The organism is Nakamurella sp. UYEF19 (genome assembly GCF_040546275.1).
Taxonomy (GTDB): Bacteria; Actinomycetota; Actinomycetes; order Mycobacteriales; family Nakamurellaceae; genus Nakamurella.
Map to the genome: position 1 here is coordinate 57,672 of NZ_JBEPNO010000018.1, position 54,511 is coordinate 112,182.

General features: G+C 66.3%; 52 protein-coding genes and 3 pseudogenes (1 of these 55 running past the window's edge). 20 read left to right on the forward strand and 35 right to left on the reverse strand.

Annotated features, from left to right (window positions below; all coding sequences use genetic code 11):
- The 3 genes from ABIB25_RS20735 to ABIB25_RS20745 all read right to left on the reverse strand — a co-directional run.
- Window positions 1-140, reverse strand: partial view of a SigE family RNA polymerase sigma factor gene (locus ABIB25_RS20735; protein ID WP_354530421.1) — the beginning only. Its footprint begins 451 nt before the window's first position; only the first 140 of its 591 coding nucleotides appear in the window; its start codon is at window positions 138-140; its stop codon lies off the left edge, out of view.
- Between the two features lie 133 nt (window positions 141-273).
- On the reverse strand, window positions 274-1,164 hold the full coding sequence (locus ABIB25_RS20740; protein ID WP_354530422.1) for a class F sortase: 891 nt from the start codon (window positions 1,162-1,164) through the stop codon (window positions 274-276).
- A gap of 15 nt (window positions 1,165-1,179) precedes the next feature.
- Window positions 1,180-1,731, reverse strand: a complete 552-nt coding sequence (locus ABIB25_RS20745) for a hypothetical protein (RefSeq protein ID WP_354530423.1) — start codon at window positions 1,729-1,731, stop codon at window positions 1,180-1,182.
- Window positions 1,732-2,008: 277 nt separating this feature from the next.
- Here ABIB25_RS20745 and ABIB25_RS20750 point away from each other — a divergent pair, with 277 nt between their 5' ends.
- Together ABIB25_RS20750 and ABIB25_RS20755 are read left to right on the forward strand one after the other, a co-directional pair.
- Window positions 2,009-2,752, forward strand: coding sequence for a creatininase family protein (locus tag ABIB25_RS20750; protein WP_354530424.1), 744 nt, complete (start codon window positions 2,009-2,011; stop codon window positions 2,750-2,752).
- 169 nt (window positions 2,753-2,921) lie between these two features.
- Window positions 2,922-5,951 carry an FAD-dependent oxidoreductase gene (locus ABIB25_RS20755; protein WP_354530425.1) on the forward strand — a complete coding sequence of 1,010 codons (3,030 nt, stop codon included), beginning with the start codon at window positions 2,922-2,924 and terminating at the stop codon, window positions 5,949-5,951.
- A gap of 1,248 nt (window positions 5,952-7,199) precedes the next feature.
- Here ABIB25_RS20755 and ABIB25_RS20760 read toward each other — a convergent pair.
- The 6 genes from ABIB25_RS20760 to ABIB25_RS20785 all read right to left on the reverse strand — a co-directional run bounded on the left by ABIB25_RS20760 (window position 7,200) and on the right by ABIB25_RS20785 (window position 15,770).
- The gene (locus ABIB25_RS20760; protein ID WP_354530426.1) at window positions 7,200-9,263 is read right to left on the reverse strand and encodes a beta-galactosidase; all 2,064 of its coding nucleotides are present in this window, start codon (window positions 9,261-9,263) and stop codon (window positions 7,200-7,202) included.
- Window positions 9,264-9,316: 53 nt separating this feature from the next.
- A complete protein-coding gene (locus ABIB25_RS20765) occupies window positions 9,317-10,264 on the reverse strand; it encodes an aldo/keto reductase (RefSeq protein ID WP_354530427.1) in 948 nt (315 codons plus the stop codon).
- Window positions 10,261-11,145 carry a carbohydrate ABC transporter permease gene (locus tag ABIB25_RS20770; protein WP_354530428.1) on the reverse strand — a complete coding sequence of 295 codons (885 nt, stop codon included), beginning with the start codon at window positions 11,143-11,145 and terminating at the stop codon, window positions 10,261-10,263. The genes ABIB25_RS20765 and ABIB25_RS20770 overlap by 4 nt, the downstream gene beginning before the upstream one ends.
- On the reverse strand, window positions 11,142-12,113 hold the full coding sequence (locus tag ABIB25_RS20775; RefSeq protein WP_354530429.1) for a carbohydrate ABC transporter permease: 972 nt from the start codon (window positions 12,111-12,113) through the stop codon (window positions 11,142-11,144). The genes ABIB25_RS20770 and ABIB25_RS20775 overlap by 4 nt, the downstream gene beginning before the upstream one ends.
- A gap of 51 nt (window positions 12,114-12,164) precedes the next feature.
- On the reverse strand, window positions 12,165-13,532 hold the full coding sequence (locus ABIB25_RS20780; RefSeq protein WP_354530430.1) for an ABC transporter substrate-binding protein: 1,368 nt from the start codon (window positions 13,530-13,532) through the stop codon (window positions 12,165-12,167).
- A 117-nt stretch (window positions 13,533-13,649) separates the two neighbouring features.
- Window positions 13,650-15,770 carry an alpha-galactosidase gene (locus tag ABIB25_RS20785; RefSeq protein WP_354530474.1) on the reverse strand — a complete coding sequence of 707 codons (2,121 nt, stop codon included), beginning with the start codon at window positions 15,768-15,770 and terminating at the stop codon, window positions 13,650-13,652.
- 306 nt (window positions 15,771-16,076) lie between these two features.
- On the opposite strand from ABIB25_RS20785, the gene ABIB25_RS20790 reads away from it, so the two are divergent.
- The 4 genes from ABIB25_RS20790 (at window position 16,077) to ABIB25_RS20805 (ending at window position 21,536) form a co-directional block, all read left to right on the forward strand.
- Window positions 16,077-17,243 carry an ROK family transcriptional regulator gene (locus ABIB25_RS20790; RefSeq protein WP_354530431.1) on the forward strand — a complete coding sequence of 389 codons (1,167 nt, stop codon included), beginning with the start codon at window positions 16,077-16,079 and terminating at the stop codon, window positions 17,241-17,243.
- Window positions 17,244-17,867: 624 nt separating this feature from the next.
- Window positions 17,868-18,794, forward strand: coding sequence for an NADP-dependent oxidoreductase (locus tag ABIB25_RS20795; protein ID WP_354530432.1), 927 nt, complete (start codon window positions 17,868-17,870; stop codon window positions 18,792-18,794).
- Between the two features lie 62 nt (window positions 18,795-18,856).
- Entirely contained in the window at window positions 18,857-20,065 is a 1,209-nt protein-coding gene (locus tag ABIB25_RS20800) for an MFS transporter (protein ID WP_354530433.1), read from the forward strand.
- A gap of 22 nt (window positions 20,066-20,087) precedes the next feature.
- On the forward strand, window positions 20,088-21,536 hold the full coding sequence (locus tag ABIB25_RS20805) for a pyridoxal phosphate-dependent decarboxylase family protein (protein WP_354530434.1): 1,449 nt from the start codon (window positions 20,088-20,090) through the stop codon (window positions 21,534-21,536).
- Window positions 21,537-21,605: 69 nt separating this feature from the next.
- Here the strand turns inward: ABIB25_RS20805 and ABIB25_RS20810 are convergent, their stop codons facing one another.
- From ABIB25_RS20810 to ABIB25_RS20830, 5 genes and pseudogenes are all read right to left on the reverse strand, one after another.
- Window positions 21,606-21,983 carry a metal-sensitive transcriptional regulator gene (locus ABIB25_RS20810; protein ID WP_354530435.1) on the reverse strand — a complete coding sequence of 126 codons (378 nt, stop codon included), beginning with the start codon at window positions 21,981-21,983 and terminating at the stop codon, window positions 21,606-21,608.
- Complete coding sequence (locus tag ABIB25_RS20815) at window positions 21,980-24,235, reverse strand: heavy metal translocating P-type ATPase (RefSeq protein ID WP_354530436.1); 2,256 nt, start codon at window positions 24,233-24,235, stop codon at window positions 21,980-21,982. The genes ABIB25_RS20810 and ABIB25_RS20815 overlap by 4 nt, the downstream gene beginning before the upstream one ends.
- Window positions 24,232-24,444, reverse strand: coding sequence for a heavy-metal-associated domain-containing protein (locus tag ABIB25_RS20820; RefSeq protein WP_354530437.1), 213 nt, complete (start codon window positions 24,442-24,444; stop codon window positions 24,232-24,234). Before ABIB25_RS20820 ends, ABIB25_RS20815 begins: the two co-directional genes overlap by 4 nt.
- Before the next feature lie 577 nt (window positions 24,445-25,021).
- Complete coding sequence (locus tag ABIB25_RS20825) at window positions 25,022-25,909, reverse strand: sensor histidine kinase (RefSeq protein WP_354530438.1); 888 nt, start codon at window positions 25,907-25,909, stop codon at window positions 25,022-25,024.
- Window positions 25,885-26,064, reverse strand: a pseudogene (locus tag ABIB25_RS20830) (transposase); the annotation flags it as partial. The pseudogene ABIB25_RS20830 and the gene ABIB25_RS20825, both read right to left, overlap by 25 nt.
- Window positions 26,065-26,262: 198 nt before the next feature.
- Here ABIB25_RS20830 and ABIB25_RS20835 point away from each other — a divergent pair.
- Window positions 26,263-27,041, forward strand: a pseudogene (locus ABIB25_RS20835) (class I SAM-dependent methyltransferase).
- 649 nt (window positions 27,042-27,690) lie between these two features.
- A complete protein-coding gene (locus tag ABIB25_RS20840) occupies window positions 27,691-28,554 on the forward strand; it encodes an LLM class flavin-dependent oxidoreductase (protein WP_354530475.1) in 864 nt (287 codons plus the stop codon).
- 192 nt (window positions 28,555-28,746) lie between these two features.
- Here ABIB25_RS20840 and ABIB25_RS20845 read toward each other — a convergent pair whose 3' ends face one another.
- From ABIB25_RS20845 to ABIB25_RS20870, 6 genes are all read right to left on the reverse strand, one after another.
- A complete protein-coding gene (locus tag ABIB25_RS20845) occupies window positions 28,747-29,115 on the reverse strand; it encodes a hypothetical protein (protein ID WP_354530439.1) in 369 nt (122 codons plus the stop codon).
- A gap of 115 nt (window positions 29,116-29,230) precedes the next feature.
- Window positions 29,231-29,617: a type II toxin-antitoxin system VapC family toxin gene (locus ABIB25_RS20850; RefSeq protein ID WP_354530440.1), complete on the reverse strand. Its 387-nt coding sequence runs from the start codon at window positions 29,615-29,617 to the stop codon at window positions 29,231-29,233.
- A complete protein-coding gene (locus ABIB25_RS20855) occupies window positions 29,610-29,843 on the reverse strand; it encodes a type II toxin-antitoxin system CcdA family antitoxin (protein WP_354530441.1) in 234 nt (77 codons plus the stop codon). The genes ABIB25_RS20850 and ABIB25_RS20855 overlap by 8 nt, the downstream gene beginning before the upstream one ends.
- A 60-nt stretch (window positions 29,844-29,903) precedes the next feature.
- Entirely contained in the window at window positions 29,904-30,227 is a 324-nt protein-coding gene (locus tag ABIB25_RS20860; protein ID WP_354530442.1) for a nuclear transport factor 2 family protein, read from the reverse strand.
- A gap of 392 nt (window positions 30,228-30,619) precedes the next feature.
- Window positions 30,620-31,420, reverse strand: a complete 801-nt coding sequence (locus ABIB25_RS20865; protein WP_354530443.1) for an SDR family NAD(P)-dependent oxidoreductase — start codon at window positions 31,418-31,420, stop codon at window positions 30,620-30,622.
- On the reverse strand, window positions 31,420-32,097 hold the full coding sequence (locus tag ABIB25_RS20870) for a DUF4386 domain-containing protein (RefSeq protein ID WP_354530444.1): 678 nt from the start codon (window positions 32,095-32,097) through the stop codon (window positions 31,420-31,422). Before ABIB25_RS20870 ends, ABIB25_RS20865 begins: the two co-directional genes overlap by 1 nt.
- 196 nt (window positions 32,098-32,293) lie before the next feature.
- On the opposite strand from ABIB25_RS20870, the gene ABIB25_RS20875 reads away from it, so the two are divergent.
- Window positions 32,294-32,812, forward strand: coding sequence for a MarR family winged helix-turn-helix transcriptional regulator (locus ABIB25_RS20875; protein ID WP_354530445.1), 519 nt, complete (start codon window positions 32,294-32,296; stop codon window positions 32,810-32,812).
- A 54-nt stretch (window positions 32,813-32,866) separates the two neighbouring features.
- Here ABIB25_RS20875 and ABIB25_RS20880 read toward each other — a convergent pair whose 3' ends face one another.
- Both ABIB25_RS20880 and ABIB25_RS20885 read right to left on the reverse strand, forming a co-directional pair.
- Window positions 32,867-33,316 carry a hypothetical protein gene (locus ABIB25_RS20880; protein ID WP_354530446.1) on the reverse strand — a complete coding sequence of 150 codons (450 nt, stop codon included), beginning with the start codon at window positions 33,314-33,316 and terminating at the stop codon, window positions 32,867-32,869.
- A gap of 100 nt (window positions 33,317-33,416) precedes the next feature.
- Complete coding sequence (locus ABIB25_RS20885; RefSeq protein ID WP_354530447.1) at window positions 33,417-34,049, reverse strand: hypothetical protein; 633 nt, start codon at window positions 34,047-34,049, stop codon at window positions 33,417-33,419.
- Window positions 34,050-34,819: 770 nt separating this feature from the next.
- Between ABIB25_RS20885 and ABIB25_RS20890 the strand changes: the two genes are divergently transcribed.
- Together ABIB25_RS20890 and ABIB25_RS20895 are read left to right on the forward strand one after the other, a co-directional pair.
- Complete coding sequence (locus tag ABIB25_RS20890; RefSeq protein ID WP_354530448.1) at window positions 34,820-35,362, forward strand: RNA polymerase sigma factor; 543 nt, start codon at window positions 34,820-34,822, stop codon at window positions 35,360-35,362.
- Window positions 35,363-35,825: 463 nt separating this feature from the next.
- Window positions 35,826-36,611 carry a hypothetical protein gene (locus tag ABIB25_RS20895; protein WP_354530449.1) on the forward strand — a complete coding sequence of 262 codons (786 nt, stop codon included), beginning with the start codon at window positions 35,826-35,828 and terminating at the stop codon, window positions 36,609-36,611.
- 608 nt (window positions 36,612-37,219) lie between these two features.
- On the opposite strand, the gene ABIB25_RS20900 is transcribed toward ABIB25_RS20895, so the two are convergent.
- Together ABIB25_RS20900 and ABIB25_RS20905 are read right to left on the reverse strand one after the other, a co-directional pair.
- On the reverse strand, window positions 37,220-38,458 hold the full coding sequence (locus tag ABIB25_RS20900) for an IS4 family transposase (protein ID WP_354530450.1): 1,239 nt from the start codon (window positions 38,456-38,458) through the stop codon (window positions 37,220-37,222).
- A 166-nt stretch (window positions 38,459-38,624) separates the two neighbouring features.
- On the reverse strand, window positions 38,625-39,167 hold the full coding sequence (locus ABIB25_RS20905; protein ID WP_354530451.1) for a TetR/AcrR family transcriptional regulator: 543 nt from the start codon (window positions 39,165-39,167) through the stop codon (window positions 38,625-38,627).
- A 192-nt stretch (window positions 39,168-39,359) separates the two neighbouring features.
- Between ABIB25_RS20905 and ABIB25_RS20910 the strand changes: the two genes are divergently transcribed.
- The 3 genes from ABIB25_RS20910 (at window position 39,360) to ABIB25_RS20920 (ending at window position 41,288) form a co-directional block, all read left to right on the forward strand.
- Window positions 39,360-40,079: an SDR family NAD(P)-dependent oxidoreductase gene (locus ABIB25_RS20910; RefSeq protein ID WP_354530452.1), complete on the forward strand. Its 720-nt coding sequence runs from the start codon at window positions 39,360-39,362 to the stop codon at window positions 40,077-40,079.
- Between the two features lie 310 nt (window positions 40,080-40,389).
- A complete protein-coding gene (locus ABIB25_RS20915; RefSeq protein WP_354530453.1) occupies window positions 40,390-40,623 on the forward strand; it encodes a MerR family transcriptional regulator in 234 nt (77 codons plus the stop codon).
- Window positions 40,602-41,288 (forward strand): DNA polymerase III subunit beta family protein, encoded by a 687-nt coding sequence (locus ABIB25_RS20920; protein WP_354530454.1) that lies wholly within the window; start codon window positions 40,602-40,604, stop codon window positions 41,286-41,288. Before ABIB25_RS20915 ends, ABIB25_RS20920 begins: the two co-directional genes overlap by 22 nt.
- 89 nt (window positions 41,289-41,377) lie before the next feature.
- Here ABIB25_RS20920 and ABIB25_RS20925 read toward each other — a convergent pair whose 3' ends face one another.
- The 4 genes and pseudogenes from ABIB25_RS20925 to ABIB25_RS20940 form a co-directional block, all read right to left on the reverse strand.
- On the reverse strand, window positions 41,378-41,995 hold the full coding sequence (locus ABIB25_RS20925) for a CG0192-related protein (protein ID WP_354530455.1): 618 nt from the start codon (window positions 41,993-41,995) through the stop codon (window positions 41,378-41,380).
- Between the two features lie 104 nt (window positions 41,996-42,099).
- Window positions 42,100-42,267, reverse strand: a pseudogene (locus tag ABIB25_RS20930) (recombinase family protein); the annotation flags it as partial.
- A 217-nt stretch (window positions 42,268-42,484) separates the two neighbouring features.
- On the reverse strand, window positions 42,485-42,724 hold the full coding sequence (locus tag ABIB25_RS20935; protein WP_354530456.1) for a toxin: 240 nt from the start codon (window positions 42,722-42,724) through the stop codon (window positions 42,485-42,487).
- A complete protein-coding gene (locus ABIB25_RS20940) occupies window positions 42,721-42,981 on the reverse strand; it encodes a ribbon-helix-helix protein, CopG family (protein ID WP_354530476.1) in 261 nt (86 codons plus the stop codon). The genes ABIB25_RS20935 and ABIB25_RS20940 overlap by 4 nt, the downstream gene beginning before the upstream one ends.
- A gap of 400 nt (window positions 42,982-43,381) precedes the next feature.
- On the opposite strand from ABIB25_RS20940, the gene ABIB25_RS20945 reads away from it, so the two are divergent.
- Both ABIB25_RS20945 and ABIB25_RS20950 read left to right on the forward strand, forming a co-directional pair.
- Entirely contained in the window at window positions 43,382-43,819 is a 438-nt protein-coding gene (locus ABIB25_RS20945) for a GNAT family N-acetyltransferase (protein ID WP_354530457.1), read from the forward strand.
- 231 nt (window positions 43,820-44,050) lie between these two features.
- A complete protein-coding gene (locus ABIB25_RS20950; protein WP_354530458.1) occupies window positions 44,051-45,319 on the forward strand; it encodes an MFS transporter in 1,269 nt (422 codons plus the stop codon).
- A 580-nt stretch (window positions 45,320-45,899) separates the two neighbouring features.
- Here ABIB25_RS20950 and ABIB25_RS20955 read toward each other — a convergent pair.
- The 4 genes from ABIB25_RS20955 to ABIB25_RS20970 form a co-directional block, all read right to left on the reverse strand.
- Window positions 45,900-46,235 carry a hypothetical protein gene (locus ABIB25_RS20955; protein WP_354530459.1) on the reverse strand — a complete coding sequence of 112 codons (336 nt, stop codon included), beginning with the start codon at window positions 46,233-46,235 and terminating at the stop codon, window positions 45,900-45,902.
- Between the two features lie 120 nt (window positions 46,236-46,355).
- Complete coding sequence (locus ABIB25_RS20960; protein ID WP_354530460.1) at window positions 46,356-47,030, reverse strand: GNAT family N-acetyltransferase; 675 nt, start codon at window positions 47,028-47,030, stop codon at window positions 46,356-46,358.
- A gap of 71 nt (window positions 47,031-47,101) precedes the next feature.
- A complete protein-coding gene (locus tag ABIB25_RS20965) occupies window positions 47,102-47,365 on the reverse strand; it encodes a hypothetical protein (RefSeq protein WP_354530461.1) in 264 nt (87 codons plus the stop codon).
- Between the two features lie 141 nt (window positions 47,366-47,506).
- Window positions 47,507-47,755, reverse strand: a complete 249-nt coding sequence (locus tag ABIB25_RS20970; RefSeq protein WP_354530462.1) for a hypothetical protein — start codon at window positions 47,753-47,755, stop codon at window positions 47,507-47,509.
- Window positions 47,756-47,847: 92 nt separating this feature from the next.
- Here ABIB25_RS20970 and ABIB25_RS20975 point away from each other — a divergent pair, with 92 nt between their 5' ends.
- Together ABIB25_RS20975 and ABIB25_RS20980 are read left to right on the forward strand one after the other, a co-directional pair.
- The gene (locus tag ABIB25_RS20975) at window positions 47,848-48,378 is read left to right on the forward strand and encodes a hypothetical protein (protein ID WP_354530463.1); all 531 of its coding nucleotides are present in this window, start codon (window positions 47,848-47,850) and stop codon (window positions 48,376-48,378) included.
- 425 nt (window positions 48,379-48,803) lie between these two features.
- Window positions 48,804-49,253 (forward strand): hypothetical protein, encoded by a 450-nt coding sequence (locus ABIB25_RS20980; protein WP_354530464.1) that lies wholly within the window; start codon window positions 48,804-48,806, stop codon window positions 49,251-49,253.
- Between the two features lie 164 nt (window positions 49,254-49,417).
- Here ABIB25_RS20980 and ABIB25_RS20985 read toward each other — a convergent pair whose 3' ends face one another.
- The gene (locus ABIB25_RS20985) at window positions 49,418-50,659 is read right to left on the reverse strand and encodes a phosphotransferase (RefSeq protein WP_354530465.1); all 1,242 of its coding nucleotides are present in this window, start codon (window positions 50,657-50,659) and stop codon (window positions 49,418-49,420) included.
- A 353-nt stretch (window positions 50,660-51,012) separates the two neighbouring features.
- On the opposite strand from ABIB25_RS20985, the gene ABIB25_RS20990 reads away from it, so the two are divergent.
- Window positions 51,013-51,621: an RNA polymerase sigma factor gene (locus ABIB25_RS20990; RefSeq protein ID WP_354530466.1), complete on the forward strand. Its 609-nt coding sequence runs from the start codon at window positions 51,013-51,015 to the stop codon at window positions 51,619-51,621.
- A complete protein-coding gene (locus ABIB25_RS20995; protein ID WP_354530467.1) occupies window positions 51,614-53,107 on the forward strand; it encodes a TlpA family protein disulfide reductase in 1,494 nt (497 codons plus the stop codon). Before ABIB25_RS20990 ends, ABIB25_RS20995 begins: the two co-directional genes overlap by 8 nt.
- A gap of 261 nt (window positions 53,108-53,368) precedes the next feature.
- Here ABIB25_RS20995 and ABIB25_RS21000 read toward each other — a convergent pair whose 3' ends face one another.
- Together ABIB25_RS21000 and ABIB25_RS21005 are read right to left on the reverse strand one after the other, a co-directional pair.
- Window positions 53,369-53,914, reverse strand: coding sequence for a hypothetical protein (locus ABIB25_RS21000; protein WP_354530468.1), 546 nt, complete (start codon window positions 53,912-53,914; stop codon window positions 53,369-53,371).
- A 328-nt stretch (window positions 53,915-54,242) separates the two neighbouring features.
- Window positions 54,243-54,511: hypothetical protein (locus ABIB25_RS21005; RefSeq protein ID WP_354530469.1), on the reverse strand; the 269-nt coding region annotated here is incomplete at its 5' end.

Below are 54,511 nucleotides of genomic sequence, written 5' to 3' on the forward strand. Positions count from 1 at the left end.
GCGATCTTCGGCCAGGCCTTCTGGACCTTGATCAGCGACTCGGCCAGCAGGTCGTGCGCCTCGTTCCGGTCGCGGCTGACCACTCGGGCGTACCGGGCCAGACCATCCAGTTCCGCGTCCAGGAACTCCTCGAACTGCACGTGCGGTGCCCACTCCCTCGGTGCCGGACCTCTCGGTGTCAAACCTTCCGCGGCCAAATCCTCCGCGGCCAAATCCCCCACCCACCCTCCCATGCTTTCGACGCGCACCGCCGCCGGTCCGCGACTCATCCGCTCATCCCGGCACGGGGGTTGCATAGACGACGATGTTGTCCAGGTAACTGCGGGCGTCTGAGTCGAAAGGACCGCCGCAGCTGATCAACACCAGCCGGGACGCCACCTTTTGGTCGAAGACCTCGGCGGGCAGCCCTCTGCTCTTCTCGTAGACTCGTCGCGCCTGGACCTGGTAACGCACGACAACGCCCGCGCTGGTGCGCAGCTCGACGGGATCACCGGGGCCGAGTTCCGCGAGCCGGAACAACGCCCCCTCGCCGAGGGTGGCCGAGTCGATGTGTCCGTCGATGACGGTGGACCCATGCGACGAACCGGCCGGTGCGCTCTCCGCCCACCAGCCGACCCGGGACGGATCGGTCGGGACCGCCAGTACACCGTCGACATTCCTCACCATCTGCACCTGCGCACTGACCTGCAACGACGGCAACATCAGCAGCATCGGGCGGCCACCGCCCACCGGATGCCCGGAAGTCGTCGCTCCGGCGTGGCTGGTGACCGACCCGGCGGCCGTCGAGGGTCGAGTGGAGGGCGAGAGCCGAACGGATGGCGACGGGGGTGAGACCGACGCGGCCGACATCCCGCTGCGGCCTGAGGCCGCGGTCGACGTCTCGCCGCCCTCTGACGACGCGGTCGACATCCCGTCGGCACCCGACGAGACAGTCGACGTCCCACGGCCGGTTGGTGGCCCGGGCGTCGAGGCGACGATCCCGCCGGGCACGATCCCGGCGTCGGTCGGGCCCGGCACATTGCTCGCGTAGGCCGTCGCCGCGCCGACGACCAGCACCAGCCCGATGACGGCGGACAGACCGGGGATGACCACCCGAGGCTTACCCCGCCGGGCGGTCACCACCAATCCGTGCGAGCCGAGCTGCCCCAGCGGTTCGTTGATCAAGACTGGATGCCTGGCTCAGGACCGGCGGGAGCGTCGCCGAGCCAGGCCGATGCCGCCACCGGCCAGCAGCGCGACGCCCACCGCACCGGCAACACCTTCCAGGTGGATCGCCGCGGTGCCGGTCGAACCACCGGCCCCGCCGGTGCCGGCCGGCACTGCGGTCGGCACGGCCTCCGAGGGCGTCTCCGGTTGCACGTAGACGGTCGTAGGCGGTACCGGTGAGGCGGTGACGACCGGACCGGCCGGTGTCGTCGGGATCGGAAGTGGCGGCTCCGTCGGTGATTCGGTGGGCGCGACCGTCGCCGGCACGGCGGGTTGCGCCGTGGCCGACGCGGAAGGTACGGCTGTCGGCGGCGAGGCGAGTGAAACAGTGGACGTCCCGGCCTGCACCGGCGGGGGAAGCGTTGCTGGGGCGACGGCCATGGGGGCAACCGAGGCGGGAACCGGCGAGGGCACCGGGGGAATCGTCGTTCCTCCGGCGGCCGCCACGCCGGGCGTCATCAGAGCAAGCACCACACCCGCCGTCCCGACGATCATCGTCGACATACCGGCGCGCAACTTCGTCATGAGTCCTCCAACTGTCGGTGAGCTCCACCCCGGGCGAGCACCTTTCGGCGAGCCCGGTAGAGCCGGACACACGCTGTCCTGCCCCCACTGACGCGCCCCGCCGCCAGAACATTGCGTCGCCGCGGAGCCTGATTCGGCAGGCGTTGTTCCCAACCCCCGTCATACTTTTCCCGCCGCCTGCGCCGACGGCCAGGACATACACTGCGGTCCCGCCGGTCGGCGGCAGAGATCGTGACAATCGGAAGGAAATGATGGCGACCCTCTTGGTCGGCGACGTGTGACCAACCCTCTGCACGAGGCGGCGCGGCTGGCGTGGCCGGTGGTCGGCGATCTGATGACGGCCGGTGCCCTGCCGATCCTGCCATTCGGAGCCCAGGAACAACACGGCCCACACCTGCCGCTGGCCACTGACACGATCATGGCCGACGGTGTGTCCCGCGGGATCGCCCGCAACATCGGGGGGCTGCTGCTACCCGCCGTGCCCTACGGCCAGACCACAGACAACATGGCATTCCCCGGCACGGTCGCGTTGTCCTTCGACACCACCAGGGCGATCGCGGTTGACGTGGCCGAAGCGGTGAAACATCATGGTGCCAAAGGGTTTGTCATCGTCAACGGCGATTTCGGCAACCGCGCGCCGTTGGCACTGGCAGCCCGGCAGATCAGCGATGCGGGTTTGCGGACGCTGGTGGTGAATTACCCCGGCATGCTGGAGATCGCCCAGCAGCTCTGCACGACCGAACCGGCTGGCTTCGGCCTGTACCACGCCGACGAGTTCGAGACATCGATCGTGCTTGCGCTGCAACCGGATGATGTGGAGATGGCTCGCGCGGTCGCCGAGTACCCGGAGTTTCCACCGACCTTTCCGTCGGAACCCCCTGACTTGCGGGAGATCTCGGCCTCCGGTGTGTTCGGCGATCCACGGCCTGCCACCCCCGAACTCGGTCGACGATTGCTCGCCGCCCTCGTCGCCGAGGCCACCACCCTGGTCACCGCCTTCCGCGAATCCCTGCCTGCTTGACGCTCGGCCCCGGCAGGCTGATCCGCGCCCGCAGTCGACCACCCCGGCCAGACTCAGAAGGGGGCAGACTGTCAGCTATGTCACGTATCGGTCACTCACGGCCCTACCTCCTGATGGAAGGTTGCCTGGCCTCGCCTCTTCGTCCCGCAGGGTCCTGAAGGAGTCACCCATGGTGGAAGCGCCGCTGATCGAGATCCGCGAGCCGGGCCGTCCGATCCGTCGGGTCCGTGTCGATCGGGCGCTGGAGATCGGTCGCGAATGCGACGGCGTGGTGATCTCCGACCACGGCGCCTCGCGGCGTCACCTCAAGCTGCTCCCCAGCCCGCTGGGCCTCTCGGTCGTCGATCTGGGTAGCCGCAACGGCACGCTGCTCAACGGTGTCGCGCTGACCGGTCGCGCAACCCTGCAGCCGGGCGACATCCTCCGGTTGGGCGGCACCGAGGTACTCGTGGTCCGCGAGGCTGCCAACCGCCAGCCGGTCCCGACTCCGAGAAGTCCGTCAGGGCAGTCTGTTTCCCTCTCCTTCCCCGCGCCCCCGGCGGCACCCGTCAAAGTGCAGGCACCCGGACGCATCCTGACGCTCAGCCGCTCCGTGTTCAAGGGCACCCCGACACCGGCCGGTCAGCCGCTCTTCCGCACCTACATGGAGCTCCCGAGGCGGGTGCCGCAGCGCGTGTGGCAGGTCGTCCGACTGGTGAGCGTGCTCTGCTACGTCGCCCTCTGCGTGGCCATGTTCATCCGCCCCGCCGGCGCGCTGTTCACCTTCTTCCAGGTCATCGTCCCGCTGCTGCCTGCGCTGTTCTTCGTCGCACCCGGGTTGTGGCGGAACATCTGCCCACTGGCGGCGGCCAATCAGGTTCCCCGGGTTTTCAAGTTCAGCAGGGCCCGCACCCCACCGGCCTGGCTCCGGCGCCGCGGTTACGTCATCGCGATGACGCTGTTCTTCGGAATCGCCGGCGCCCGCCTGGTGCTGTTCAACAACAACGCCGAAGCCACCGGTGTACTGCTGTCGGTGACCATTCTCAATGCTTTCGTCGCCGGCGTGACGTTCAAGGGCAAGAGCGGTTGGTGCAGCAGCATCTGCCCGCTGCTACCGCTGCAACGGGCCTACGGGCAGACACCATTCGTCGTGGTGCCGAACAGCCATTGCAGTCCGTGCGTTGCGTGTACGAAGAATTGTTACGACTTCAAACCGCAGATCGCGTATCAGGCCGACATCCACGATCCGGACCCGCAATGGAGCGGTCCGCGGAAGTTGTTCGTCAGCGCCCTCCCCGGATTTGTGCTCGGCTTCTTCACCCTGGCCAACCATTCCGGGATGAGCAACCTGCGCGTCTACGAGCGATTGGGGCTGTTCCTCGGCGTCAGCATCGCCATCTTCTTCGTCCTGGAGGCGCTGGTCGTATTCTCCGAGGCCCTGGTGACGGCCGTGTACGCCTCCGCGGCCCTGAACATCTTCTACTGGTTCGCGGGCGTCACCATGGCCAATTCGGTTCATACCGTCATCGGTGTCAGCGTGCCGTGGCTGCGCTGGCCCATCCGCGTGATCATTGCCCTCCTGACGATCGTCTGGATCTCCCGCACGTACTGGGCGGAACGCAAGTACCTGATCGAGAGCGGACCCACCAGGGCCCTGATCCCGATCACCCCGTTGGCCGCGAAAACCGAAGCGAAGCAGAGCGAGTCGGAGCAGGCGGAGGTCAGTTTCCTGCCGGACGAGAAGGTGGTGCCCGCCGAGATCGGGATGAGCCTGCTGGAGGTTACCGAGCGCGCCGGGCTGCCCATCGAGGCCGGCTGCCGGATGGGGGTCTGCGGCGCCGATCCGGTGGCCGTGCTCGACGGGATGGACTGCCTGTCCGAGCCCGAGGACGAGGAACTGACCACCCTGCGCCGGCTCGGGCTCGCGCCGAGCACCAGGATGGCCTGCTGCGCGCGGATCACTGCCGGCGCGGTGCAGGTCAACCTGACCCCGGAGCCAGGAGTCGGCGGCGCCGGCGCCCGGCCGGACGACTTCGACCGGTCGATCACCAGCGTGGTGGTGCTCGGCAACGGGATCGCCGGCGTGACGGCCGCCGATTTCGTCCGACGTGGCCATCCCGACTGCGAGGTGCATCTGGTGGGCTCGGAGTCCCACGTCCTCTACAACCGGATGGGCATCTCGAGATTGGTGTACGGGCGCTCCGCCATGACGGGCCTGTTCCTGCTCGACGACCAGTGGTACGGCGACAAGAGTGTCACGGCGTGGCTGAACACCATCGCCACCAACATCGACACCCGTTCGCGCCATGTGGTTCTCGGCACCGGTGACGTGCTGGTCTACGACCGGCTGATCCTGGCCATGGGCAGCAGCAGCGTCGCTCCGCCGATCGAGGGCTTCGGTGCTCCTGGGAGCTTCGTGCTGCGCTCCGCCGAGGACGCGATGGACATCCGCCGGTACGCGCAGCAGCATGGAAGCCGGGACGCCGTCGTCGCAGGTGGCGGGCTGCTCGGCCTCGAAGCAGCGTATGCACTCTACGAACTCGGCCTGCAGGTGACGGTGCTCGAGCGTGGAAAGCGTTTGCTGTCCAAGCAGATCGACCCCCGCGGCAGTGAGCTGGTGCAGGCCCATTTCGATCGGCTCGGCATCCGGGTGCTCTACGGCGCCGAGTCCCTGCGGCTCGACGGGGGTCCGCGGTCCGAGCAGACCCAACCGCTGTCCATCGAGTCGCTGACCCTGGCCGACGGACGGACGCTGCCGTGCCAGGTGTTCCTGGCCTGCGTCGGGATCAAATCCAACGCCGACCTCGCCCGCCGCGCCGGCATCGCCGTCAACCGCGGTGTGGTGGTCGACGACCGGATGCAGACCAGCGCGCCCGGCGTCTACGCCGCCGGGGACGTACTGAACGATTTCGCGTCGACCGGGGCTTTCACGTCGAGCGGGGATTTCACGTTGAGCGGGGATTTCACGTTGAGCGGGGATTTCACGTCGAGCGGGGAGCAAAAATCCCCTTGCTGTCCCAAATGTCGGAATTATGGTCCCCGCAACTTTGGCGTGAAGCCGGGATTGTGGTCCCCACGACTCGGGCGTGACGACTCTAGGCGGGGTCGGACTCCGCGTAGGTATGGACACGGCGGCCGATGCGCATGCTCCAACCCAGCGGTAGCGACACCGGCCGGTCGTCGAGCCGATCCCATTCCGCAGCGCCCGGCGCGGCGATGAACGTGCCGTTGGCGGAACGGCCGTCGCGCACGGTCAGCACCCCGTTGATCACCGCTACGAACACCTGCACCCGGGAGATCAGCTGGTCGGGATCACGCACGACGATCGGTGACGCCGCGCCCCGGACGACACTCTGGTCGTGCAAAGGGTCTCGCCCGAAGACGTAGTCCCGGTCGAGAAGGATCCGGGTGCCGTCGTCCGCAACCAGCGTGCGCGCAACGCTTTTGACGACGGCGGTCTCCTCGGCGGTCGGCTGCGGGTTAGCCGCGAAGGACCAGGGTGCATAGCCCCCCTGACCCGCAACAGCCGCCGGCGCAACAGGTGTCGCCGCAACAGGCGCCGGCCCGACGGCGGCCGGAACCACGACCGCTGGCCCAGCCACGGGCGCCTCGATGTCGTCGGCCAGCACCGCCGCAGTCGGCTGCGGCCCGGTGACCGGAGCGACCGCTGGACCGGTCGCCGGGGTACCCGTCGCATCGGCCGGCCCGCTTGTCAGGACGAAGCCGTCGCCATTGACCATGCCGCCGCGCAGATCCGAACGGGCGGCCGCGGTCACCTCGCGCTCGGTGGCCACGGTGATCGAGATCCGGGCAACAGGATCTGCCACCAGCCGATCGATCCAGGTGAGCGCTGACGCTCCGCTGAGCTCGAGGTCGACCTCCGGCGTCCGAACTTGAGCCCGCACGGCGCCGTGCAGCAGCAACAGGTAGCTGTCGGCGACTCGGATGGCCGCTCCGAAGGCGGGAGCGGTGGCATGGTGTCCGGCCACGAGAACGGCTACCGCCCAGGCCAGATCGCTCGGGGATGCATCGTCGGACCAGCCGTCGAGCAAGGTCAGCAGCGCGGGTGCGAATGGCTCGGCGTCCGCGTCGCCGGTGGCCAGCACGACCGCCGCCGCGCCGAACCGGGCGACCAGACCGTCACCGCGCTGGACGCCCACATGTGCACCGGACGAACTCATCGTTTCTTCCTCACGTCGGCCAACTGGCGCACCCGGCGATCCCAGGACAAAACCCGGGAGGCGAGGTCTGTCCAGTGTCCGCCCCGCCTGGGTAGAGGGTGGCAGAGGTCGATCCGATACGTGAAGTTCTGCACCCTGTGCTCTCCCGCTACCGCGACCGCGATTCGAGGAGTTTGTTCCACGCCGAACAGGACGGGAGATCGTCAGCTGGCCCAAGTGTCCCGCCGTACGCGGGCCTGTGCGGACACTGCACTTGCGATTCAGGCGCTGATGAACGAACTTCCGCGCTAGTCGACTGCCAGCGACCATTCGGTTGCGCCCACGTCCTCGCGGACGACGGCCACTCCTCCGGCATTGATGAGGAGTCCGCCAGCAGCCGTGGAGGTTTCGGTCAGCAGGTCCGTCCCCGGTCCGGACAATCGGACCGGCTCCGACCCATGATTGAGAACGAAGAGATAGTGGTGGTCCACGCCGTTGCGTCGGATCACCTCGACTCCAGCAGGAGGAGCAGAGCCGAGCACCGGGCATACCCCGGCCTGCGCCGTCACCGTGCTCAGGAAGGCCTTGAGGGACGGCAGATCAAGCCGCGTCGAGACGTAGTACGCGGCGCCATTCCCGTAGTCGTTGCGGGTGATCGCCGGGCGTCCGGCCAACTCTCCCTGGAGATAACTGGTCACGGCCGTTGCCGTGGTGAGCTGGACGTTTTCGGACCATTGATCCCCGATGAGGCCGTCGGACAGTTCCACCGTGTGAGCGGGATCCAACGGGAGGAATTCATCGACCCTCACCCCCAGCAGGTCACGGATCCGGCCGGGGTATCCGCCTGGAGTCACGTGGAGGTCCTGGTCGGCGACACCGCTGAAGTACCAGACGACGAGCGTGCCGCCGGTTCCGACCTGCGCGCGCAGGGCAGCGACGGCAGCGTCGTCGAGGCTGAACATGCTGGGTACCAGGACCACACGGTAGGCGGTGAGGTCAGCCCCTGGCCGGACGAAATCGACGGCAAACCCCTGCTGCCACAACGCCCGATGGGTGGCGCGAACGGCGGAGGAGTAATCCAGATGCTCCGAGGGCAGACTTCGGTTCTCCAGGGCCCACCATCCATCGGCATGCCACAGGATGGCTACGTCTGCGTCGACCACCGGACCCTGGACGGCCGGGTCGGCGACCTCGGCGATCTGGGCCAATGCGGCCCCCAGCGCAGTGACCTCCTTAAAGACTCGTGAGTCCGCGCCGGCGTGCGGGACCAGCCCGGCATGCCATACCTCCGCGCCGGCCGCCGGCGCGCGCCACTGGAAGAACAACGCTCCCTGTGATCCGCGGGCAATGTAGGACAGCGAGTTGCGCAGCATCCGGCCGGGTCCCTTGCTGGCATAGCGGTTACCGTGCAGCGTGACAACCCCGGCCGCCTGCTCCATCAGCAGCCATGGACGGCCCAGCGCCCAGGACCGGGACAAGTCGCCCGCGTAGGCCGCGTGGGTTTCCCCATCCGGTCCCTCGCTGTCCAGGTAGTGGTCCATCGAGACGAAGTCCAACTCGGCCGACCAGCTCCACTGCTCGAGGTGATTCCACGGCGGCAGCATGTAGTTGGTGGTGATCGGTTGATTCGCGCCGGCGGACCGGATGGCCGTGCGCTGCTCCCGCCAGCACTGCAGGAACTCATCGGACATGAAGCGACGGAAGTCGACTGCGTGGGTCGGATTGTGCAGGTACTGGGTCGCCCGCGGCGGCAGAATCTGGTCCCACTGCGTGTAGTTCTGGCTCCAGAAGGCGGTGTACCAGGCTCGATTCAGGTCGGCGAGGTCCTCGTACTTTCGTCGGAGCCAGCGCCGGAACGACTCGGCCACGTGGTCGCAGAAGCAGAACGTGCCGTATTCGTTGTGCACATGCCAGGACGTCACTGCCGGATGCGAGCCGTACCGTTCGGCCAGCGCGGTTGCGATGGCGGAGCTGGCCGCCCGGTAGGCCGGCGCGGACGGGCAGTAGGCATCGCGGCTGCCGTGCCAGAGCTGCGTACCGTCCGCCCGGATCGGCAGCGCATCGGGGTGCGTCAGGGTGAACCACGGCGGAGGCGACGCGGTCGGCGTCGCGAGGATGACGCCGATTCCCGCAGCGTGCAGCATCCCCAGTATCCGGTCCAGCCAGTCGAAGGTGTAGATGCCCTCCTCCCGCTCGAGCAACGCCCACGAGAACACGCCAACGGTGACCGCGTTGACGCCGGCCACCCTCATCAGTTCGATGTCCTGTTGCCACAACGTTTCGGGCCATTGCTCGGGGTTGTAGTCCCCGCCGAACAGGAACCTGTCGGTCGTGATTCCCGATGGTCCAGAGGTATCCGGCTCTTGCGACATGACTGATGCCTCCATGAATGGTGGGAGTGAGGAAATGGCGCGGCTGCTCGGCATCAGATCCGGTCGGCTCCGAACCAGCCGGCCGGGCTCGGTGTGAGCGACCTCAACTCGGAGAAGAGTTCCGCCGGAATCTTCACGCGCAGTCGTTCCAGGGTCTGTTCGACCTGCGCCGGCGAGGACATCCCGACGATGGTGGACCCGATTCGGGGCTCCCGAATGCTGAACTGGAGGGCAACGGCAGCCAGGTCGACGCCTGCGGATGAGCACAAGCGGAACATCCGGTCGCGGGCCGTCAACTGTTCAGCACTGGCAGGCCGGTAGCAGTAGTCGGTGGATCGGCCAGAGCCGGCCAGGAAGCCCCCGCCGAACGGCGCCGCGTTGAAGACACCGATTGAATTCTCGGCGCACAGGTCCAGCAGAGGCACGGCAGACTGATCCATCAGGGTGAACCGATTGTGGGTGACCACCGATTCGAAATGACCGGTGCGGATGTAGTCCTGCAACAGCCCGATCGGGCCCCCCGCGACTCCGATGTGTCCGATCAGTCCGCGCTCCCGCAGGTCCAGCAAGGCCCGGACCGGGCCGTTGGCAGCGAGCGCCGATTCAAAACTGATCCGCTCTGGATCGTGCAGGTGCACCAACTCCAGATGATCGACTCCCAGGCGGTTCATGCTCTCGCGAATCGACTGCCGTACACGGGATCCCGAGAAGTCCGAGCTGCCCTCCACTGGGTCCACCTTGGTCACCAACAACGACCCTGGCCAACCCGAGTCCGGCCGGGCCAGACCGATCCGACGTTCGCTCTCCCCGTAGTTGTTGCCGGTGTCGATGACGGTGATCCCACTGGCCAAGGCATGGTTGATGACGTCCGCAGCCCCGTGATCGTTCATCTTGTCCACACGACCCAGAGCTGAGGTACCGAGCGAGATCTCGCTTGCGGCCAGCCCCGTCGAGCCCAAAATCGCAGTTCTGATGCCGATGGCCGGCCTCTGCTCGTTCATCCCTTGAGCCCGCCGCTGATCAGGTCGAGCTTCCAGAATCTCTGCAGGACGAGCATCAGCGCAACCAGCGGAATGATGGACAGCATCGATCCGGTGATGGCCAGCGAGTACAACGAGGCTTCACCCGAGCCCTTGGCCAGCAGGGTGTACAGGCCAACGGTCAGCGGATATTTGTTCTGGTCGGACAACATGATGAACGGGAGAAGGAAGTTGTTCCAGATCCCCACGAACTGGAGCATGAACACCGTCACCATGCCGGGGATCATCATCGGGATGGCCACACCCGTGAAGACCCGGAACTCGCCCGCGCCATCGATCCGCGCCGCTTCTATCGTCTCCGCAGGTACCGAGGCCATGGCGTAGACGCGCGACAGGTAGATGCCGAACGGAGAAATGATCGAGGGCAGCAGGACCGACCAGTAGGTGCCGGCCAGGCCGATATCGGACAGCAGCAGGTACTGGGGCACGGCCAGGGTGATCCCCGGGATCAGCACTCCGCCCAGAATGGAGAAGAAGATCAGGTTCCGTCCCCGGAACTCGTACTTGGCCAATGCGAACCCGGCCATGGTCGACACCAGCATGGACAGGGCCGATCCTCCGCCGGAATACAGCAGGCTGTTCAACGCCCAGTGCAGGAACTGTCCGTTCCCGTAGTCGAACAGGTCACCAATGTTGCCGAAGAGGCCGGACCCTGGGGCAAAGGTGAAGGTGGAGAACAGTTCTCCAGGTGTTTTGGTGGAGGCCACGATGACCCAGGCCACGGGGACCAGGCAGTACAGCGCGCCGACGAGCAGGATCACCGTTGGCAGGCTTCCCCGGCTGGTGCGTTCTGCCGGGAGCGCCGGCGCAGCGGCCGGCCGGGTGGGAACAGTAGTGGTCATGAATTGCCTCCGAAAGCTCGCCTCTGGGTGGCCAGCAACAGGAGCACCGAGACGACGACGATTCCCAGGGCCAGCAGGACGGACGCTGCCGACGCCAGGGGCAGATCGTCCCTGGTGAAGGCGTCCCGGTAGATCTTCATCAGCGGCACCCAGGTCTGGGTGATGTCGGCGGTCATCGGGCTCAACGTGGTGGGCTCGCCGTAGACCTGAAGGGTGCCGATCAGCGAGAACAAACCGGTCAGCACCAGCGCCGGGGCCACCAGAGGAATCTTGATCCGCAGTGCGATCTGCCACTCGGAGGCTCCGTCGATGCGAGCTGACTCGTAGATGTCCGCCGGGACAGCCCGCAGGGCCGTGTAGATGATGATCATGTTGAACCCGACGCCTCCCCAGATCGCGATGTTGGCGACCGATGGGAACAACAACGGCAGATTCAGGAACGGAATTGACCCGCCACCCATGGTCTTCGAGATATAGCTGAACGGGCTGGTCGATGGCAGATACATGAATCCCCACAACAGCGACGCGACCACCCCCGGGACGGCATAGGGGATGAAGATTGCCGTCCGCGAGAAGGACTTCGCCCTGGTCTTGGGATGGTCGATGAGCAGGGCGAAGAGTAGCGCCAGGCCTAACGTCACCGGGACGGCGATCAGCCCGTAGATGGCCAGCCGACCGAAGCCGGAATAGAACTCAGGGTCGGCGAGGGTCGTGTGATAATTGTCGAATCCGACGAACACCTGCTGGCGTTTGCCGAACGCACCGCCGGCCACCAATCGCAGGCCCTGGAAGCTCAGGTAGATGGCGTAGCCGATCGGGATGAGCAGGAACACCGCGTACAGCAGGAGCGCTGGCGACAACAGTACGTACGGGGCAAACGTGTTGCGGCGGCGACCGTTGCGGGCCCGCGGCAGCGGGCGCAGCTCCGTCGCCCGGACTGCGGTGCTCACGCCGCTGTTGGTCGTCATGATCGGGTTCTCCTCGGACGTCTGGAAGGCGGGGCAGTCGTACCGACCAGGTCAGCCGGTGACCTTGAAACCAGTTTTGGCCATGTCGGCCACCACGGCTTTCTGCGTCACGGCCAAGGCATCCCGCAACTTGGTCTTGTTCGCGATGGCTGCCTTCATCGCGTCCTGGAAGGTGCTCGAGGCCACGTTCACGTTGGGGCCCCAGCTGATCGATGGAATCGTCTGGGCCGAAATCTCCGAGGCCAACTTCCAGAAGTCCTTCTGCTGGGGCATCAGCACCGGCGGAGCACTCTTGATCGCAGCCTGCTGGCCGACGACCGAAGCCGGGTACTGGCCGGTCGAAAGCTGGATCTGCGCCCCCGCAGCGCTGGAATTGATGAATGCAGCGAACTGTGCGGCCTCGGCCGGATGCTTGGCCGAACTGGTGACCACCACCGCCGAGCCGCCTTGGTAGGCCACCTTGTCGTCCCCGGCCGTCCATTGCGGGAACCGGGACATCGCCCACTTGCCGGCCTGGCTCGGTGCTGCGCCGTAGATGACGCCCGGCGCCCAGAGGGCCGAAGGCCAGGAAAGGATCTGGCCCGCATTGAGCTGCTTGTTGTATTCCGGGGTGAACAACGCCTCGACGCTGACCAGGTCCCGGTCGATCAGGTCCTGCCAGAAGTCCGCCACCTTCAGCGAGGCGTCGTCGTTGATTCCGACCGTCCAGTTCTCTCCGTCCACCTTCCACCATTGACCACCGGCCTGCTGGGAAAGGCCGGCGAAGTTGCCGAATTCAGCAGGACTGAACGTGGCCAGGTACGTGTTCTTGTCGGCCTTGCGTACCTGCTCGGCGACAGTGGCGAACTCGGCCCAGGTGGTGGGTGGTTTGACCCCCAACTGGGTGAAACGGGCCTCGTTGTAGACCAAGACCATCGGTCCGACGTCCTGCGGCACGCCGTAGATCGCACCGTTGAAAGTGGTTTGACCCCAGGTACCTTCGGAGAAGGAGCCCTTCAGGGAAGAGACGTACTGGGTGATGTCAGTGGCAACGTTGCCGACGATCATTGCCGGCAGGGTCGTGTACTCCACCAGCGCGGCGTCCGGCGCATCTCCGGCACGTGCCGCCGTCAGCAGCTTCGCCGACGAATCGGTCCCACCGCCGGCATCGGTGTGCTTGACCTGGATGTTCGGATTGGCCTTGTTCCAAGCGGCGACAAACGGATCCTGCGGCGTACCCCAGGCCCAATAGTTGAGGGAGATCTTCTCGGTGGTGACGGCCCCGCCGCTGGCTGGTGCCACCGACGGGCCGGAGGCAGCAGCGCCGGCGGATGTGGCTGCAGTCCCTTTACTGCCGCTCGAGCAGGCCGCGAGGACAGAACCCGCGGCGATGGCGGAGGCGCCGAGGAGAAATTGGCGGCGGTCGAGTGGAGGAGTCATGAGGGTTCCTTCGGTCGGGAGGTGGAGGGGGTGGGGTGTTCGATGGTTTGCATTGAGTGCGTCGGACACACCGGTGTGCTTGTCAATGGATCCGGTGGTCGATTCAGCTGTTCGATTTCAGCCGTGGGTCGAATGGTTGATTCGCTGCGCATGGAGCAGAACCAGGCTCTCCGGCGGGATGGACGGGGCCTGTACTCCGTGGTCGCTCAGCGTGCGACCGGTCGACTCCACCCCCCCTGACCACCACGGCGGCCAGAATTTCAGTCCCTGGTCGGCTACCGTTCCCGGTGGTTCGAGTGGCTGCAATCGGTATCTGGCCGTCGGGTCAAGTCCGGGCAGTCTCACCAGACCTGGCGAGGTGTACTCACCGGTGGCAATGCTGACGAACGCGAACAGCGCTTCCGTGCCATCCTTGGCGATGACGCCGTGGACCCACAGTGAGGGATCCGGGTGGTCGGAACGCACTACCGTTCCGGTGTGCAGCAGGGACCGGAACGTGCGGTAGATCCGGATCCAGGCCTTCAGCTCCGCGCGGCTTGGTTCATCGGCTGCGGTGAGATCCCATTCCACGCCCAGATGGCCGAAAAGTGCAGTACCGGCGCGGAAGCCCAGCGGATGGATGCGACCCGTGGTGTGCGCCGTCGTGGGGCCGATGTGGGACCCGATCAGCTCCGGCGGGACCAACAGGGACGTCCACCGCTGGATGTGCTGCCGCTCCAGCGCGTCGTTGCAGTCCGAGGCCCAGACCCGCTGTGTGCATTGCAGAATGGCCAGGTCGATCCGCGCTCCACCGGGGGAACAGGATTCGATTTCCAGGCTCGGGTGCCGTCGGTGCAACTGCTCCATCAGTTGGTAGGTGGCCAGCGTCTGATGGTGGACACCGGCGGTGCCCGTCAGTGGATGGCCGGCATCGACCAGGTCCCGGTTGTGGTCCCACTTCAGGTAGTCGATCCGGTATTCGCTCACGAGTGCGTCGAGCCGTCCGAGGATGTAGTCGTAGGCATCGGGATTGGCCAGGTCGAGCACCTGCTGGTGGCGCGACTCCGGCGGCAGCCGATGTCCGGCCGACATGATCCATTCCGGATGGGCACGAGCCACGTCCGAGTCGACGCTGATCATTTCCGGTTCCACCCACAGCCCGAAATCCAGACCTACGGCCCGGACATGATCGACCAGTGGGCTGAGCCCGTCCGGCCAGATCGTTTCATCGACGAACCAGTCCCCCAGTCCGGCCGACACGCCGCGCCGGTGACGGAACCAGCCGTCATCTAGTACAAAACGCTCGACACCCACCTCGGCTGCCCGGTCGGCCAGCGCCTTGAGCTTGTTCAGGTCGTGATCGAAGTAGGCCGCTTCCCACGTATTGAGCACCACCTTGCGGGGACCGGATGGATGATCGGGCCGGGCCCGGAGGTGGCCGTGAAAACGCGCCGAAACCGAGTCGAGCCCGAAGCCGTGAGCAGCGTAGAGCCACGGAGTGCGGTAGCTCTCCTGCGGCGCCAGCCGAATTTCTCCCGGCAGCAGCAGTTCGGCGCCGCTGAGTAGTCCGACACCCCGGGGTGTTCGCTCAGCCGTGGTCCGGTGGTTTCCGCTCCAGGCCGTGTGCACGGCCCATACCTGACCCGACCGGAACCCGAAGCCGGGCGTACCGACGGCCAGCAGAATGCTGGCATCGGCGCCGGTGCGGCCGCGACGTCCCTCTCTGGTATGGGTCCCGATGGTGAAGGCGTGACGCTGCGGGCTGCGCTCCCGCAGGTGCCGACCTGAGAAATCCAGGACCTCCCGAGCCTCGGTCGGGACCGGAACATTCAGAGTCAACCCCTCGAGCTCGTAGGTGCCCTCAGGTGAGCGGTTGGTCAGCTCGGTCCGCAGCATGAGCAAACCCTCTGCGGTCAAGAGGATCTCGATCAACAGATCGAGTTCGACGTCGGGTTCGGTGGCGGTAATCAGCACCTGCTGACCGCCAGCGGCCCCCTGGTCGTCCACCACCACCTGCAAGACCGTGAACAGCGGTGCGAACCCGCACCCCGACCGATGACCTGCCAACCCGGGCGTCCCGGCCCAACCCGCCGACGGCTCGGCCAGGACGCTCAACGGCACTGGTAGATCCATCGAGTCCGTCACCACCGGTGGGACGAACGCCTGCCGAAGGGCGTCGAGATCTCTTGCGTCGAGATCGCCCAGGTCCTGACCCCAGTGCAGGATGCGCGGCAGTCGATCCCCTGTGCAGTCGAGCATCACGCTCACACCAGACGCCCTCAGGTGCACGACGTCCGGTACCGAGGTCTCGGACCGCCGGTCGAGAACAGCGATGAAATCCAGCGTGTCAGCGGGTTCGGCGTGAGCCGGGATCGACGTCTTCGTCATGAACTTAACTATCGTATCCGAAGTAAGTAAGGTCAACTCTTTGCCAGAAACACGCCCCAGTTCACCCGTCCGGCCTAGTTTAGATCTTGATGGCCACGGGGAAACGTGGTTGCCATCTCATGTTTACTTTGTGCATGGAGGTATTCCTCCGCTCGATCAGGGCGCTAAGTTCTTGCCATGGTCAACACACGGAGTCCCGGCGGCGACTCCAAAGCGGTTTCTTCCACCACGTTGGGTGGAGCAGCCAGGGCGGTGGCCCGAGAAATCCTCATCCACGGACCGCGTTCCCGGACCGAGTTGGCACTTCGTCTGGAGATGTCCCAGGGCAGCCTGACCCGGCTCACCAAATCCCTCATCGATCGGGGCCTCCTGGTCGAGGGCCCAGCCAATCGCGGAGTGATGCAGGGGCGGCCGTCGATGCCCCTGGACATCGTCGCCGACGCCCACCTGTTCGTGGGGGTCAAATTGACCGGCGATGCTGTTTTCGCCGTGCTGGCCAATTTGCGGGCCGACATCGTCGATAGTCGCCAGCGCACCCTGGACGACAGAAGCCCGGCCGCGGTGTGTGCGGTGATCGCCGAATTGGTCGCCGAACTCACTGTCGACGGGCGATCCGCGGAGGCGATCGGCGTCGGCTTCGGTGGCCACGCACCGGACCGTCGCTCCGTCTTCGCCCCCTACCTGGGCTGGGATGACACGCCCCTCGCGTCCATGCTCGAGCGAGCAGTCGACCTGCCGTGCGTCGTGGACAACGACGTGGTGTGCCTGACCGAAGCACAGCACTGGTTCGGGGCCGGTCGTGGTCACGATCGCTTCGCGGTCGTCACCATGGGCGCCGGCATCGGATACGCGCTGGTCGTCCACGATCGCATCGTGCGCAGCCTCGAGGCCGACATCGGGGTGCTTGGTCACTACCAGATCGACCCAACCGGGCCGCTGTGCCCGGCCGGTCATCGCGGCTGCGCTGCCTCGTACCTCGAGGCGGCGTCGATCTGCGCCGCCGTCTCGGTTGGTCTGCGCCGGCCGGTGACCTACGACGACGTTCTGGACCTGGCACAGGCCGACAACCCGGTCGCGCGGATCGTGATCGACGAGGCAGGGATGGCCCTGGGCCGCCTGCTCGCCGCCATCGCCGACCTGGCTCTGTGCTATCGAGTGATTCTCTCCGGAGAAGGCGTACGTCTGGCGGTGGTAGCCGAAAAAGCCTTGCAAATGGGTCTGCAGGAATCCCGACCCACCTGGGCGAACCCCGTCGTGGTCGACATCCAGGAGATGGGATTCTCCCAATGGGCCCGCGGCGCAGCGGTCATCGCCATTCAGACGTTCCTACTCGGACCGGACTGAAATGCCGAACTGACCGAGCACCTGGGGGCCACCCGGCCCGCGGGCCATCAATCATTCGATTACGCTGCGGCGCAGAATGAACTGACGGTCTGACTACATTCGACGAGACCAAGCAAGATGCGGGCGGCCAGAGTACCCTGGTCCAGACTCGTTGACTTGCCTGGTAAGTCATAGGCTCAGGACCAGGAAAGGTTCCCCGATCGCGGCCGTTTCGAGGACCATCGCTATGATCTCCGGCCAGCAGGACGACTTGATCGCAGGTCCGGCACACTCTTTGCTCTCTACTGTCAAATTGCAGATCGGTGCAGTCGATGTTGGATAACGTTGACGCGGCTACAAATGCTGGCCGACGTCGATGCGATGACCGTCGGGTTCAGCGGTCAGCAGAGACGAAGCCGTGCAACCCATGATCGGCATCGCTCATTCTCTTGATGATGCGGACGCCGTGTGAAGCGAGGTGGTCACGTAGACCGCGGGCATCGGTCCCCATCAGATGCGCGACGTTGTGTTTCGTCGCGCGGTGATCACTGACCAGGGGTCGAGGTGAACGGTCTACGGTCACCAACCAGGGGTATGTGCGCAGACTGCATCAGCGCTAAGTGAATTAGGCGTAAGCTAGTTTGCATGACAACCACCAGAGCGGTTCGATTCGATTCCTACGGCGGCACCGAGGTGCTGTACGTCGGTGAGGTGCCGACCCCCGTCCCGGGCGAGGGCGAGGTGCTGGTCGAGGTCCGGGCCGCCGGCATCAACCCCGGCGAGGCCGCCATCCGCAGCGGCACCATGCACGAGATGTTCCCTGGCACTCTCCCGTCGGGCCAGGGAAGCGATCTCGCCGGGACGGTGCTGGAGCTGGGCGACGGCGTCGCCGAGTTCGCCGTCGGCGACGAGGTACTCGGCTTCTCCTGGCGGCGGAACAGCCAGGCCACCCACGTCACCGTCCCGGTCGCCCAGCTGATCCGCAAGCCCACCGGCATCCCGTGGGAGGTCGCCGGCGGGCTCTACGTGGTGGCCTGCACCGCGTACGCGGCGGTGCGCGCTGTGGCTCCCGCAGCCGGTGAAACGATAGCGGTGGCCGGCGCCGCCGGTGGCGTCGGAACCGTTGTGGTGCAACTACTCTCGCTCCACGGCGTCCGTGTACTCGGTATTGCCTCAGCAGGCTCCGACGATTGGCTGCTCGCCCACGGCGCGACGCCGGTGCACTACGGCGACGGCCTGGCCGACCGGCTCACGGCGGCAGCACCGTCCGGTATCGACGCCTTCATCGACCTGTTCGGCCCGCAGTACGTCCAACTGGCGGTCGATCTCGGCATCCCACGCGACCGCGTCAATACGATCATCTCCTTCCAGCTGGCGGCAGAGCTCGGCGTGAAGGCCGAGGGTAGCGAAGATGCCTCCACCACCGAGGTTCTCACCGAGATGGCGAACCTGGTGGCCGAACGGAAGATCGAGATCCCGATCGCGGCGACGTACCCGCTGGATCAGGTCGCAGCCGCATTCACCGAGTTGGAGAAGCGTCATACCCGCGGAAAGATCGTGCTGATTCCATAGCCCTGGCACTCCGGTCGTACGGTTGCCCTGTCGATCTCGGTATCTGCGACAGTCAGGACTCCATGAGCAACACCTCGCAGGCCGCATTGACACCCGCCCGGGTGTCGGCGGCGACCCGCGCCACCTACGCCGCCTTCCTCGCGTCGGGTTTCGCCTTCGCCAACTGGGCGTCCCGCATCCCGCAGGTCCGGGACCGGCTCCACCTCAGTCCTGCGGACCTCGGGCTCGTGCTGCTGGCCATCGCCGCCGGGTCCCTGGTGGCGCTCCCGCTGGCCGGGATCATCGTGCACCGCTTCAACTCGCGACGCACCGTGGCCGCCATGGCCCTGGTCCTCGGCGTCGGGTTGTCCACGGTCGCGATCGGCTACCTGGACGGTGTCGTGCCGTTGCTGATCGGCCTGTTCCTGGTCGGATTCGGCAACGGCGCCTGGGATGTCGCGATGAACGTGCAGGGCGCGACCGTCGAGCGGCACCTGGGTCGGGCGATCATGCCGCGCTTCCACGCCGGCTACAGCGCGGGCACCGTCGTCGGGGCTCTGCTCGGCGCACTGATGGTCGCCCTGCACGTCCCCGTCACGGCCCACCTGCTGGTGGTCGCCGTCATCGTCGCAGTGTCCGTGCCGCTCGCCGTCCGCAGCTTCGTCGCGGACGTCGAGGAGTCGAACGATGCCGCCGAGAACGCCGCCACCGAAGAAGGCCGGAGCAACCCGCTGGGACGCTGGCTCGAGCCACGCACCCTGATCATCGGCGTGGTGGTCCTGGCGTTCGCCTTCTCCGAGGGCAGCGGTAACGACTGGATCAGTGTCGCCCTGATCGACAGTTACCACACCCCCGCCGCCGTCGGCACTCTCGGCTTCGCTGCGTTCCTGATCGCCATGACCGCGGTCCGCTGGTTCGGCACCGGGCTGCTCGATCGCTACGGACGCGTCGTGGTCCTGCGCGGCTTGGCCGCGGTGGCCGTCATCGGGTTGCTGCTGTTCGTCTTCAGCCCGTGGACTCCACTGGCCTTCATCGGCGCGCTGCTCTGGGGGGCGGGCGCCTCGCTCGGGTTCCCGGTCGGCATGAGCGCTGCCGCCGACGATCCCGCCGCCGCGGCGAGCCGGGTCAGTGTCGTCGCCTCCATCGGCTACTGCGCGTTCCTCGGCGGGCCGCCGCTGATCGGATTCCTCGGTGACCACATCACCGTGCTGCGCGCACTTCTCGTCGTTGCCATCCTGCTCGGCGTGGCCACCCTGCTGGTCAAGTCACTCCGGCCGCCCGAGAAGACCTGAGCAGACCTGATAGAACAGGACTGTGCCTGATCTCGAACCAGAAGAATTCCGTCGCCTCGGCCACCAGCTGATCGACTGGGTCGCGCAGCACCGTGGCGGCGTCGATTCTCTGCCGGTGCAGCCGGGGATCGTTCCTGGTTCGGTGAGAGCCCAACTGCCACAAACGCTTCCTGAGCAGCCTTCTCGAAGCTTGGGTGACGAGCTGGTCGCCTTGCTCGACGACGTGGTCGTGCCCGGCTCGCTCCAGTGGCAGCACCCGGGGTTCTTCGGCTACTTCCCGGCGAACTCCTCCCTGCTCTCGCTGCTCGGCGACATCGCCTCTGGCGGGGTCGGCGCCCAGGGCATGCTGTGGTCGACCTCACCCGCCGGCACCGAGCTCGAACAGACGCTGCTCGACGGGATGGCGGTTGCGCTGGGCCTCGGTGCGCGGTTCACCTTCGCGGGCGGGGGCGGCGGTTCGCTCCAGGACTCGGCATCGTCCGCCTGCTTGGCTGCCCTGCTTGCCGGGTTGCATCGAAGTCACCCTGGGTGGCGGGACAGCGGGGTGCGCGGCACCGAAACCGTCTACGTCACAGCAGAAACGCACTCGTCAGTGGCCAAGGCCGTCCGGGTGGCCGGGCTGGGCGGGCAGGCTCTGCGGATCGTACCGTTCGCCCCCGGAACCTTCGCGATGTCCCCGGCAGCGTTGGCCGATCTTCTGGCCGAGGACGTAGCCGCCGGGAAGACACCGGTGATGATCTGCCCTACCGTCGGGACCACCGGCACCGGGGCCGTCGACCCGATCCGGGAGATCGCGACCGTGGCGCACGCCTACGGCGCGTGGGTGCACGTCGACGCCGCCTGGGCCGGAGTCGCGGCGCTGTGTCCCGAGTTCCGCTACCTCCTCGACGGTGTCCAGCTGGTCGACTCGTTCTGCACCGACGCACACAAGTGGCTCTACACCGCCTTCGACTGCTCGTTCCTATGGGTGGCCGACGCGAAGGCCCTACCGGCCGCCCTGTCCATCACGCCCGAGTACCTGCGCAATGCGGCGACCGATTCCGGGGAAGTGGTCGACTACCGCGACTGGCAGGTCTCGCTGGGCCGTCGGATGCGTGCGCTGAAGATCTGGTCGGTGGTGAACGGCGCCGGGCTGGAGGGTCTACGCGAGACCATCCGCGGCCACGTCGGGATGGCCGATTCACTGGCCCGCAGGATCGTCGACGAACCAGGATTCGCGCTCGCCGTACCGCCGTCGCTGTCCCTGGTCTGCCTGCATCTGCTCGACTCCCACGGGCGACCCGATGACGACGCCACCAAGGCGGCCATGCAGGCGGTGAACGCCGAGGGCCACTCGTTCCTCACCCACACCACGGTCAACGGCCACTACGCGATCCGCGTCGCCATCGGCACCCCGGCCACCCAGCCCGTGCACATCGACCGGCTCTGGGCCGCCCTGCTCCGCGCTTATCAACTTCCTCGGCGCTCGTGAACGTGCGGGTTTTGGGACGCAGGGGACAGAAATCGACCCGATCATGAGCGCGGCCGCCGCGCGCACCGTTCAGGAGCGCACGAGCCGGGCGATAGCCGCCGAGGCCTCGGCGATCTTGATCTGAGCCTCGTCGCCGCCGAGCTTGGCGGCGTCCACGACGCAGTGCTTGAGGTGGTCGTCGAGCAGACCGAGCGCGACGCCCTCGATCGCCTTGGTGAGCGCAGAGATCTGGGTGAGGATGTCGATGCAGTACTGCTCCTCGTCGACCATCCGGTGGATGCCCCTGGCCTGCCCCTCGATCCGCTTCAACCGTGCCAGATACTTGCTCTTGTCGCTGATGTACCCGTGATGGGAATGTTCGCCAGGCGTGGGGGCCTCGGGTGACTGCAGCGTGTCCGTGATGGCGAGATCCTTGGTGGTGAGGTCGTTGTCGGAGGGCAGGGTCATCTGGTACCACCGGCCGAGCGGAAGGAGCGGAGCCGCAAACTGTTCCCGACGACGAAGACGCTCGAGAACGCCATGGCCGCGCCCGCGATCATCGGGTTGAGCAGTCCGAACGCCGCCAGCGGAATCGCCGCGACGTTGTAGGCGAAAGCCCAGAACAGATTGACCTTGATGGTGCCCAATGTGCTGCGGGACAACCGGATCGCGTCGGATACGGCCCGTAGATCACCGCGGACCAGGGTGATGTCGGCGGCCTGGATCGCGACATCGGTGCCGGTGCCCATGGCCATGCCGAGGTCGGCCTGGGCCAGCGCGGCGGCATCGTTCACACCGTCGCCGACCATCGCCACGACCTTGCCATCCGCCTGCAGTCTGCGGATCACCTCGAGCTTGTCCTGCGGCAGCACCTCGGCGAAGACCTCGGTGATGCCGACCTCGGCCGCCACCTGCTCAGCGACGGTCTGGTTGTCACCGGTCAGCAGAACCGGGGTCAGGCCAAGGGCTTTCAATGCTCCGATGGCCTCGGCACTGGATGCCTTCACCGCATCGGCGACCACCAGCACCGCGCGTGCCTGCCCGTCCCATCCGACGGCCACGGCGGTGCGGCCCTGTCTTTGTGCCGCCGCCATGGCCTCTGACAGCGCGGCATCCAGCGGCTGTGACCACTGCGCCAGCAGGCTCTCCCGTCCGACGAGCACGGCATGGGCGTTGACAATGCCTTGCACGCCTTGGCCTTCGACGTTGGCGAACGACTCGGGGGTCGGCAGGGCGCCGACCTCCTGGGTCGCGGCCTTGGCGATGGCCTGGGCGATCGGGTGCTCGGAGGAATCCTCCAGAGCGCCGGCCAACCGAAGCACCTCAGCGCGGGTGGTGCTGGCAGCCACGACGACGTCGAGCAGGGTCATCCGGCCGGTGGTGACGGTGCCGGTCTTGTCGAGCACGACGGTGTCGACCTTGCGGGTCGACTCGAGCACTTCGGGGCCCTTGATCAGGATCCCGAGCTGCGCACCGCGGCCGGTACCCACCAGTAGCGCGGTCGGCGTTGCCAATCCGAGCGCACAGGGACAGGCGATGATCAGCACCGCGACCGCCGCGGTGAACGCGGAGGCCACCGAGAACCCGCCGATGAGCCACCCGGCCAGCGTGACCAGGGCGATGCCGATGACGATCGGGACGAAGATACCGGCCACCTTGTCGGCCAGTCGCTGCACCTCGGCTTTGCCGGACTGCGCGTCCTGCACCAGCTTTGCCATCTGCGCCAGTTGGGTATCGCTGCCGATCCTGGTCGCCCGGACGACCAGACGGCCCCCGGCGTTGACGGTGGCGCCGATTACCGGATCGCCCTCGCCGACCTCGACCGGGAGGGACTCACCGGTCAGCATGCTGGCGTCCACCGCCGACCGTCCGGAGACGATCACACCGTCGGTGGCGACCTTCTCCCCCGGCCGGACGACGAACTCGTCGCCGACGGCCAGGCGGTCACTCGGGACGCGGACCTCGACCCCTTTGCGAAGCACCGCAACGTCTTTCGCTCCGAGTTCCAGCAGTGCGCGCAATGCGGCGCCGGCCTGCTTCTTGGAACGCTTCTCGAAGTAGCGGCCGGCCAGGACGAACATGGTCACCCCAGAGGCGACCTCGAGGTAGATGTTGCCGGCCCCATCCGACGGCGCGACGGTGAACTCGAACCCATGTTGCATCCCCGGCATGCCGGCCGTCCCGAAGAATAGGGCGTACAGCGACCAGAGGAAGGCTGCGCCGGTGCCGACGGACACCAGGGTGTCCATGGTGGCTGCGCCATGACGCAGGTTGGTCCACGCCGCACGGTGGAACGGCCAGGCCGCCCAGACGATGACCGGCGCGGCCAAGGTGAGCGAAGCCCACTGCCAGTTGGTGAACTGCAGGGCGGGGATCATCGACAGGGCGATGACCGGGACCGACAGCACGATCGAACCGATCAGCCGCTGCCGCAGGGACACCAGCTCGGGGTCGGTCTGTTCGTCGGACTTCGGTTCAGTGCTCGGGGTGGGGAGAACAGCGGTGTAGCCGGTCTTCTCGACCTCGGCGATCAAGGTCTGCGGGTCGAGCTCGGCGGGTGCGGTGACCCTCGCCTTCTCGGTCGCGTAGTTGACCGAGGCGACCACACCGTCCAGCTTGTTCAACTTCTTCTCGATGCGCATGGCGCACGACGCGCACGTCATGCCGCCGATCTCGAGCTCGATGTCGGCGAGGCGCACCTCGGGTCGGGCCGTCGTCATGACACCCGCACGGCCTCGTAGCCGGCCTCGTCCACTGCCGCCAACACGGCCGCGTCGTCCAGATCGGACGCGCTGGTGATCACCAGAACGCCGGTGGCTGAGCTGACCTCGGCGGATTCGACTCCGGTGATCTGGTCGACCTCACCTTTGACGGCCATCTCGCAGTGGCTGCACGTCATCCCGGTCACCTGGTACGTCGTCGTCGTCATGAGAATCTCCTCTTGTCCTGCTCACGTGATCGCGCCGACTCCCGAAGGAGGCAGGTACCCGTAGGGGGTATGCCTACCAAGGTATACCCCTGAGGGGTACCCCGCAACGCAGGTGTTCCAGATCCGGATCAACCGAGCGCTACTCGGCGCCGCCAGCAACCGATGACCGATCCGTGGGTCAAGGGGCCGAGAGCACAGCCGGTGGCGGTACAGACCGATCCCGGTACTCGATCGCCCAGGCCCGGGCAATCCGCCATTTCGAGCCAAGTTTGCGCCCTCGTAGCGCTCCGGTGTAGAGCTGCCGGGTCATCCAGGTCCGGTCTCTGCCGATCCGATCGGCAGCTTCCGCACTCCCGGCATCGGCAGTCCGCTGACGAGGCCTGAACGGGACCTTTCGCGGTAGGCGGGGTCCAGCGGTGCCGCTCGGTTCGTATCGCGGTCCGGATCGCGCGCGCCACCGAGGGCGGTTCCACCACCCCGCAAAGTCTCGGGCGGTGCATAGCTCGCGCAACCATTCCAGCTATCCCGCCCTCGGCCCGCTCGACCGGGTCAACGTACTCACCTGGATCCTGCCGGTTCAGATCTTTGAAGTGTGCGTATCAGGGAACCGAACCGAGACGAGCATTCCCCCGTCGGGTCTTGCTCGAAGGATCAGATCTGCCTGGTGAACGCGTGCGATGGTGGATGCAATTGTGAGGCCGAGCCCGGTGCCCGTGGTCACGCCCTTTTGCTGGACCCGTCCGGCGCCGCGCACGAACGGTTCTGTGAAGGTTGAAATGATTGCCGGGTCGAGTAATTCGCCGGGATTTTCGATGACAAGTTCTGGATGTCCCTGACTGTCGGCGACCAGTGTGATATCGATCCAGGCGTCGTTCGGCACGTTGTACGCTGCGGCGTTGTCGACGAGGTTGACGAGGTTGACGACCAATTGTTTCAGTGGCCGCTCATCGCCAATGACCGGCAGAGGCCCGGTCCGTCGGTGCATCCTGATGACGGCATGGTGGTTGGTGGTCGGACGCGCCCGTGGGGATTCCTCGACGACATCCACGAGGTCGTAGCACTTGTGAGTGATGGCGGTGCGGTCTGCTTGGGCCAGCAGGAGCAGTGAATCGAGAATGTCGATCGACCGATCGTTGGTCTCCTCCAGTCGGGACAGGGTTGTGTGCATGTTGCGGCCGTCTGGGTCGGAAATGGCCACCTGCAACATGGTCTTCATGACCGCCTGCGGTGTCCGAAGCTGGTGTGAGGCGTTGACGATGAACCGGCGCTGCTCCTCGAATGAGGAATGGAGACGCCTGAGCATGTCATCGAAGTCGTCAGCCAGCCGCCGCAGTTCGTCGTCGGGTCCGGCGAGTCGGATCCGATGGGTGAGCGAACCGTTTGCGGCTTGACGTGCGGCGTGCCCAATTTTGTGGGTCTTCTGACGTTTTCGTGGGTGGGTTATCGTCCGGGCAGCGGTGGGCACAACCCGCCGCGGGTAAGCATGGCCATGGCTATCAACGCTTCCGGGCTGTGAAAGCCGTAGGCCCGGCGGGTCAGCGCCCGAAGGTGCGTGTTGGTGGCCTCGGACTGGGCGTTGCTCATCGAATGGTCCAGGGTGTTCCAGATCAGCTGCTGAAGCCGCTTGAGTGTCTAGCTTTCCACGCCATCTGGTTCCGGCCCGACAACCGGCGTTGGTGGGGCGACCCGCTGAACCCGCTCTGGCCTGGCCTCGGCGACGAGCCACGACCCGCGACCGGTCAGCGATCCCCGATCGGGCAGCACGCGACTCGCAGCGCAGAAGCAGCGTGCTGGTTTCCGTCGGTAGGCTTTGGCGTCATGACGAGCAGCTTCGATGCGGTGGCTTACAACCGTGGCGCGTGGGACCGTCAGGTGGACGCCGGTAACCAGTGGACCCTCCCGGTCGAGCCGGAGATCATCGTTCGGGCCCGCGCCGGAGATTGGTCCGTCGTGCTGATCGGCACCATGCCGGTACCGCGAGGGTGGTTCCCAGGTGAGTTGGCCGGCGTTGACGTGCTGTGCCTGGGTTCCGGCGGTGGGCAGCAAGGGCCGGTGCTCGCCGCAGCCGGTGCGGCGGTGACGGTCTTGGACAACTCACCGCGGCAACTGGACCGCGATCGCGAAGTCGCCGATCGCGACGGATTGACGCTGCGCACCGTGCTCGGTGACATGCGGGAATTGAGCGCATTTTCTAGCTGCAGTTTCGACGTCGTCTTCAACCCCGTGTCCAACGTCTTCTGCCTGATCTCGATCCGGTCTGGCATGAGTGTTTCCGGGTACTCCGTCTCGGCGGCATCCTGATGTCCGGGTTCTTGAACCCCGACGTTTACATTTTCGACGTCACGGCCCTGGAAGAACGGGACGAGTTGATCGTGCGTCACCACCTGCCTTTCAGCACCCTTGATCTGTCCGACGACGAGCGGCAGCGCTCGTATGGGACAGGGCCGATCGAGTACAGCCACTCGCTGACCGGACAGATCGGCGGCCAACTCGCAGCAGGCTTCCGTCTGACCCACCTGGACGAAGCCCCGCACCACGCGGATGCCACTGCCCGGTACATGTCCGGCTTCTTCGTCACCCGGGCCGTCAAACCGTAATCGCTGTGGCCGAGCCGGGCTCGAGAGGATGAGGCCGGCCGGACTCCGGACAATCACGGTCGCGCCCATGAAGTTCGCCGCGGCTTGCGCAGGCTGCGAGGTGGTGGCCGCGGCGGTGCAGCGGGATCTGCCCCGTAAGCCGAATGGCGACCGGAACGGGATCCCGCTGCGATCACCCATCCTGTTGCGGCGGACGCAGACGGGCTCGCCGGGTCACCGGTCAGCGTTCGCTGACCGGGCCAGGATGGGTTGAGCGGCCGGGAACCGTTCGTTCGAAGACGCGCCGGCCGCGATCGAACTGGCGTGCCGCATCCTCACCTGGGCTCTTCTAGGCCCACGCGGCGAGCTCGCTTTCCTCGCCTCCTGACAGTCCGGGGACGGCGCTGCAATGAGAAGGCCCCCGCGTCGTGACGCGGGACCCTCGATACCCGTCCGAGTGGAGTTCAGCAGCAATGAATCGCACCCGGAGATGCAGCGCTCGTTCCGAGGGATCAGCGCCGAGCTGGAACGCCGCCGCCTACCCTTCGACGATCTCCAGACGGCGACGGAGGTGCTGTGGGGTGCGTTGAACGGCCTGGCGGTGCTGAGCTACACCGGCCGGCTGCGGCCCGAGGCACCGGATAGGCGTTCCGCCGGGGTGTGGAGCAGCATGCCAGGTATGAAACTCGGAATCTGCTACGTCCCTACACTTCCCCCCGAGCGCCTGCACGAGCTCGCCACTGCCGCCGACGGCGCCGGCCTCGACGAGCTCTGGGTGTGGGAGGACTGTTTCAAGCAGAGCGGAATCGCAGCTGCGGCAGCAGCTCTGGCCTGGACCACCCGGATCCCGGTCGGCATCGGGCTGCTCCCGGCACCGCTGCGGAACGTCGCACTGACGGCCATGGAACTGGCCACGCTCGAGCGGCTCTTTCCCGGGCGGCTGATCGCCGGCGTCGGACACGGCGTCCAGTCCTGGATGCAGCAGGCCGGTGCGCGGGTGGCCTCACCGCTGACCCTGCTGGAGGAGTACACCTCGGCGCTCCGCGCCTTGCTCGCCGGCGAGCGGGTGAGCGCGGACGGCCGCTACGTGACACTCGACGACGTGCAGCTCGACTGGCCGCCGGCGCCTGCTCCCCCGCTCATGCTGGGCGGGCAACTGCCGAAGTCGCTGGCTCTGGCCGGCCGGCTGGGTGATGGGACTCTGCTGGGTAACGCAATGAACGTAGAGGAAGTACGCGCGGCCTGTGCAGTGATCTTCGGAGCTCGGGACGGAGACCCGCACCCGGTGACCGTCACGCTGATCGCTGCCAGCGGCACCGACGCGCAGGAGCGGATCGACCGCGAGGTGCCGAAGTGGGGCAAGCCCGGCGGGCAGGACTTCGCTGTCGCCGGCGACGCCGCGGCGATCGCCTGCGCCGTCCGCGACATGGGCACGGTCGGCATCACTTCCGTGGTGATCCAGGCGACCGAGGACGAACCGGACCTGGTGGGCTTCGTCGAGTTCCTGGGTCGCGAGGTACGGCCCCTGATCTGAGCAGTGCTGGAGCGGTGACAGGACAGCGCCACGCCGCGCGCAGGGCTCAGTGCGGTTGCCACCGCGACGCTCGAACGGCCGGGCGGTCCTGAGCCCGGCGAGGGTGTCCGGACACGCCGGGACGACACCGTCGCCGCAACGGGATCGCCTACCGGCGTTCAGCGTGGCCGCTTCTACAAAAGTGTGTGCAGCTCACTCTCCGGTTGTGATGCCGGCGCTGTTGAGCGCGGTGGCGATACGGTCGGCCGGGTAGGCCGCGGTCAGGTTTCCGTCGTGGAGTTCCCAGTAGAAGTCGTTGACGACCGTCGCGACCCAGGCGTAACGCACCACGGTGTCGGCCAGAACGCCGCCCGCTGCGATGGCGCGACCGGTGTCGGCACTGCTCCGGACGTAGTCGTTGCGCTGCTTCGGATCGGTAAAGCCCAGCGATGTGGCTGTGATGGCGTTGACCAGAGCCGTCACGCAGTAGGCAAGGTCGTGATCGACGGTCAATTGAAAGAAGCGGTCCTCTGAACTGTCCAGCTGGAATCTTTGCGCGCTCGCGAGACCGAAATCGAACACGTAGAACTGGTGTCCATCGGGCCCCGGTGCCAGCCCCAGCCGCTCGGTGATCGGAACGGGATCCCTGACCGGATTGCACGCACGGGTTCAAGGCGAGGCGCTGGTGATCGTGTAATCAGGTGGTGACGACGTCTGCAGAGGGCATGGCCCGAAGACGGCGGTCGGTGGTGACCAGCCGAAGATCGCGCACGATGGCCAGTTGGACGTACAAGGCATCGACCAGCCGCAGCTGATGCCGTCGCGACCAGGCGCCAATGACAAGTTCACCGACACCGTGCCGTTGGATCGGGGCTGCCACGAGGTCACGCAGCTTGGATTCGACGTCTTCGGCCTCGAGGTCGCCAGCCCGATGCAGTCGTCCTAGTGCAGAGAGAACCTCAGCGTCGAGGTGGGCCGGCGCGTGCAGCGCGTGTCCCGCGAGTCGCAGGCGAACGGCGCTCCCCAACTCGTTGTCAAGCAGTAGATCGACCATTGCGGATGCGTCGACGACTACCTCAGCCATGGCGCGTCGGAGCCTCGTCCCGCGCGGCGTCAAGCGCGTCGAGGGCGCGGTCGTGGGGTACTCGTCCAGTCGAGGAAGTAGTGGCCACCGTGGCAAGCCAGGCATCGGTCGTGCGCTCGGCGAGAGTTCGCCTCACGGCTTCTTGGGTCACCGCCGAAAGGTTCAGACCCGCCTTCTTGGCTTCTGCCGCGAGTTCGTCCGGGAGGTAGACGTTCAGTCGAGTCACAACACACAATATACACACGCTGCCGTGGGGTTCCGGAAGCCGATCCTTCAGCGGCGACGTTCAGGAGCCGGCCGATGAGGCGGTCCAATACTCCACAAATCGTCCTTGATCAACATGCAGCACATCGTTTCCGAAGAAGCTCATCGTCCCCTCAGCGGTGGTCGCTGTGCCTATCCACCGGCCTGCGACGAAGTCGCCTTCAACGATCGGCCCCACCTGTAGGTCGAAGGTGATCTCGGTGAACATCGCCCGGATTTCGGCGACGGTGGCCGTCAGCTCGGCCGGTCCGTGCACGTCCCGGTCCGGCCAGTGGCCGACGAAGTCCTTCGCGACAAGTTGCTCGGCGGCGCCTGGCTTCCCGGACCAGAGCTCGTCCAGAGCCACCGGCGGTACAGGTCGTGAATCGGTGTCGAAGTCATGTGGGCAGTCCAGCTGAGTACCGCCACTCAGTCCAGGGACCGGCAAGGAGTTGACCTGTCTGATCCCGTTCTCACATAACGACTTTCGCCGACTCTTCGTCGCCCTCGCCGCTGGAGTGATGCTCGATCGGCAACACCTCCTGAAATGGTGGACTTCGCGGCGACATGGATCAGGCCCGAGGCGATCAGCACTGCCCCGATGAGGTAGCAGACGTGTTCGGCTCCCCGCTGCCCCGCCCAGTAGAAGCGAATTGCGGCGCCGACCGATGGTTGCGACGTCGGGGTGCGAGCAGTGATCGTGGTGGCCTTTCGATGTGGGTAGAGCGCGGATCGGGTGGCCGGTCGGCGGTTGTCACGTCAGATCATGATTTTGCCGCCGGCGACGTCGAGGGTGACGCCGGTGATCCACGACGACGCGCAGGAGGCCAGGAACAGCGCGGCGGCGGCGATGTCGTTGGGTTGGCCGAGCCGTCCGAGCGGGAACGAGGCACCCAGGTTCGCTAGTCGGTCGGGGGGCATTCGGGCGCGCATGGTGTTGTTCTCCACGGCGGAGGGGGCCAGGCAGTTGGCGCGGATGCCGTGTTCGGCGACTTCGGCGGCCAGGTGTCGGGTGAAGGTGATCACTCCGGCTTTGGCCGCGGCGTAGGCGGCGCTGGACTGCGCGGGTTGGCGGGCGGCGGCGGAGGACATGGTGATGATCACCCCTTGATGGTGGGCGATCATGTTCGGCAGGAACGCTGACACGGTCAGGAAGGTGGCGGTGAGGTCACCGTCGATGACGGTGCGCCAGTGGGCTGCGGTCTCGGTGACGGTGGGCACCGGGGTGCCGGCGCCGCCGGCGAAGGCGGCGAGGACGTCGACTGGCCCCAACTGCTCGGCGACCTGGTCCCGGAGGGCGTTCAGGTCGGCTTCGACGGTGCAGTCGGCGACCACGCCGATGGCGTGTCCGGCGCGGGCGGTGATCGCGGCGACGGTCGCCTGCAGGGCCGCGCGGTCTCGTCCCACGACCGCGACCGCTGCGCCGTTGGCGGCCAAGGCCTGCGCGGTGGCGGCGCCGATGCCGCGGGATCCGCCGGTGACCACGGCGACCGCGCCGGCCAGATCGGGGTAGCGGGCTCCGGTGGCGGCGGCCGGGCCGGTGGCGGGACGGTCGGTCATCAGACGCCGACCGCGCGGCGGGGTCGGGACAGAGCGATGCTGGCGAGGATGATCCAGATCAGTCCGCCGAAGCGGACCACCGGCAAGGTGGCGTCCAGGGTGGCGGTGAGCAGGGTGGCGGTGGCGGTCATGCCGACCGCGGCCAGGACGAGTCCGGCGATGGCCAGGGGGCGGGGTGTCAGCTTCATGATCAGCGCGGGGACGGCCACACCGGCGATGAGCAACGCGAAGGGAACGACGAAACCGGCGGCGCCGGTACCGAAGGCCAGGTCAGCCAGCACCCGGGCCACGACAGCGTCGCCCAGGTGGGCGGTCTCTGCGCTGGTCCAGGTGATCAGGCCGCCCAGCGCGAGGGAGGCGGCGGCCAGGATGCCGCCGGCCAGGGCCATGGTGTTCCCGGCCGCAGTGACGCCCAATGCGCGGAGCCGCCCGTGAACGGTCGCCGCCCAGATCGCCAGGGGCAGCGCGGCGGCGAATTGCAGGGACCCGGCCAGGCGCAGCGTCGTGCCGTGCCCGGCCTGGTAGGTCAGGACCGTCTGGGCTGCGGCTGACGGTGTCGGCACCTTGATCGAGACGACGACGGCCAGCACGGTCAGCACGGCGAATGCGATGGCCGGCACCGGTAGCGGCGGTCCACCCGAGGAGCGGGCGGACAGATCGGGTTGCGGGGTGGTCATGGCAAGTCCTTTCGGTCGGGGAGCGAGCATCCAGGCGGCAGCAGGACTGGGTCGGTCAGCCACCAGCAACGGCCGGGACAGAAAGCCTGACGGACGTCAAGGTCACGCTGACGTCGTGGACCGCGCGACACAGCCAATTCGTTACACTTGTCAATCATATATAGCATGAATGATTATGGGTGTCTATAATTGGGGGGTGAGCTCAGACGCCGAGTCCGCGCCGGCCGGAGCCGGGACCACCGGACCTAGCAGACCCACGGGAGCGGGATTTCGGCTCGCCCAGGTCGGGGCGCACGGCGCAGCCCGATTCGCCGACCGGCTCCGCCCGCTCGGGCTGACCCCACCGCAGGCCGGGATATTGCGCGCCATCTCCGCCGAGCCCGGCCGCAGCCAGAACGCCGTCGCAGGGCAACTCGGGCTGCACCCGAGCCGCCTCGTCGTCCTGATCGACGATCTCGAACGCGAAGGCCTGGTCGAGCGCCGCCGCTCGGTGCACGACCGCCGACACTCCGCACTGCACCTCACCGAACAAGCGGGCAGCATGATGGGCCGCCTCGGCCGGGTCGCCGCCGAACACGAAGCCGACCTGTGCACCGCGCTCACCGCCGACGAACGAAACCAGCTCGCCGGACTGCTCCGACGCATCGCCGACCAGCAAGGACTCACCCCCGCCGTGCACCCCGGCTTCGGCCATATCACCGCATCCGAGTCATAAGCGGAACCCTGACCGGTCAGCGATCCCTGAACGGAAGGCGTCGCTGGGTCACATCTACAGGCAAGGTGCCCGCCGGTGGGATGTCGTGTCGATGGTCTTTTTCGTTCCGGCTCCCCCGGGCCAGTTGTAGTTCATGGCGATCTGCCGTGCCCCATCCCCGAAGCGCCAGTTCATCTGGCTGTCAAAAGTGCTACGCAGTTTGGGGTTTGCGTCCAGATCTGACCAAAACTCGAGGCCGTAGCGGATCTGGTAGGCGGGGCGACCGGTGGTGACAGCCTCCAGTAGGTCGACGAACGCCAATTCTGTGCGGCCGCCCGCGCGGGTGATGTCCAGCAGCCTTCTGAGCGGGCCGACCATCCCCCCGGCCTCGCCAGCCAACACCTCCGCGGTCTTTCCGTCCGGCCCTGCGCGACCGGCCAAGTTGAGGGTCGCGGCCACCCGGATCGCCATCGGAGTGGCAAGGTCGGCGAGTTCCAGGATTGATGCTGGGGCTGATTGCGACATCACTCAGACTGTAGAGACGTGCAGCCCACCGTGCGGCCCAGCGTCCCGGTCGGCGATCCGCTGCTGGACACGGATTGGCTCGCGGACGGTCATGCCCACGTCACCCGGTTGGCAGGGACGGAAGGACCGATCGCAGGGTGGTGGCGATGGTTCCGGTGGACGCCAACGTGTAGTTTCGGCCGCCGACCGCGAGGAATGGTCCGTAAGGACATCCGTTCAGGAGTGTCACTGTGACCACCCGACCCTGCGGATGGAACGTCAATTTCGTGGCGGTCGGGCTGTTCGAAGTGCAGGAGTAGCTCGCTGTTGCCTGGATCCCGACGGCATCGACCGCCGCGGCCAACCGGTTGGCGCCTTTACCAGTGATTTGTGCGCTGAACGTCGTGGCTGCGTCCGCTGGTCCTTGCTGAACACCGACCGTCCCGGGTGACGGCCCGATGTAGGTGTCGACCGCGCGTACCAGATGCCAGGCGGAACTGATCCGGACCCCGATGGCCACGCCGCCGGCGACGGCGGCCACACCGATCTGTGCCGTTGGGGACCAGTACCCACTGCCTGCTGCGGGGAGTGGGAACTCGACGGTCTTCACATGGAGGGACCCGATGGTGAAGTCGCCGCTTGAGCTCGACTGGTTGTCGTTGGCCAAGGCTGAGGCGAAAAACGCGAGTGTCCGCTGGACCGAATCGGTGGACGACAAGTAGATCGTCCGCGTGACCGTGTTTGCCGGAGGCACGGTGAATCCCTCTATCAATCGAGGATCCGGCTCGATCGGTTCCGCTGATGGCGGCCGAGGAAATGCAGCCGCAGCTTGATCGACCGCCGCTTGGGCGTCGGCCTGGACCGCTGTGTCAGTTGATGGTTGGGCGGTGATCCGGGTCGTCGGGGCCATTGGCGTTGTTGGTCTTGGTTGGTCGGCCGCTGGCGAACCGATCAGACTGGCGTTGGTCGGGGTCGCTGGCGACGATCCACAGGACGAGACGCAGAGCGAAAGCGCGATCAGTACGCACGCCGGGCGGAAAAGTGGACGCATAACAGCGAGACGGTACTCATGCCCGCATGCGTTGCGTCGTCGTCAGGTGTCCGAGTCAGATTCAGGCGACCATCACCGCAACGGGATTCTGCTGCGGTGACGGCCGCCGGTGGCCCTGCCCCTAATGGGTCACCGTTGGCTTAGCGGTCGCCGCCTTCAGACCACGATGACCGCCAAGCCAACCTCCGACGGGAGTGCTTCCCGCCGTCGGATGAGCGGGGTCAGGTGGCACGCCCGGCAGCAGCCCACCGCAGCCAGCGCACGTCTGCAACCGTCCCCCTACCGTGGGCGGTCCCCGGCCAGTCGAAGCTGATTCCACTCGGTCGGGCGGAACGAGCCGGGGGGGTGTGGTCGGGAGTGCGGACGACATCGGCAGTCCGGACTTTGCCCCACCATGGGAGCTCGTTTGCGGCCGACAATGATTGGACCTGACCAGTCTTTGAGATCCGTCGACCTGAAGCGTCCATCAGGGTGTGACCAAGTCCATGGGTGAGTTGCGGGAGGCGCGGATGGACCAACCGCTCGCCGCTGCCCCGCCTGATCTCCGCGCTCTTTTCGCTGACCACTATCTGGACTTGGTCCGATTGGCCGTCCAACTCGTGGACGATCCCGAGTCGGCTGAGGACGTGGTGCAGGAGGTGTTCCTGCACCTGCAGGCCAGGGGCGGTTCATTCACTGCCGACGACCCGCTGCGGTACCTGCGAACAGCGGTACTCAACGGCGCCAGGTCGACACTTCGGCGTCGGCGGACGCTACGGGCCTTCCGCCGGCCGCGACCGATGCACGTTGCGGCCGCCGACACCGCGTCGCTGGCGAAAGAGGAGCAGCAGCGGATCCTCGCATCGGTCGCGCAACTACCGCCGCGGCAACGGGAGGTGATCGCGCTGCGCTACTACCTAGAGCTTCCGGTCGCGGAGGTCGCCGCGATGCTGCAGATCACCCCTGGCGCCGTCAGCGCCTCTGCCTCGGTCGCCCTCAAATCCCTCTCTGCCATTCTTGGAGACCGGCATGCCTGACAATATCGACCCGATCGAACCTGACCCGCGCTTGCGACCTGATGGTGACGGTCTGCCCGACCCGCGCATCGAGCAGGCGGTGCGGTCCGCGGTGAGAGCAAGGGCCGACTCGGTCACTTCGGCGAGTCTGCACCGGCCGACCTATTCGGAGCGCCGAAACAGTGGCGTCAGGCCGATACTGCTGACCGCGGCGGCGGTGGCCGCAGTCGGTGGACTTGTCATCGGCATCACCCTGGCTACCCACCGCGGCGCCGAACAAGCCACCGCACCTCTGAACACGACGGCAACAGCAGCCGCCGAGTCATCCAGAACTGATTCGAAGCAACCAGTTTCGCCGATAACGAAATCAACATCACCCATTTCGACAGCGCCGGTGGATCGACCACCGGGACCGATTTCGGCATCCCCAGTCGGCATTCACTGGATCCTGGCCGAGGTCAATGGCCCGAAAGGCAGCACAACTGTGAGGCCGAGCATCGACGCCTCGCTGGAATTGATGAGCAGCGGGGTGGCGGTGCTGAGCGACGGAATCAACGACATGAACGGAAGGTATGAACTGACGGGCGGACAGCTGAGCTTCCCAGGGAACGTCACCTCGACCGGGGCCGGCTACGCCGGCACGGACAAGGGACAGTTAGCCGCCGTGTCCGCAGTAGGGACGATCGTATCGAAAAGTCAGTTCACCCTCTCGATTTCCGGGACAGTGATGACTATGGCCGGCAAAGGGTTCGTGCTGATTTTCCACAACGGCGGCCCCCTGGGCAGCCTCAACACGGATGCCTCGACGTCCACCACCAGCGCGAAGCAGAGTTCGGACGGCCCGGCCAGCTCGTCGGTCGACCTCTCGTCGATCACGGCTTCGCAACCGGGCCTGGAACAGGTCGAAGGCGTCCACTGGGTCCTGGATTCCTTCACCGCCGGCGGCGGGACCACCGACACCAGGGCTTTCCCGGCCGCATCGTTCGAGATCAGCTCGAGCTTGATTGGCTGGGACTACACGTGCGGTGGAGGAACCTTCCACTATTCGGCAGTCGGCACCACTGTGCGGATCGGCGCTTCCGCTGGGATGCCCCCGCACACCTGCAGTCAGGTGCCAGCGGGGCAAGGACCGAGGGCCATCAGCGCCATGTTCGACGCCACCGCCTTCACAGTTTCAGCCTCCGGTGCCACGCTGACCGTGACCGCCCCGGCGCAGACGCTGATCTTTCACAAGGACGGCGTCGCACGGCTGTACTGGGTGAACAACTGAGCCGCAGTGGCCGCGATGAAGGAATAGCCCGGCCTCTCGGGGTTGACCGTCAGTGCGAGCCAAGGACCCCGGAGGCGTGACTCGCCGTTCACCGAACTGGATGCATTATGCATAACCTTACGAATTCGTCGCCTGACAGTTTCTGATTTTACTTCGGACCTCCCGTCCGCAGAAGATCTCCGCCGTGGCCGATAGGCGAACGATGACCGGAACGAGATCGGCGACCGGTCACCTGCCGGTCACGGCTTTCACAGATGCAGCGAACACCGGCGACTTGGCTGAGCCGCCCCGCCAAGCCTACTTTGGTCGATTCTTTCCGCGCTGAGACGCTTCTCGCTTCCGCTGACGGTACGAGAGAGCGGCAGCCGTGCCCCATTTCAGCCTCCAATGCGACACTAGACTTAAACCCAATGCCGTTCAGTTAAGCGGCGGGCCGGTTGAACACAAAGATTTCTGGTGGTCCGTCGTAGGTGATGATTTTGTGATGTGCCCGTTTGATGTTGGTGTTGCGGATGGTGATGCGGCGAACTCGTCGGGGACAGGACCGGTATCTGCGTTGTGGTAGTGGTCGTTGTTGGATGTCGCGGATTGTTTCGTGGTGGGCGGCGTCAAGTCGTGAGGGGGGAAAACGCCGCCTGGTTCAAGACCTGGCGGCAGCTGATGTTGATCGTTTTGGTGTAGGAGTACCGGTCGGCGTCGGCGCCGAGGTCGTCGGCGGCTTCGCTGATGAACACTTGGACGGCGTAGTGGGTGATCAGGAACGCCCAGATTTCTTGTTTCACCAGGTCCGGGGTTCTCGATCGCAGTTGCCGGTGCTGGGCGTTCATCTGATGCGTTTTGATCTCGTCGAAAACCAGTTCGTGTTCCCACCGTTGCTGATACAGCGCGGCCAGGTCCTGCGCCTGACCGTCGTAGATGTCACCGACGGTGGTGATCAACCGGATCGTCTCGTTGTCGGGCCGGTTTTTCACCATGTACTCCACGACCCGCACCGGCACCCGATGCGCATCGACCTCCGCCGATCTCCGACCGGCCTTCGCGGCAGTTTTCATCCTGGTCGGCAGCAGTTCGGACCGGAACGATCCGTCCTGGTAGTACTCCAGCACCGGCAAATCCACAGTGTTGGACACCCGCCACAACAACTGAGCGCCCGGTGCCATCGAGGCGGTGAACAGTTCGTAGGAATAGAACCCGCGGTCGGCGAGCACGATTATGTCCGGAGCGAACTGGGGGGTCATCCGGTTCACCAACGTCCGCTCCGCCGTTTTGATCGCATCGAACTCGGCCCACACGGTGGCGTGGGTGCCGCATTCCACCAGCGTGACGATCCGGACCTGCGGGAACGCGCTGCGCTTGCCGCCGGTGGCGCCGCTGTACCCGAACTCGGCAGCATTGTCGGCGGTGTCAGGCATATCCACCACGGTCCCGTCGATCGCCATGATCCGCCACGACCCGAAGAACCCACCCACGGTGGCCCTGGTCGCGACCGGCACGCACACCGCCTCGAACAGTTGACCCATCACCTCGTGGCCCAACCTGGTCCGGGCCTGCGAGATCGCCGATGGTGTCGGCACTTTCCCTTCACCGGACAGGATTCGCAGGCCACGCAACCCGTTGGTCAGCTTCCTCATCACCTCGTCGTAGCCGTCGGAGGTGAAAAGGCACAACGCGAACACCAGGTACACCACCACCCGCGCCGGCAACAACCGCACCCGAGTCTGATGACGCCCGGCTTTGCCCAGCACATCATCGACGGTATCCCGATCCAGGACCCGGGTCAGCACACCCAACCCGATCACGTCAGGCAACGTCGGTGAGGCACCGAAAGCAATATCGAAGTCGGACATTAAACCAATGATCGTACACCCGGCACACCATTCCCTAATGGCTCTCAGGCTCTCTCTACGACCCACAATCGCCGAGTCAATCAAATCCCCTGGCGCCGAACGCGACCATTCCTCCCTGATTCCTTAACTGAACGGCATTGAGGCTAGAGGCCGCACCGGTTGCGCACTACGTGACGCCGAGGGCGGCGAGAATGACGTAGTCCACCACTGAGACGAAAAAGTCCCGCTGGATGGGCTCGCGGCTGGTGTTCAGCCGGTGCGTGCTCATCGCCGGGATGACCTCGGCCAACACGGGGACGCTCGCGGTGAAATTCTTAGAGATCTCTCCTTTGTCCACCGCCCGATGAAGGAGGCGTCGGTAGATTTCGACGTAGGGCTCGGTGACCTCGGAGCGGACGATATTGGCGAGGCGCTTCGAGTTCCGGGTAGCGGAGGCCAGTCCCACGAAGATCGATAGCCTCCGGCTAGGACCTCCGAGCCACGGGGAATCGATCACAGCGAGCAGGTCTGATCGGAGAGATCCGAGGTCAGGCGGCCGATCCTCCTCGGGAGGACGTCCGGCGGCTCGGATCGCGGCGAGGACGAGGTCCTCCTTTGTTGACCATCGGCGGTAGAGGGTGGTTTTGGCCTTGCCCGTGCGGGCAGCCACCTCATCGATAGTGAGGCGCTCGTAATCTTTCTCGGCGAGAAGGTCGAGGGTGCTGGTCAAGATCAACACATCGCTTGAGTGGTCCCGCGGGCGGCCGATCCGCAGGCCGCCTGTACCGGCCCGGCCGACTGGAGAAGCAGTGTCAGAGGTCTCCACATCAACAGGGTAGGCCAACCCAACCACTTACGCTACTGAGCAGTAGCGTAACGTCGTAGAAGGCCGCGGAACTGCGGTCGTGGCGAAGGAGGATCAGTGGACATCCAAGACGCAGTCATCGTGATCACGGGGGCATCATCGGGTATCGGGGCTGCCACCGCGCGGGCCGCATCGCGGGCCGGCGCCCGGGTGGTTCTCGCCGCCCGACGGGAGGACCGGGTCGCGGACCTTGCGGACGAACTCGACCGGGCCATCGCCATCCGCTGCGATGTCACCGACCAGGCACAGGTCGGCTCGCTGGTGCAAAGCGTGCTTGACGCGTTCGGGCGTATTGACGTCCTGGTCAACAACGCTGGTCAGGGACTGCAGGCCCGGACGGAGCAGATATCGCTGGACGACTTCCGTGCGGTCCTCGAACTGAACCTCATCGCGCCCCTGGCGATGATGCAGGCGGTGCTGCCGACGATGCGTCACCAACACGCAGGTACCGTCATCAACATCAGCTCGGGGACGACTTTTGCCGATATCCCGGGCACCGGCGGTTATGTCGCTTCCAAGATCGCGCTCGAGCGTCTTTCCGCGATTGCCAGGAACGAGCTCGACGGGACAGGGATCATTGTGTCGACCATGATCCCGTTTGCCACCCACACCGAGTTCCTCACCTCGATCCGGGCGGGTCGCGCTGATGCCGAGGCCATGACCGCCGGCGCAGAATTCGACACGCCCGAGCAGGTCGCCGACGCGATCCTGCAACTGATTGCGAACGGTGAACCCCGAATGGACTTGGTCCCAGCGGCCTACGGCGGCACACGCTGATCGGCCGACCCTGGGGATGTCCCACGCGCCGATGCTGACTAAATGTCCCTCGGCGGGCTCGCGTCGAAAGAATCACATGGCCCTGCAGCTCAACGATTGGTGTCCTGTCCGATAGCCGCTTACCTCCACGTCGCCCCGCCCAGCGTGATTGCTTCCATGTTCGGCGACGCCGTTGGACGCGGCATGATCGGAACGGGCGGCCAGACGCTAGGCGCACGTCGGGGACCGACCTTGGGGCCTTGACCGTCGACCAGGTTGAGACGGGCGGTTGCACTCATGGAGAACGAACTGCTCGGCATCGGCCGGTAGGGTGGCGACGCTCAGCGGGCTGCCCGTCAGTGCGCTGCGCTTCTATGACGGGGCTGGTGTGTTGCCGCCGTCGAAGGTCGACCCATTCACCGGATACCGCTTCTACTTGTCGAGTCAGGTATCAAAGGCAAGGCTGGTGGCGCATCTGCGCCGGGTTGGCCTGCCGCTGGACGACATCAGAACGGTCCTGGCCGACCCGACCGAGGCCACTTCATGCTGCCCGCCGCCGAACTGATCCGAGCACTGCGCGACGTCCGGCACGCCATCTGCGACGACCCGGACCAACCGCGCCTGAACGGGGTCTTCCTGGACAGCGAGCCCGACCAGCTGCGGCTGGTCGCCACCGACCGATACCGACTCACCACCAGTACGGTGACCACCTCCGCGCACACGGAGCTGCACCTGTTGCTGCCCACAGCGGCGGTCGACGAACTGATCGCCGACGACCCCACCGGCATGCTCGACATCGTCGTGGATGGCGACACCATCACCCTGTCCGGTGACGGCGTCACCGTCCGAGCGCAGGTGCCTGACGTCGACTTTCCGCCATACCGCAGCTGGCTTGACCTCGGTCGCCGGGAAGTGCCAGTGGATGCGGGGGCACTGCGGGCCGCACTGGGGGCCGGCAGCACCGAGATCTTCACCCGTGACGACGATGGGGTCGCCTATGAGGTCAGCCGACTCAGCGTGACCTCCAGCGGAGTGCACGTCGGCCCGTCCGATGACCCCGACGCGCTCGTGATCGGCGTCAACCGGGAGTTTCTGCTGCAGGCGCTCGAGGCCGGCGACCAACTCACCCTCGGCCTGGATGACTCGATCGCACCACTGGCCATCCGCAACCCAAAACGAGATGGCGTCCTGTCGATCCTGATGCCCGTCCGCCTGGAGCAGCCCGCCTGACCTCGCGCCTGGAGATGCCTCATCGCGGGACGCGTCGCGATCGCCAGCGCGTCCCGCGCACCGATCCGCTGCTCACGTTCGTCGTCAGCTCAGCCGATTGCCGCCAGTAGCAGGGGCACAGCCTGGCCGGGCCAGATCCCGGTGAGCCCGACGGACTCCGTTCCCTGATTCGGCGTCCGATACAGGATCAGTGTCGTGTCGCCCCGCATCTGGGTGGTTGTGTCCTGGTTGATGACCACCAGCCGGTCGAAGGTGGGCAGGTCGCGTGACGGCGAGCTGCTGCCCTGCACGTGCGTGTCGCCGCGCTGCAGGATGAGCCCGTCCTCGGTGCTCCAGTACAGGTCGGCCTCTCGGCCGCCGGTAAGGATCGTCGCGGCTAACGCTGTGGCGTACACGTGGTCGGTGCAGCCGTCGTAGATCCACCGTTGACCGAGAACGGTGTGCGTCATCGTGGTGATCAGAGTCGACCCAGCGGCTTCTCGGGGTGCACCTCGGTAGGTCAGAGGGACCTGGAGGACGCGACCGTCAGCGGTGCCGAGCAGATGGGTTTCCATCCCAACCTCTCCGGCGGGATCGTCGAAGCGGTACGAGCCCAGCCGGGTCAACGAGGAGGTGTCCACGCCGACGGCCCAAGGCTGGTCGGGGATCCACGCCCGCAAGAGCTCCAGCTTGCCCGGCACGATCGTTGCTGAGACGTGAACGGCCATGGTGGCAGTGTTCCAGTAGGACCGTGCCGCCGGACGTGCGCGCCAGGGCGCTAACCAAGTGCCGCCTCGTTCGACCGTTTCGGCTGACTCAAACGGAACAACCGCGCCATCGCCTCCCGCAGACCCGGGCGGTCCGGGTTGGTGCCGGTCAAGCCGTGATCGACGTAGACGCGGGCGGCAGCGACACCTAACGCGGCGAGCGAGTCGTGTTGAGCGGTGAGGTCCTGCTGGTCGGTGGAGCAGCGGGCGTACCCGATGAGAAGCGCCGCCATGGCGCACCTCCTGTGACGGGCCGGGCCGCCACGGAGCGGCGACTCACGGCGGCAGCCGGGGCCGATGCGATCACCCCACTCCGAACTGCGCCATGCCGGTAGTGGATCCCCGCGCGACGCGGTTGTCCGGGGAAGCGGGTGCGGGTCGCCGCAAGATGTCCTTCAGCCGGTCACCGCGCCCAGCTGAGGACGGACCGGATGGTTGGGCGCAGTTGAGTTATGGCAGCAGCCTGATCGTCTGCGGGCGCGCCTTCATCGCATGGATGACCAATTCTTCGCCGCTGTCGAAGACCAGGACCACGGTCTCCAGGAGACGGCCCCGGGTGACGAACCCGAGCCGCAGCTGCTGGGCCGGGCTGTCCTCGTCACGTTCATCGGTCCACAGCGGCCACGTCGCGGCATAGACGGCGTCCTCGGGATCGATACCGTGCTTTCGCGCAGAGTCGTGAACTCTCACGCGACATAGGCCGCTAACGCCTCGCGAATTGCCTCCGAGCGAGTCTTGTGAGCTCGCGCAGCGCTGGCGTCGATGGCGGCCAGTTCGTCTACCGTCAACCGCAGGGCAACGACCTGGGACGGTTCCGCGCCGCGTCCGGGTCGTCCGCGGCCGCGCTTCTTCAGCGCGTCGACGTCGAACCCTTGCTCCGCTTGGGCCGCCCATGCCGCGATCTGATCCTCGGTGACCGGGGCCCCGTTGATTGTCTCCTGATCCATCGCAATATCGTATAACGGAAAGAAGGTGTTGGGGTAGTGGCCAGCCAGCTCGGTTGCCTCGGGCTTGTCGTTCGTCGCCGATCGTGTTCCGGTCACCGATCGGTGATCGGAATAGGGTCGAGCGGTGCCGGGAGATCCGATCGCTGTCTGCGCAGCGGGTGAGACCGCTTGGCAGCGATGTGCTTATGCCGGGCTCGGTAGCGCTTGGCGCACGGATCCGGGGTTGGGATGGTCGACCCAGGTGCCCCACCGGTTTCTGCTCGCCGGGGTGACACTGACTGCCCGCCCCGCCCTGCCAGCGGGTTTGGTTCAGCAACAGCCCGGAATAATCTGCGATAGCTGGGCGGCCCTCGAGCCAGGTGATCTCCCAGGCTGGACCACCACACCGTCGGACCCTTGGATGATCAGAGGGCCGTCGCCCTGCACCCTCGGAGGTCCCGCGGACATCACGATTGCCCCGGAGCGGGATGCGTTGTTGTTCGAGGCAACAGCGTTCCGCGCGAACGGTGTATCGGCGGTGCCCGGTGAACTGCACCCCGTCAACAGCCAGGGCTTTCCCGGGCTCACCCTGTTCCTTGCCCGGCGAAGAGGGATCCCGATCGGGACCGCCTTGAGCGTGCGGCACTCTTCTGGTGTCGTGGTCTCCGCAATCAACGTGGTTCCCGAGGAACGGCGGCGAGGTGTAGGCCGAGCACTGACCGCCGCCGCGTTGCTTGTCGCCCCCGAGCTGCCAGCCACACTCGCCGCTAGTGACCTCGGACAGTCGGCGTATCGGCAACTGGGCTTCATCGAGATGCACCGACCCGCTCACTGGATGCCACCTCGACCCGCCATCTAACCCGCCTTGCTGGTCCTCCGCCCTTTCACCTGTCCCTCATTGACAGTGGGATACCCGGAGCCAATCGACCCGACAAACAGCTCGGATCAACATCGACGCCGTAGCCGCAGCGGGATCCCGCTGCGGTCGTCGATGACCGGTGACCTGCCTGGCATGCTCGTGGTGACGGTACTGATTCCCAGATCACCAGCTCGGATCCGCCCGTGGGGATGACGAGGTCAGGAGGTGCGAGTGGCTACCGTGGTCGTCGACGGGTCGTCCTGGTTCCGTCGCTTCTGGGTGGCGTCGTCGGTGTCGGCGTTCGGTACCTACGTGACCACCGTGGCACTGCAGGTGCTGGTGGTCGACGATCTGGGTGGGTCAGCTACCGAGGTGGGCCTGGTCAACGCCGCACGCTGGGCGCCGTACCTGCTCGTCGGGCTGCTCGTGGGGGTGCTCACTGACCGGCTACGTCGCCGCCCCGTCCTGGTGGTCACCGACCTCGGTCGCGCTGTGGTGCTCGCCGGGATCCCGCTGCTCGCCGTGCTGGACCGGTTGACCCTGCCCGCCCTGCTGGTTCTCGTCGCAGTGCTGGGTCTGCTGTCGCTGGGCAACGACGCCGCCCACCAGTCCTTCCTGCCCCGCCTGGTCCCCCGTTCCGGGCTGTCCCGGGCCAACGCACGGCTGCAGCAGAGCGACGCCGCGGCGCAGACTTCCGGGCCCGCCTTGGGGGGTCTGCTCGTGGCCCTGCTCGGGGCGCCGCTCGCGGTGCTCGTAGACGCGGCCAGCTACCTGCTCTCCGGGGTGCTCACCGCGTCGATCCGCACCGTCGAGCTTGTGCCCGAGCGGGAGCAGCGGCACCTGCGCCGCGAGCTCGTCGAGGGAGTGCGCTGGGTGTACCGGCACCGCACCCTGGCGCCGCTGGCGTGGAGCACCCACGCGTGGTTCCTGTTCTTCAGCGTGCTCGGTGCGGTCTACGCCCCCTTCGTGCTCACCACGCTCGGACGCTCACCGCTGGCGCTCGGGATCACCCTGGCCCTCGCCGGGGTGGGTGGTTTGGTGGGGGTGACCGCCTCGGCGCGGGTCACGGCCCACGTCGGGCTGTTCGGCACGATGGCCACCGGACGGTTGGCCGAAGCCACGGGCATCGCGGTGATCGCCACGGCGGTGGTCGCCCCCGAAGCGGCCCTGGTCCTGCTGGGTGCCGGGCAGCTCCTGGTTGGCCTCGGACTCGGCGTGGAGGGGCCGGTGGACATCACCTACCGCCAGGCCATCACCCCGGACCGGTTGCAGGGCCGGATGAACACCACCATGCGCTCGGCCAACCGATCCGTGATCGTTCTCGCGGCCCCACTGGGTGGGCTGCTGGCTGACCGGGCCGGCCCGGGGGTGGCCCTCGCCGTCAGCGCCACCGGCATCGCCCTCACCGTCATCGCGCTCAGCCAGACCGGCTTCCGCACCGCCCACCTCGACGACGCCCCACCCCAGGGGACGTGCCCGGGTGAACCCGACACGACCTAGGCACGCAGCATCGCCACACGGCCGACACAACCCCTGCCTGGACCTCCCTGAACGACAACGGGACCTGTGCCCGGTCAGCGATCGACCAACGATCGCCCGAGCGGGCCGGGGCCAGCTAGTTGTCGTCGGGATAGTGGTTTTCCCAGCCGTGCGGTGCCCACAGAAGCACTCGTCGAGCTAGCTCAGGAGCAAGCCACAGATGCGTGATGGCCGCTGGAAGTGGCGGTGGTTCGGGGGGAAGCGTATCTCCGGCGTCCAACAGCCCGTACAAGACGGGAAACGGCAGAGCGCTCCAATGCACAGGTAGGAACAGGTGGCGCTCATCGGTGTCGGCTCGGGCGGTCTTGTCCATGTGGCGAACCATGTGCGGTTCCGCGAATGCCTCTTCCAAAGCCTCTCGGAGGCCGGTCAACGATTCATCGACGGCACCGCCTCGGGATGCGGGAAGAACCGCGGCACTTCGAATTTGGTTCCCATCTGCGGCCGGTAGCTCGGGATGGCCGACCATGTCCGACCTGGAGTGCTCCACCAGCCAGGCGATGTCGGGGTCCGGATTCACGCCGATCTGTCGTTGCCACAACTACTCAGGTCGAGACAGTCCCGCGGCCTCGCACAGCAACGCGATCCGGGCGTACCTCCCTTTGAGCTGCGGCAGATCAGCCGGCGAACCGACCTCGACTGTCCAGGTCCACTGGCCTGGGAGTGGCCACCGGAACTGGTCCCGACCTAGCAGTGAAACGGTTTGTAGCGCGCCGTCGCCGGAGAGTGCTGTCACCTCGAACGCCGCCCGGCGGCCGGTGGGGTAGACCAACATCGAGTCGACGACGCCTTGCCGCCCACCGACGTCCCACGGTTCGGCGACAACCCCGAGCACACGCTCAGCGATCAGGCAGGCCGCCTGCTCCTGCTTACTCAAGCCCCGGAACCGTTCTGACATGCCAGACAGCACAGCACGTGGGAGAGGGAATCGTGGCCCCCGGCCATGCTGGGGCCAGCCGCCAAGGAGGAGGGGCGGACGCCGACCGGTCAGCGATCGTTAACCGGCCCGTTCGAGGAGGTGGCGCATCACAGGACGCGAGGGGTAGGTACGTCCGATTTCGTGGAAGCCGGCAGCCGTGAACATCGACATGGTTCCTGTGAATACGGCTGCGGGCGACGGGCGTGCGCTCAGTCGGTCGACATCGACCGGATGCCCGTCGAGAACGGCGGCGCCCTGCCTGTTGGCGAACTGCGTCGCAGCGCGTAGCAACGACACACCGACGCCACCGCCGCGATGTGCGCGCCGTACGGCAAAGCAGCTGATCCACCACGCGGGGTCAGCGTTGTCCTGGGCGTAGAGCCGCTGCAAGGCCCGGTTCTCCGCGATCCCGAGTAGCGACGTGCGCATGACAACTCGGCTCCAGCCCGCGGGCTCGTCACCGACGTAGGCGATTAGACCGACGGGTGCATCGGCGCGCTCGATCTCGTCGCGCAGCGCGGTCGACCTATCCGTTCCGCCCGGCCGGCGAAATCGCTGACACCAGCACGTCGAGCCACCCCGACCTGCGAAGACCGCGACTATGTCGTCCCAACGCTGCGCGGTCGCGGGGTGCACCGTGATTCTCACCAGCTCATTCTCTGACGAATAGCCCACAGCCTCAAAGAGGCGTCGGTGTTCCGGTACGCCACGCCCATCCCGAACGATCACGCCGACGATCTCGACGTACCGCAAGCCGAACAGTGACCGGTCACCCATCCCGCAGCAGGAACCAACGCTGGCACGCCAGTCCAGATTTGCATCGGTCAATCCGGATCAAGCCGGTGCCTCCCCCGAGCCGTCACCAGCCAGGCCGCACCGGCAACGAGAAGGCCGACGAGCGCCATACTCTCCAGGACCAGAACTACGACACGAAATGCACCGTGCAAGCCCAGGCCGGCCAGGTAGAGGATCGCCAAGCTGAACAGGAACCACCGCAAGAACTTCAAGAGCACCCGCGACCGGCGCTCCAAGCGGGCGAGTGCTGCAGCATCATCAGCGCTCATCTCGACATTGCTGCCACTGTTCATCAACTCAACCTCCCCGTCAGCCCCCCGATTGGGTTTGAGCATCAACCCGCCGTCCGATGATTGCTCCCACGTGCACAAAAGGGCCGGACGTCGCGGTCGGTCCAATGGGCCGGGCCACCATGACCCTCCCGATCCTGAAGATCACGGGAAGTCAGCTCGGCGCAACGCGCCGTGGACCAGCGCGCCGACACCATCGACGACCATCACCACAACGGGATCATTGATCGACGCACTCGTCATGTTCATCGCCTGCCCGCTGCCCCGGTAGCCGAACGCCGACCGGTCCGGGATCCCGCTGCGGTGACGGCCGCCGAAGGTGTCGCCGCGGCACCAGTCGGCCTTCCACTGGCAGACAGTTGATCTGAAGGTGACGGACTGGGTGACGCTCATCTCGCGCATTTCAGTTCCCTGGCTCAAATCTGTAGTAAACCTACAGACGGCCACCAGATACCGATCCATCACCAGGGAAGGAGAGCATCCCGTTGCTCACCAAACTTCGCACCAAGCTGCTACTCACCCCGCTCCTGGCACTGGGCCTACTGACCGGCAGCGCCGTCGTTGCCGTTGCCACCGCACAGCCCGCCTCCGCTTCCACCCCATACGGTTGCTCCCAGACCACCGGGTACAACTGGTACCAGGCCGCGGGCCTCCGCTTCGAGATGCAGTCGTACACCCAATGGGTGCAGACCCCGCGGGACGGATACGTCATCTTCGACTCCCCCATCGTTGCGCTTCGCACCACCGACGGTCGCACCCTTCGCGCACACAACTTGGTGTTCTACATGCAGGTCGGCAATTCCAGCGCTCCCTGGATAAACGGGCACAGAGTCACGTACAACGCCACCCCCAGCTACTCCAGCTACCACTACAACGGCAGCCTGGGCAACGAGCGCTCCACCTCGAACACCTCGGGGTGGTACGGAAAACATGTCCGCTACATCGTCAACGCGCAGGGCCACAACTTCGTCGGTCCCTGGGTCACCGTCGGTTCAGGTCTCTACTCCTGCGTCTGACGCTCACCCCCCCCCCAATGCCGGGCCGCTTCGGCCGGGCTCGGCCTGTCGACCAGCCGCCCACCGGCGTTGTTGGCTTGGCGCGCAGGCGCATCTGAAAAGACCAATGCAGGTCGCCGCGGCCAGGAAACGAGTCGACGAACCACGTCGACGCCGAAGGTGAGCCACACGTCCGCAAGGGGGTCTTGGAGCGTTCGATCAGAGTCGACTGACCGAGCTCGAACCGCCGTTCACGACAATGACCTGAACGGCCGGCTCAGCAAACACGGACCAACCTGGTCTCGGCCGACTGCCCGCAGACCGATCCCGTTGAGGAACGGCTCGCGAGAGTGACCGACCAACCCCTCGGGGCTCGGTGTTCGGGGGGAGGGTGGGCTCCCTCGAGCGGGGGTCGCGGTGCAGGTGCAGTGTGTGATAGTCCGCCTGTGAGCAACGGGCTGGGTAACCCAGGCAACGTCGAGCCGGCGTATCTCCTGCGCTACCCATCGCAAAAGCGCGACGTCATGATCACCGGACTGGTGGCCGTGGTCGGTGTGGTGGCGATCGTCGTGGCGCCAGCATCATGGCAGGTGACCAATGGTCTCTGGGTCTTCGTCATAGTTCTCTTGATCGACATGGTCATCACGGCGTCCTCAGGGATTCGCTGTGACGCGGACGGTGCTGGTCGATGGAGGGGCGTTTACATGATCACCCGACTGACGTGGTCAGAGATCCAGAGGTTCGAAGCCCGAGAGGGTCAAGGAGTTGGCGTGTTGCTGAACGGCAGTGGCGGCTGGATACGGCTGGCCCGACAGTCGGTTTTCGGCGATGCTGAGCTTGAGGCTGTCGCTCAACTCGAGAGGCAGCGCCAACTCCGGCAAAGTGAGCTTGGCTAGTTAGCACTGCTCTTTGTCCATGGGGTGCGCTGCCCCATCGCCACCGGTCACCGATCGGCTATCGGTCACCCGCGGACTGCGCTTGACCATCGCCTCCAGTTGACCTCGTCGGCCGGCCGGATGTGCGGAGCAACCGCCGGATTGGCCCAGTTCTGGTGCACAGCTCATCGGGCTGGGAGGTTGTCCACCAAGAAGTTGAGGGCCCGCAACGTGGCGCCGGTGAGGTTCGTATCCTGGCGTGCATCGGGTTCCAGCGAGGCTTGGATCCGCTGGTAGGTGACGGCTTGGAAGGCGAGGTCGGCCACATCCGCGAGCTCCAGTGCCCGGCGCAGCGTTGACTCCGCGCAACCTTCGCGCCACGGCTTCAGGTACGCCTGCACCCAGGGTGCGTCCCAGTCCAGGTCGGGCCGCGCGGTGCGGGGTCGGACGGCGCACAGGTGCGCCAGGTCGAGCACCGGTTGTCCGACGCAGGCATCCGACCAGTCGAAGACCACAGCGCCGTCGGCGGCGACCACCACGTTGGCGGGGTAAAGGTCCCCATGGACCAGTACGTCGGGCAGTCCGCATGCCGCCAGTTCGTCGAGCAAGGCAAGGGCCCGGTCCAGACCGTCCTCCAGCTCCCGGCGCCGCCGGCCGTCCAGCTGTCCGGCAATTATCCCGGTTCGCAGCATGTCGGCGAGCTCTCGGCCGGTGCTCGCCAGTCCACGCTCAGGTGCCCCGGTAGCGCGGAGCTCCTCGTGCAGGCCCGCGACCGCCACCTGCAGCTGCGCCATGGCGGTGCACGTGGCCACCCTCTCCTGTTCGACCGTCCGTGCCGGTTCCGCGGGCGGGAGGGCGTTCATCAGCAAGCATGCCCGCTCTTCGTCGATGGCCAGCACTTCGGGCACTAGGGCCGGGACGACCCCGGCGAGCCAAGCGGTGATGGCGGGCTCGTGGGCGAACAGCGCGGATGAGGCTTTGAGATAGCGCATGCCCTGGCTGGTGGGGATGCGCTCTACGTGCGATAGGCCCCACGACTTCATCACCGTCGAAGGTCCCGTCCGGTGCGCACCGCGCTGTTCCAATATCTCGTCGACCCATGCTGTGGTTTCTGCTGACCACCCCTGGCGGCACCAGGGGGCACGCGCGGCCGGGATCGGCCCGTCTCGCTCCTGCCGGAGAGCAGCCGACACCAGCGATGCCAGCTCGTCGGGAACGCTCGGCGGGTAACCCTCCACCGAGCCGCGCACCCGATGCAGCACGTGGCCGTGCTCGCGTAACGGCGGACCAGCCGGGTCGACTTCCCGGCCGGGTCCCAGGACCGCGACCAGCTCGGCGAAACAGGTTAGGTCCTGCGGAGGGTGCGGTAGGCCAACCAACTCGTAACCACAGGCCGGGTCCACGACAAGCAGGTGCTGGGTCTCCACGCCCTGCACCGTGCCACACCACCAGGGAACGCCGAGGCAGCAACATCGCGGGGTCTCGCTCGTTCCGACTTCGGCGGTCCCGCGACGCCATCCCCGATCGTGCGACCCGCGATCTTGTCGTCGGATTCCGCAGGCGGGTTTCTGGTGACCGTAGGACGATCCTGCTGCGGCGACAGCATCGATGTTGACCGCGCGCTCCGCTGAGATCATTGGGTGGCTGTCGCTGGGGTTCTGCGTCATGAATAGACGACTGGCAACAGCTAGGTCCCGTCGGGCCGAGGCAGGACGCGGTGTGGCGCGGCACCGGCCTGATGCAACGCCGCGGGGCTGTCCGGCCAATAGAAGATATGACGATGTCGGACGATGGACCTGGCGACGCCGGGCGGCAGTGGGTGGCGGATCTGTACCGGAATCACGGTGCTGCGCTGCTGCAGTATCTGACCGCCAGGGTCGGCGCTGCCGCGGCGGAGGATCTGACCGCTGAGACGTTCATCGTCGCGATTCGGCGCCGGGACATGTTCGACGATGCCCGGGGGACCGGCAGGGCGTGGTTGTTCGGCATCGCCTCCAACGCTGTCCGTGAGCACTTCCGCCGTGAAGTGCGCTATCTGCGGGTGGTCGTCAGGGCGGGCGCCCAGCGCGCCGATGATCAGTCGCACGCCGACGCGGTCGACGACCGGTTGGACGCTGAAGCCGCTGTGGCGCGCCTGGTGCCCCGGCTTTTGAGCCTTTCCCCCGTGGACCGGGACGTTCTGCTGCTCACGTCGTGGGCCGGTCTTGGTCCATCCGAAGTCGCCGAGGCGCTGGGTCTGACTGCGGCGACGGTGCGGTCGCGGCTGCACCGGATCAGACGCAAGCTCCGTGCCCCCACCCCGCCAGAGGGTGTTGACCAGCTGTCCGAATCCGCGGTCACCGCGTCGCCCGCTGCCCAAGTTGGTCTGAAAGGAATTCGTCATGCTTAAGTCTGGAACCCCCGACCGTTGGTCTGATGACGACCTGGATCGGGCGCTCGGCGATCTGCTGGCCAAGAGCCCCCTCGACCCGGCGAGCCTGACCCGTGTGACGACGCGGATCGGACAGACAGCTATCCACATCCAGCAGATGTCCGCCGCCCCACTGCTATCCAGCGCTGGAGGCTCCCAGGTGCGCCCAGAGACAGAAACCCGGCCGGTGCGCCGCCGGCCCGGTCGCTTCAACGGTCACCGCACCGCCCTGCTGATCACGGCGGTCGCAGTGGCCGTCGCGGTCGCGGTCACCGCTCCACTGGCCCTGTTCCACTCCGCACCTGCACTAACGGCCAGCACCGGCGCCCCGCTGAGCACCAAGGCGTGCGCCACCCACAACCTCACTGCCAATGATGCCCAGCCGAACGACACACCGACCCTTGCCGGCCCCGGTGCCTCGCCGGCGACGACCTGGTACTCCCCGGCCAAAGCCGCGCAGCTGAGCATGGCGTTGCAGACGGCACTGCCCCCGGGCACCTGCATGTTCAAAGGCTCGGAGTGGGGCAACCTGACCTTCCCGGATCAGCTGAACCCAGGCGATGCGATCCCGCAGGTGGGAATGCTTGATGCGCAGGCTGGTGGGCGACTGGTCACCGCGGCCGGCGACGGGAACCTTAAGGTCAGCATGTTCCGCGCCGCCGACGCTCAAAGCTGTGTGACCGGCCGATTCGACCGCACCCAGACCGAGAAGGACGGAACCGTCATCTGGCAATTGACGGGCTCGGCGACGACCAGCACCACCACGTGGATCGTCCTGGTCGTGACCGCCTTCCAGAAGAACGGCACCTGCTCGATGCTGCGAGTGTCCGACGAACGGGTCGGCGCCGACGACACACCGTCCCGCCCCGGGATGAGTGCGACCGGAGCACCTCCGCTGTCCTTGGCCCAGCTGACGACCCTGGCCACCACGCCGGGGCTGACCATCGCCCCGTTCAGCGACATCGTTACCGGCGCCGCACTTTTCACCTACGCCCCGCAAACCGGCAAGACCGAATTCAGCTATCCGACCGGTGAACGCCGCCCGCTACCCACCCTGACCGGTCCAGCTCTGACCGGATCCAAGACCTTGGCGACCTCGGACTACCCAGGAAAGATCCTGGTCATCAACTTCTGGGGATCCTGGTGCTCCCCTTGCCGCGACGAAGCCGATGAACTCCGGCTCGCATCCGCCGCGCTCGACCCGGACCACGTCCAGTTCCTGGGCATCAACGTGAAAGACAACACCAGCGGCGCCATCGCTTTCAACGCCACTTCACGCATCACCTACCCATCAATCTTCGACCCCACAGACCTGAGCTGGCAGGCGATCTCAGGGGAATCAGCGGGCTCGCTACCGGTGACGATCGTCTTGGACCGGCAGCACCGCGTCGCGCACGTCTGGCTACACGAAATCACCCACGCCGACCTCGGCACAGTCGTCGGGACGCTACTGAAAGAGAAGTGAACCCGGGGAGCCTGAGCCCGTGTTGCGCTGACTGCTCGGCATACGGCCTGTCTGAATCGCCGGCGCGTCGTCCGGGGCCACCACATCTGTCCGCGACCGATCGCCGATCGATAACAGGTGACCGATCGACGTAACTGATCGGCGTCCAATCGCGACCGGCCGTCGACACGCCTGGGTGTACGGGTTTCCGCCGACGGGCGTCGCCGGGGGTCGGCGGGTGAGCCTCAGATGCACCAGGATCTGCCAGCCGGTGGCGGTGGGCTAACCGGAACAGGGCGGGTAGTGGATGTAGTAGGTGACTGTTGGTGGATTGCCAGGCTTACCGGTGGGGGCCGCCTCGATGGGGGCTGAGAGGGCTTCATCTGGTAGGGGCTGGTGGGTGTCGGGGCTGGTGACCGTCTTGTTGTAGATGACGGGTCGCCACGTACCGGCTCGGCCGATGAACCCTTGCGTAAATGTTGCCCGCGCGCCATTCTCGCAGACGACGTCGACATCTACGCCTCCGTCGCCGGGGTGGTCGAAGTCGTAGGTAGCCACCGAGAGGGTCGCCCCTGCATAGGCGGCGATCAACGTGTTGACTCCGTCAGGCGAACTGGACGGGTCTTCGATCTGGTTGAGGTGTTCGGCGTTGGAGGAATGTACTGCCCCCAGGAAGTCCGACACGGCGGAGGTGAAGTCCACGGTGGGTGAACCGTCCTGGTTGTACCCACGCATGGTGTCCGCTTCGCCGCATGCGGAGATCCCGAAAATCATCAGAGCAGCCAACGTTCCTGCGGCCAGATGACGTTTGGGTCTGGATCGGTTCATGTTGACCTAGATCATGGGTCCGGTTTTGGACATGTGGACGCTCCCCGTGTTCGTCGGTTCCCCATGACCTGAACCGGGGGCGTGCAATTCCCGGCGATGGGCTGCGCGCGACCGACTCGACCCGTGAGTGGTGGGCCGACGAGCGGCAGCTGTTCTGATCACTTCTCGTCCCCGTTCGCGGATCCCCGACCGGAACGCCTCAGATGAGCGACTAGAGGTCCCAATCCCGACCCAACAAGATGAAGAACGCCCGTAGCCACAACGAGTCTGTGCTGCAGATCGCGTAGACGAGTGCGTTGCTGATCGGCAGGGAGCTCGCCACCTGAGGTCACTTCGAGGCGAGTTCTGCCGCGATTTTCTTTGCGATGGCGACTGCACCGGCACTGTCTCCTATCTCGCCTGCGTTCCAGACTTCGAACACATAGTTGCCCGCGGCCACGGCGAGGACGGGGAACGCGAACTCGGCCTTGTCTGCCACGCCGCTGACCTGCGTCACGACACCCCCAGCAAAATTCTGTGCGAATTTGCTCAGTTGTGGCTGCAGTGACGACAAGGTGACCTGACTGCTCGGTTCGTACACGTCCAGGGCCAGACCGC

Bases quoted from the DNA above. Each gene is read 5' to 3' on its own strand.
- ABIB25_RS20810 (WP_354530435.1), bottom strand. From the start codon at position 21,983: ATGACCCTGCCCTCCGACAACGACCTCACCACCAAGGATCTCGCCATC.
- ABIB25_RS20775 (WP_354530429.1), bottom strand. From the start codon at position 12,113: ATGACGACCAACAGCGGCGTGAGCACCGCAGTCCGGGCGACGGAGCTG.
- ABIB25_RS20965 (WP_354530461.1), bottom strand. From the start codon at position 47,365: ATGAACAGTGGCAGCAATGTCGAGATGAGCGCTGATGATGCTGCAGCA.
- ABIB25_RS20995 (WP_354530467.1), top strand. From the start codon at position 51,614: ATGCTTAAGTCTGGAACCCCCGACCGTTGGTCTGATGACGACCTGGAT.
- ABIB25_RS20800 (WP_354530433.1), top strand. From the start codon at position 18,857: ATGAGCAACACCTCGCAGGCCGCATTGACACCCGCCCGGGTGTCGGCG.
- ABIB25_RS20785 (WP_354530474.1), bottom strand. From the start codon at position 15,770: ATGCTCGACTGCACAGGGGATCGACTGCCGCGCATCCTGCACTGGGGT.
- ABIB25_RS20795 (WP_354530432.1), top strand. From the start codon at position 17,868: ATGACAACCACCAGAGCGGTTCGATTCGATTCCTACGGCGGCACCGAG.
- ABIB25_RS20820 (WP_354530437.1), bottom strand. From the start codon at position 24,444: ATGACGACGACGACGTACCAGGTGACCGGGATGACGTGCAGCCACTGC.
- ABIB25_RS20780 (WP_354530430.1), bottom strand. From the start codon at position 13,532: ATGACTCCTCCACTCGACCGCCGCCAATTTCTCCTCGGCGCCTCCGCC.
- ABIB25_RS20870 (WP_354530444.1), bottom strand. From the start codon at position 32,097: ATGACCACCCCGCAACCCGATCTGTCCGCCCGCTCCTCGGGTGGACCG.
- ABIB25_RS20745 (WP_354530423.1), bottom strand. From the start codon at position 1,731: ATGACGAAGTTGCGCGCCGGTATGTCGACGATGATCGTCGGGACGGCG.
- ABIB25_RS20790 (WP_354530431.1), top strand. From the start codon at position 16,077: ATGGTCAACACACGGAGTCCCGGCGGCGACTCCAAAGCGGTTTCTTCC.
- ABIB25_RS20880 (WP_354530446.1), bottom strand. From the start codon at position 33,316: ATGTCGCAATCAGCCCCAGCATCAATCCTGGAACTCGCCGACCTTGCC.
- ABIB25_RS20765 (WP_354530427.1), bottom strand. From the start codon at position 10,264: ATGAACGAGCAGAGGCCGGCCATCGGCATCAGAACTGCGATTTTGGGC.
- ABIB25_RS20865 (WP_354530443.1), bottom strand. From the start codon at position 31,420: ATGACCGACCGTCCCGCCACCGGCCCGGCCGCCGCCACCGGAGCCCGC.
- ABIB25_RS20945 (WP_354530457.1), top strand. From the start codon at position 43,382: ATGATCAGAGGGCCGTCGCCCTGCACCCTCGGAGGTCCCGCGGACATC.
- ABIB25_RS20990 (WP_354530466.1), top strand. From the start codon at position 51,013: ATGTCGGACGATGGACCTGGCGACGCCGGGCGGCAGTGGGTGGCGGAT.
- ABIB25_RS20900 (WP_354530450.1), bottom strand. From the start codon at position 38,458: ATGTCCGACTTCGATATTGCTTTCGGTGCCTCACCGACGTTGCCTGAC.
- ABIB25_RS20920 (WP_354530454.1), top strand. From the start codon at position 40,602: ATGCTGCCCGCCGCCGAACTGATCCGAGCACTGCGCGACGTCCGGCAC.
- ABIB25_RS20940 (WP_354530476.1), bottom strand. From the start codon at position 42,981: ATGGATCAGGAGACAATCAACGGGGCCCCGGTCACCGAGGATCAGATC.
- ABIB25_RS20970 (WP_354530462.1), bottom strand. From the start codon at position 47,755: ATGAGCGTCACCCAGTCCGTCACCTTCAGATCAACTGTCTGCCAGTGG.
- ABIB25_RS20760 (WP_354530426.1), bottom strand. From the start codon at position 9,263: ATGTCGCAAGAGCCGGATACCTCTGGACCATCGGGAATCACGACCGAC.
- ABIB25_RS20815 (WP_354530436.1), bottom strand. From the start codon at position 24,235: ATGACGACGGCCCGACCCGAGGTGCGCCTCGCCGACATCGAGCTCGAG.
- ABIB25_RS20755 (WP_354530425.1), top strand. From the start codon at position 2,922: ATGGTGGAAGCGCCGCTGATCGAGATCCGCGAGCCGGGCCGTCCGATC.
- ABIB25_RS20840 (WP_354530475.1), top strand. From the start codon at position 27,691: ATGCCAGGTATGAAACTCGGAATCTGCTACGTCCCTACACTTCCCCCC.
- ABIB25_RS20925 (WP_354530455.1), bottom strand. From the start codon at position 41,995: ATGGCCGTTCACGTCTCAGCAACGATCGTGCCGGGCAAGCTGGAGCTC.
- ABIB25_RS20850 (WP_354530440.1), bottom strand. From the start codon at position 29,617: ATGGCTGAGGTAGTCGTCGACGCATCCGCAATGGTCGATCTACTGCTT.
- ABIB25_RS21000 (WP_354530468.1), bottom strand. From the start codon at position 53,914: ATGAACCGATCCAGACCCAAACGTCATCTGGCCGCAGGAACGTTGGCT.
- ABIB25_RS20770 (WP_354530428.1), bottom strand. From the start codon at position 11,145: ATGACCACTACTGTTCCCACCCGGCCGGCCGCTGCGCCGGCGCTCCCG.